At 38.4% G+C, this 57,671-nt stretch carries 55 protein-coding genes, 3 tRNA genes and 3 pseudogenes (2 of these 61 cut by a window edge); 27 read left to right on the top strand and 34 right to left on the bottom strand.

What is annotated here, in order from left to right; translation table 11 throughout:
* The 5 genes in view from ATCC51562_RS01625 to ATCC51562_RS01645 are tightly spaced (at most 12 nt apart) and all read left to right on the top strand, a layout consistent with a single transcriptional unit that may run on beyond the window.
* Positions 1 to 498: the end of a flavocytochrome c gene (locus ATCC51562_RS01625; protein WP_021091011.1), read on the top strand. Its footprint begins 1,050 nt before the window's first position; only the last 498 of its 1,548 coding nucleotides appear in the window; its start codon lies beyond the left edge, outside the window; the stop codon is at positions 496 to 498.
* Positions 492 to 875, top strand: a complete 384-nt coding sequence (locus ATCC51562_RS01630; RefSeq protein WP_021091039.1) for a cytochrome c3 family protein — start codon at positions 492 to 494, stop codon at positions 873 to 875. The genes ATCC51562_RS01625 and ATCC51562_RS01630 overlap by 7 nt, the downstream gene beginning before the upstream one ends.
* Before the next feature lie 9 nt (positions 876 to 884).
* On the top strand, positions 885 to 1,439 hold the full coding sequence (locus tag ATCC51562_RS01635) for a cytochrome c3 family protein (protein ID WP_021090960.1): 555 nt from the start codon (positions 885 to 887) through the stop codon (positions 1,437 to 1,439).
* 12 nt (positions 1,440 to 1,451) lie between these two features.
* Complete coding sequence (locus tag ATCC51562_RS01640; RefSeq protein ID WP_021090719.1) at positions 1,452 to 3,068, top strand: sensor histidine kinase; 1,617 nt, start codon at positions 1,452 to 1,454, stop codon at positions 3,066 to 3,068.
* Positions 3,062 to 3,751, top strand: a complete 690-nt coding sequence (locus ATCC51562_RS01645) for a response regulator transcription factor (protein WP_021090742.1) — start codon at positions 3,062 to 3,064, stop codon at positions 3,749 to 3,751. Before ATCC51562_RS01640 ends, ATCC51562_RS01645 begins: the two co-directional genes overlap by 7 nt.
* A 27-nt stretch (positions 3,752 to 3,778) precedes the next feature.
* Here the strand turns inward: ATCC51562_RS01645 and ATCC51562_RS01650 are convergent, their stop codons facing one another.
* From ATCC51562_RS01650 to ATCC51562_RS01665, 4 genes are read right to left on the bottom strand one after another with little or no spacing between them, the layout of a single operon-like run.
* Complete coding sequence (locus ATCC51562_RS01650) at positions 3,779 to 4,402, bottom strand: tetratricopeptide repeat protein (protein WP_021090544.1); 624 nt, start codon at positions 4,400 to 4,402, stop codon at positions 3,779 to 3,781.
* A complete protein-coding gene (locus ATCC51562_RS01655; RefSeq protein WP_021090816.1) occupies positions 4,403 to 5,056 on the bottom strand; it encodes a tetratricopeptide repeat protein in 654 nt (217 codons plus the stop codon).
* A gap of 10 nt (positions 5,057 to 5,066) precedes the next feature.
* Complete coding sequence (locus ATCC51562_RS01660; RefSeq protein ID WP_021090562.1) at positions 5,067 to 6,407, bottom strand: dihydrolipoyl dehydrogenase family protein; 1,341 nt, start codon at positions 6,405 to 6,407, stop codon at positions 5,067 to 5,069.
* Positions 6,408 to 6,409: 2 nt separating this feature from the next.
* Positions 6,410 to 6,730 carry a hypothetical protein gene (locus ATCC51562_RS01665; RefSeq protein ID WP_021090811.1) on the bottom strand — a complete coding sequence of 107 codons (321 nt, stop codon included), beginning with the start codon at positions 6,728 to 6,730 and terminating at the stop codon, positions 6,410 to 6,412.
* A gap of 77 nt (positions 6,731 to 6,807) precedes the next feature.
* Here ATCC51562_RS01665 and ATCC51562_RS01670 point away from each other — a divergent pair, with 77 nt between their 5' ends.
* A complete protein-coding gene (locus ATCC51562_RS01670) occupies positions 6,808 to 7,359 on the top strand; it encodes a tetratricopeptide repeat protein (protein WP_021091064.1) in 552 nt (183 codons plus the stop codon).
* Positions 7,360 to 7,380: 21 nt separating this feature from the next.
* On the opposite strand, the gene prfB is transcribed toward ATCC51562_RS01670, so the two are convergent.
* Entirely contained in the window at positions 7,381 to 8,481 is a 1,101-nt protein-coding gene (gene prfB, locus ATCC51562_RS01675; protein ID WP_021090761.1) for a peptide chain release factor 2, read from the bottom strand.
* Between the two features lie 120 nt (positions 8,482 to 8,601).
* Here prfB and panC point away from each other — a divergent pair, with 120 nt between their 5' ends.
* Genes panC through tilS form a run of 3 tightly spaced genes read left to right on the top strand, consistent with a single transcriptional unit; the run spans position 8,602 to position 11,722 of the window.
* Positions 8,602 to 9,423: a pantoate--beta-alanine ligase gene (panC, locus tag ATCC51562_RS01680; protein WP_021090979.1), complete on the top strand. Its 822-nt coding sequence runs from the start codon at positions 8,602 to 8,604 to the stop codon at positions 9,421 to 9,423.
* A 2-nt stretch (positions 9,424 to 9,425) separates the two neighbouring features.
* On the top strand, positions 9,426 to 10,736 hold the full coding sequence (gene rimO, locus ATCC51562_RS01685) for a 30S ribosomal protein S12 methylthiotransferase RimO (protein WP_021090664.1): 1,311 nt from the start codon (positions 9,426 to 9,428) through the stop codon (positions 10,734 to 10,736).
* Positions 10,733 to 11,722, top strand: a complete 990-nt coding sequence (gene tilS / locus ATCC51562_RS01690; protein ID WP_021090682.1) for a tRNA lysidine(34) synthetase TilS — start codon at positions 10,733 to 10,735, stop codon at positions 11,720 to 11,722. The genes rimO and tilS overlap by 4 nt, the downstream gene beginning before the upstream one ends.
* Positions 11,723 to 11,769: 47 nt before the next feature.
* On the opposite strand, the gene ATCC51562_RS01695 is transcribed toward tilS, so the two are convergent.
* Positions 11,770 to 12,696 (bottom strand): ribose-phosphate pyrophosphokinase, encoded by a 927-nt coding sequence (locus tag ATCC51562_RS01695; protein WP_021090753.1) that lies wholly within the window; start codon positions 12,694 to 12,696, stop codon positions 11,770 to 11,772.
* 227 nt (positions 12,697 to 12,923) lie between these two features.
* On the opposite strand from ATCC51562_RS01695, the gene ATCC51562_RS01700 reads away from it, so the two are divergent.
* Positions 12,924 to 13,283 (top strand): DUF488 domain-containing protein, encoded by a 360-nt coding sequence (locus ATCC51562_RS01700; RefSeq protein ID WP_021090541.1) that lies wholly within the window; start codon positions 12,924 to 12,926, stop codon positions 13,281 to 13,283.
* A gap of 9 nt (positions 13,284 to 13,292) precedes the next feature.
* On the opposite strand, the gene ATCC51562_RS01705 is transcribed toward ATCC51562_RS01700, so the two are convergent.
* The 14 genes from ATCC51562_RS01705 to gmhB form a co-directional block, all read right to left on the bottom strand.
* Entirely contained in the window at positions 13,293 to 14,117 is an 825-nt protein-coding gene (locus tag ATCC51562_RS01705; RefSeq protein ID WP_021090911.1) for a pyridoxamine kinase, read from the bottom strand.
* Positions 14,118 to 14,984, bottom strand: a complete 867-nt coding sequence (locus ATCC51562_RS01710) for a radical SAM protein (protein ID WP_155242242.1) — start codon at positions 14,982 to 14,984, stop codon at positions 14,118 to 14,120. It abuts the gene before it with no gap.
* A 46-nt stretch (positions 14,985 to 15,030) separates the two neighbouring features.
* Positions 15,031 to 16,053 carry a uroporphyrinogen decarboxylase gene (hemE, locus tag ATCC51562_RS01715; RefSeq protein ID WP_021090820.1) on the bottom strand — a complete coding sequence of 341 codons (1,023 nt, stop codon included), beginning with the start codon at positions 16,051 to 16,053 and terminating at the stop codon, positions 15,031 to 15,033.
* Between the two features lie 92 nt (positions 16,054 to 16,145).
* Positions 16,146 to 16,652 (bottom strand): YqhA family protein, encoded by a 507-nt coding sequence (locus tag ATCC51562_RS01720; protein WP_021090904.1) that lies wholly within the window; start codon positions 16,650 to 16,652, stop codon positions 16,146 to 16,148.
* A 16-nt stretch (positions 16,653 to 16,668) separates the two neighbouring features.
* On the bottom strand, positions 16,669 to 17,694 hold the full coding sequence (locus ATCC51562_RS01725) for an aspartate-semialdehyde dehydrogenase (RefSeq protein ID WP_021090917.1): 1,026 nt from the start codon (positions 17,692 to 17,694) through the stop codon (positions 16,669 to 16,671).
* A gap of 70 nt (positions 17,695 to 17,764) precedes the next feature.
* Positions 17,765 to 18,919 (bottom strand): sigma-54-dependent transcriptional regulator, encoded by a 1,155-nt coding sequence (locus ATCC51562_RS01730; RefSeq protein ID WP_021090884.1) that lies wholly within the window; start codon positions 18,917 to 18,919, stop codon positions 17,765 to 17,767.
* An 11-nt stretch (positions 18,920 to 18,930) separates the two neighbouring features.
* Complete coding sequence (locus ATCC51562_RS01735; RefSeq protein WP_021090739.1) at positions 18,931 to 19,323, bottom strand: hypothetical protein; 393 nt, start codon at positions 19,321 to 19,323, stop codon at positions 18,931 to 18,933.
* Positions 19,299 to 19,799 (bottom strand): LPP20 family lipoprotein, encoded by a 501-nt coding sequence (locus ATCC51562_RS01740; RefSeq protein WP_021090504.1) that lies wholly within the window; start codon positions 19,797 to 19,799, stop codon positions 19,299 to 19,301. Before ATCC51562_RS01740 ends, ATCC51562_RS01735 begins: the two co-directional genes overlap by 25 nt.
* A gap of 44 nt (positions 19,800 to 19,843) precedes the next feature.
* Complete coding sequence (gene gyrA, locus ATCC51562_RS01745) at positions 19,844 to 22,465, bottom strand: DNA gyrase subunit A (protein ID WP_021090901.1); 2,622 nt, start codon at positions 22,463 to 22,465, stop codon at positions 19,844 to 19,846.
* Between the two features lie 98 nt (positions 22,466 to 22,563).
* A complete protein-coding gene (locus tag ATCC51562_RS01750; protein WP_021090632.1) occupies positions 22,564 to 22,959 on the bottom strand; it encodes an SseB family protein in 396 nt (131 codons plus the stop codon).
* A 1-nt stretch (position 22,960) separates the two neighbouring features.
* The gene (gene gmhA / locus ATCC51562_RS01755) at positions 22,961 to 23,530 is read right to left on the bottom strand and encodes a D-sedoheptulose 7-phosphate isomerase (protein ID WP_021090624.1); all 570 of its coding nucleotides are present in this window, start codon (positions 23,528 to 23,530) and stop codon (positions 22,961 to 22,963) included.
* On the bottom strand, positions 23,505 to 24,923 hold the full coding sequence (gene rfaE1, locus ATCC51562_RS01760; protein ID WP_021090916.1) for a D-glycero-beta-D-manno-heptose-7-phosphate kinase: 1,419 nt from the start codon (positions 24,921 to 24,923) through the stop codon (positions 23,505 to 23,507). The genes gmhA and rfaE1 overlap by 26 nt, the downstream gene beginning before the upstream one ends.
* A complete protein-coding gene (rfaD, locus tag ATCC51562_RS01765) occupies positions 24,916 to 25,905 on the bottom strand; it encodes an ADP-glyceromanno-heptose 6-epimerase (RefSeq protein WP_021091057.1) in 990 nt (329 codons plus the stop codon). Before rfaD ends, rfaE1 begins: the two co-directional genes overlap by 8 nt.
* A complete protein-coding gene (gene gmhB, locus ATCC51562_RS01770; protein WP_035167164.1) occupies positions 25,902 to 26,417 on the bottom strand; it encodes a D-glycero-beta-D-manno-heptose 1,7-bisphosphate 7-phosphatase in 516 nt (171 codons plus the stop codon). The genes rfaD and gmhB overlap by 4 nt, the downstream gene beginning before the upstream one ends.
* A gap of 91 nt (positions 26,418 to 26,508) precedes the next feature.
* Between gmhB and ATCC51562_RS01775 the strand changes: the two genes are divergently transcribed.
* Together ATCC51562_RS01775 and ATCC51562_RS09940 are read left to right on the top strand one after the other, a co-directional pair.
* On the top strand, positions 26,509 to 26,811 hold the full coding sequence (locus ATCC51562_RS01775) for a c-type cytochrome (protein ID WP_021090501.1): 303 nt from the start codon (positions 26,509 to 26,511) through the stop codon (positions 26,809 to 26,811).
* 167 nt (positions 26,812 to 26,978) lie between these two features.
* Positions 26,979 to 27,392 carry a tyrosine-type recombinase/integrase gene (locus tag ATCC51562_RS09940; RefSeq protein ID WP_414531036.1) on the top strand — a complete coding sequence of 138 codons (414 nt, stop codon included), beginning with the start codon at positions 26,979 to 26,981 and terminating at the stop codon, positions 27,390 to 27,392.
* 28 nt (positions 27,393 to 27,420) lie between these two features.
* On the opposite strand, the gene ATCC51562_RS01785 is transcribed toward ATCC51562_RS09940, so the two are convergent.
* The 5 genes and pseudogenes from ATCC51562_RS01785 to ATCC51562_RS01800 form a co-directional block, all read right to left on the bottom strand.
* Positions 27,421 to 27,495, bottom strand: a tRNA-Met gene (locus tag ATCC51562_RS01785).
* A 26-nt stretch (positions 27,496 to 27,521) separates the two neighbouring features.
* Positions 27,522 to 27,596 (bottom strand) — tRNA-Gln (locus ATCC51562_RS01790).
* Positions 27,597 to 27,703: 107 nt separating this feature from the next.
* A pseudogene (locus ATCC51562_RS01795) lies at positions 27,704 to 29,164 on the bottom strand (DNA translocase FtsK); the annotation flags it as partial.
* A 261-nt stretch (positions 29,165 to 29,425) separates the two neighbouring features.
* A pseudogene (locus ATCC51562_RS09945) lies at positions 29,426 to 29,884 on the bottom strand (DNA translocase FtsK 4TM domain-containing protein); the annotation flags it as partial.
* A 41-nt stretch (positions 29,885 to 29,925) separates the two neighbouring features.
* Positions 29,926 to 32,241, bottom strand: coding sequence for a flagellin (locus tag ATCC51562_RS01800; RefSeq protein ID WP_021090895.1), 2,316 nt, complete (start codon positions 32,239 to 32,241; stop codon positions 29,926 to 29,928).
* A gap of 139 nt (positions 32,242 to 32,380) precedes the next feature.
* Between ATCC51562_RS01800 and ATCC51562_RS01805 the strand changes: the two genes are divergently transcribed.
* From ATCC51562_RS01805 to ATCC51562_RS01855, 11 genes are all read left to right on the top strand, one after another.
* Positions 32,381 to 33,127, top strand: coding sequence for a YaaA family protein (locus tag ATCC51562_RS01805; protein ID WP_021090967.1), 747 nt, complete (start codon positions 32,381 to 32,383; stop codon positions 33,125 to 33,127).
* A gap of 124 nt (positions 33,128 to 33,251) precedes the next feature.
* A complete protein-coding gene (locus ATCC51562_RS01810; RefSeq protein ID WP_012001719.1) occupies positions 33,252 to 33,554 on the top strand; it encodes an HU family DNA-binding protein in 303 nt (100 codons plus the stop codon).
* Positions 33,555 to 33,622: 68 nt separating this feature from the next.
* Positions 33,623 to 33,709, top strand: a tRNA-Leu gene (locus tag ATCC51562_RS01815).
* A gap of 66 nt (positions 33,710 to 33,775) precedes the next feature.
* Positions 33,776 to 35,545, top strand: a complete 1,770-nt coding sequence (locus tag ATCC51562_RS01820) for a hypothetical protein (RefSeq protein WP_021090852.1) — start codon at positions 33,776 to 33,778, stop codon at positions 35,543 to 35,545.
* 97 nt (positions 35,546 to 35,642) lie between these two features.
* Positions 35,643 to 36,548: an AEC family transporter gene (locus tag ATCC51562_RS01825; protein WP_021090876.1), complete on the top strand. Its 906-nt coding sequence runs from the start codon at positions 35,643 to 35,645 to the stop codon at positions 36,546 to 36,548.
* Positions 36,549 to 36,610: 62 nt separating this feature from the next.
* Positions 36,611 to 36,865, top strand: coding sequence for a hypothetical protein (locus ATCC51562_RS01830; RefSeq protein WP_021090687.1), 255 nt, complete (start codon positions 36,611 to 36,613; stop codon positions 36,863 to 36,865).
* A gap of 9 nt (positions 36,866 to 36,874) precedes the next feature.
* Positions 36,875 to 37,537, top strand: coding sequence for a response regulator transcription factor (locus tag ATCC51562_RS01835; protein ID WP_021090576.1), 663 nt, complete (start codon positions 36,875 to 36,877; stop codon positions 37,535 to 37,537).
* Positions 37,530 to 38,699, top strand: coding sequence for a sensor histidine kinase (locus ATCC51562_RS01840; protein WP_021090511.1), 1,170 nt, complete (start codon positions 37,530 to 37,532; stop codon positions 38,697 to 38,699). Before ATCC51562_RS01835 ends, ATCC51562_RS01840 begins: the two co-directional genes overlap by 8 nt.
* Before the next feature lie 127 nt (positions 38,700 to 38,826).
* Positions 38,827 to 40,302 (top strand): aldehyde dehydrogenase family protein, encoded by a 1,476-nt coding sequence (locus tag ATCC51562_RS01845; protein ID WP_021090659.1) that lies wholly within the window; start codon positions 38,827 to 38,829, stop codon positions 40,300 to 40,302.
* 179 nt (positions 40,303 to 40,481) lie between these two features.
* Complete coding sequence (locus ATCC51562_RS01850) at positions 40,482 to 41,183, top strand: metallophosphoesterase (RefSeq protein ID WP_021090835.1); 702 nt, start codon at positions 40,482 to 40,484, stop codon at positions 41,181 to 41,183.
* 2 nt (positions 41,184 to 41,185) lie between these two features.
* Positions 41,186 to 42,211 (top strand): hypothetical protein, encoded by a 1,026-nt coding sequence (locus ATCC51562_RS01855; RefSeq protein WP_021090826.1) that lies wholly within the window; start codon positions 41,186 to 41,188, stop codon positions 42,209 to 42,211.
* Between the two features lie 90 nt (positions 42,212 to 42,301).
* Here ATCC51562_RS01855 and ATCC51562_RS01860 read toward each other — a convergent pair whose 3' ends face one another.
* Entirely contained in the window at positions 42,302 to 43,123 is an 822-nt protein-coding gene (locus tag ATCC51562_RS01860; protein ID WP_035167171.1) for a YihY family inner membrane protein, read from the bottom strand.
* Between the two features lie 3 nt (positions 43,124 to 43,126).
* On the bottom strand, positions 43,127 to 43,849 hold the full coding sequence (locus ATCC51562_RS01865) for a plasminogen-binding N-terminal domain-containing protein (RefSeq protein WP_021090557.1): 723 nt from the start codon (positions 43,847 to 43,849) through the stop codon (positions 43,127 to 43,129).
* Between the two features lie 113 nt (positions 43,850 to 43,962).
* Here ATCC51562_RS01865 and ATCC51562_RS01870 point away from each other — a divergent pair, with 113 nt between their 5' ends.
* From ATCC51562_RS01870 to ATCC51562_RS01885, 4 genes and pseudogenes are all read left to right on the top strand, one after another.
* Positions 43,963 to 45,132: a peptidoglycan DD-metalloendopeptidase family protein gene (locus ATCC51562_RS01870; protein WP_021090769.1), complete on the top strand. Its 1,170-nt coding sequence runs from the start codon at positions 43,963 to 43,965 to the stop codon at positions 45,130 to 45,132.
* A gap of 9 nt (positions 45,133 to 45,141) precedes the next feature.
* The gene (gene mgtE / locus ATCC51562_RS01875; RefSeq protein WP_021090506.1) at positions 45,142 to 46,509 is read left to right on the top strand and encodes a magnesium transporter; all 1,368 of its coding nucleotides are present in this window, start codon (positions 45,142 to 45,144) and stop codon (positions 46,507 to 46,509) included.
* Positions 46,494 to 47,078, top strand: a complete 585-nt coding sequence (locus ATCC51562_RS01880; protein WP_021090636.1) for an NUDIX domain-containing protein — start codon at positions 46,494 to 46,496, stop codon at positions 47,076 to 47,078. The genes mgtE and ATCC51562_RS01880 overlap by 16 nt, the downstream gene beginning before the upstream one ends.
* A 178-nt stretch (positions 47,079 to 47,256) precedes the next feature.
* Positions 47,257 to 49,362, top strand: a pseudogene (locus tag ATCC51562_RS01885) (RNA degradosome polyphosphate kinase); the annotation flags it as partial.
* A 144-nt stretch (positions 49,363 to 49,506) separates the two neighbouring features.
* On the opposite strand, the gene ATCC51562_RS01890 reads toward ATCC51562_RS01885, so the two are convergent.
* The 7 genes from ATCC51562_RS01890 to ATCC51562_RS01920 all read right to left on the bottom strand — a co-directional run.
* Positions 49,507 to 51,315 (bottom strand): menaquinone biosynthesis decarboxylase, encoded by a 1,809-nt coding sequence (locus ATCC51562_RS01890; RefSeq protein WP_035167173.1) that lies wholly within the window; start codon positions 51,313 to 51,315, stop codon positions 49,507 to 49,509.
* Positions 51,316 to 52,013: 698 nt separating this feature from the next.
* Positions 52,014 to 52,943, bottom strand: coding sequence for a hydroxymethylbilane synthase (gene hemC, locus ATCC51562_RS01895; protein WP_021090781.1), 930 nt, complete (start codon positions 52,941 to 52,943; stop codon positions 52,014 to 52,016).
* Positions 52,944 to 52,951: 8 nt separating this feature from the next.
* Positions 52,952 to 53,383, bottom strand: coding sequence for an FxsA family protein (locus ATCC51562_RS01900; protein WP_021090893.1), 432 nt, complete (start codon positions 53,381 to 53,383; stop codon positions 52,952 to 52,954).
* A complete protein-coding gene (locus ATCC51562_RS01905; protein ID WP_021091015.1) occupies positions 53,380 to 55,080 on the bottom strand; it encodes a proline--tRNA ligase in 1,701 nt (566 codons plus the stop codon). Before ATCC51562_RS01905 ends, ATCC51562_RS01900 begins: the two co-directional genes overlap by 4 nt.
* Complete coding sequence (hemA, locus tag ATCC51562_RS01910) at positions 55,070 to 56,353, bottom strand: glutamyl-tRNA reductase (protein WP_021090656.1); 1,284 nt, start codon at positions 56,351 to 56,353, stop codon at positions 55,070 to 55,072. The genes ATCC51562_RS01905 and hemA overlap by 11 nt, the downstream gene beginning before the upstream one ends.
* Entirely contained in the window at positions 56,353 to 57,246 is an 894-nt protein-coding gene (locus tag ATCC51562_RS01915; protein ID WP_021090583.1) for a polyprenyl synthetase family protein, read from the bottom strand. The genes hemA and ATCC51562_RS01915 overlap by 1 nt, the downstream gene beginning before the upstream one ends.
* A 10-nt stretch (positions 57,247 to 57,256) precedes the next feature.
* Positions 57,257 to 57,671: the 3' portion of a hypothetical protein gene (locus ATCC51562_RS01920; RefSeq protein ID WP_021090584.1), read on the bottom strand. 17 nt of this gene lie beyond the right edge of the window; only the last 415 of its 432 coding nucleotides appear in the window; the start codon falls outside the window, past its right edge; it ends in the stop codon at positions 57,257 to 57,259.

Raw genomic sequence — 57,671 nt, forward strand, 5'->3', positions numbered from 1 at the left:
CCAGTAGTTATCTGTGATAGCATAGGTGCCATGGGCACTACAAAAGCAAATGTGCAAAGAGGTGTAGATAAAGGCGTTATAAAAGTATTTGACAATATTAACAACCTTGCTAAATTTTACGGCATCCCTTATGAAGGTCTAAAAAAGACCATAGATGACTACACAAAGTATGCCCATAACGGTAAAGATGAAGAATTTGAAAAACCATTTTTCAAATTTAAAGATATAGTGCCTGATCTTACTAAGCCACCATTTTACGCATGGCGTGCCATACCAAAGGTTCACCACACAATGGGTGGCGTAAAGATTGACGTAGAGGCAAGAGTTTATAACACAGATGACAAACCTATTGCTGGACTATTTGCAGCAGGTGAAGCTGTGGGCGGCCCTCACGGAGCTAGCAGACTTGGTAGCTGTGCGATACCTGATTGTATAGTATTTGGAAGGATAGCTGGCAAAAATGCAGCAAACTTAGCTAAAAAGGAGAAAAAATGTTAAAAATTTATACCTTCTTTTTAACCCTTTTATTTGCCTTAAGCCTTAGTGCTGCAAATTTAGAAGTAGAAAAATATAGCAAAGCAAACTATCCTTTTAAGGCGCATGATAGCTTACATTTTGAGTGCAAAAACTGTCATAAAGAGAGCGATCCAAAGGACTATAAAAAACTAACAACCTCTGAGTGTCTAAGCTGTCACAATAGCTACGAGAAGTTGGCTATTCAAACTGGACATCTAGGCTATGACGATAATGTGCATAAAAGCCCACACTATCCAAACATGGACTGCGACCTTTGTCACTCAACACATAAACAATCAAGAAATTTCTGTGTGATGTGCCATTCGCAAGATAGTATGAAAAAACTTTTGGTGCCATAAGGAGATGATATGAAAAATTTAAGCATAAAAATAATTTTCCTTGCAGTTTTTGCCTTTATCATCTTTTTTGGCGGTTCTGCACTAGTAAATTCGACAGGAGATGATAAATTCTGTACCCTCTGTCACAAGTGGATGGATCCGATGGTGACAGCCTATCATAGCGACGTTCATGGTGGTGCTAGTAAATATGGCTTTAAAGCGAAATGTGTAGACTGTCACTTGCCGCATGATAGTTATATAGGCTACGTGTTTAAAAAAGCTAGCAACGGCATAAGTGAAGTAACTCATATGATAACTCATGACGCCAAAGATCAGCCATGGATAGAAAATAGAAAAAATAGAGCTAAATTTGTCTATGATAGTGGTTGCTTAAGCTACCATAAAACTATTTTAGATAAAAATTCATCAAATGCCAACATCACTGATATGCACGCTCTTTATAGCAAATTTAAAGATGATGTGAAAAATAAACTTGACTGCGTCAGCTGTCATAAAAATGTCGGTCACAACAATCTTGGCAAAACTCTATATGAGATAAAACATCCACCAGTTGGTAACTGGTAAAAAAGGCAAAGCATGATGGGAAATTTTAATAACAACAAGCTGTTTATTATATTTTCCATCATCTTCTTATCTTTAATGGTAGTTAGCCACATGCTAAACCGCTCTTTTGTCAGAGAAATTTTGATAAACGAGCAGTTAAATATCCTAAAGAGTTCGAGCCACAGGATAGAAAAGTGGATCGAAAATAAAAAGCTTAGCCTAAAATCAGTAAATTCGCTTATCTCAAATTTAGACCATAACAAAGATGAGATAATCATAAAAGATATATTAAACAAAAGTACACAAATAGCAAATTTCTCAAGCGTTTATGCTGGATATAAAGATAAGCAAACCCTCTCAAGTGGAGACTTTAAAGCACCACCAAACTACGATCCAACGCTTCGCCCTTGGTATCAAAACACTATAAAAACAGATGAAATTTACATCACAAAACCGTATAAAGATGTCGGACTAAAGACCTCAGTCATCTCAATCTGTCAAAGCATAAAACAAGGCGGAGAGATCCAAGGCGTACTATGTGGGATACTATCATTTAATGACATAAAAAATGAGATTTTGGATCTAAGTCTTGATGATGGAGGTTATCTATTTTTGATAGATAGTAATCAAAATATCTTACTTCATCCAAATGAGAGTCTAGAACTTAAAAAAGCTAAATTTGATATAGAAAATTTAGATCTAATTAAAACACAAAACTACGAAACCAAAAACGAAATATTTACTATAAATCCTTTACAAAACTCCAAACTTATCTTGATAGCAAAGACTCCAAAAGATGGGATATATAAAAAGATAAATTTGCAATTCATAAGAAATTTAGCCATCTATATAGTTAGCGCCCTACTCTTTTTATGCCTTGGTTACTTTTATAATAAAAAGATAAAAAACCAAACCGAACTTCTAGAAAAAACAAAAAGAGAGTATGAGGTTTTACTCTTTTCACAAGCTAAAATGATAGAGCTTGGACAGATGATATCATCTATCTCACACCAATGGATACAGCCACTAAATGCCCTTGGCATATTTTTAGGAAATTTAGTACAGTTTAAAAGGCTTGGTAGACTGAGTGATGAAATATTCTACGATAACATTGACCGCTCACTAAAAAATATAGACTATATGACAAACACAATGATAATGTTTAAAAATTTCTACAAAATAGAGGAAGAGGCGCAGGAATTTAATATAAAAGAAGCGATAGACGAGACTATTTTTATACTATTTTCACAGCACTCAAAGATGCAGATAAAGGTACTTTGCAAAAATAGTAAAAACTTAAAATGCAAAAATCATCTAAATGAATTTAAACAGATCATCACCTGTCTCATACAAAACTCAAAGCAAGCCCTAAATGAGCGTAAAGAGCTAAAATATCCAAAAATAGTCATAGCCATAAAAGAGAGTGGAAATTTCTATGAGATTAGAGTGATAGACAATGCAAATGGCATAGATGAAAGCTTAAGAGAAGAAATTTTTAAGCCATTTAAAAGCACCAAAAAGAGCAGTGGTCTTGGGCTATATATCTCACGGTTAATCGCTGTTAAAAAGTGTGGTGGAGAGCTGAATTTAAGCAGAATAAGGAAGCCAACCATCTTTACCTTAAAGATAGCAAAGGAGATAAGTTGCTAGACATAAATATACTACAAAAACTAAAAGATGTCTCGGTTTTGCTGGTAGAGGATGACGAGAGTACAAGCCTTGCTATAAAGCAGTCTTTGGAATTTTACTGCAAAAATATAGTTTGTGCCAAGGATGGGCTTGAAGGCTTTGAGAGATATTTTGAAGATGAGTTTGATATCGTTGTAACTGACATAAATTTGCCAAATTTAAATGGTCTTGAGATGCTTGATGAGATAAGAAAACGAGCACCACACGTAAGATCTATCATCATCACCTCCTTTGATACGAGTGAGCATATGCTAGCCTCCATAGAACTTGGAGCTTATAACTATCTTAGAAAGCCATTTAAGATTGAGGAACTTCAAACTACGATCATAATGGCGACAAAAGATCTTTTTGAAAGTAGGATCAAATTTAAAAAAATTTACGAATACGATATGAAAAGCAAACACCTTTTCAAAAATGGCGAAGAGTTACAAATGCCAAAAAATGAAGCAAAACTCTTCTTTTTACTTGTAAGCAATATAGAAAAAGTAGTAAGCTACGAAGTGATCGAAAACTACGTCTGGGGTGAAAAATCGATGAGTAACGAAGCACTTAGAATGACTATCAAAAAGATAAGAACAAAAACTGATGCCGACCTCATCAAAAACATTTCAGGCGTTGGATATAGACTTAGCGGATCAAACTAAATTTGGCCTTGTGTGGCTAAGTTTATATTACTTTTTATCCACACATTTGCCAAGTTGGCAGGCTCTTTTGTAAAGTGCGTCTGCCTTTGCTTCATCGCCGCTTAGCTTTGCAAGCAAAAAGCATGACTGAGCATACTCAAGTTCGCAACTCTTTGCCAAAAGCCTTAGTACTCTATACTCGGCCTTAGCTCTATCTATCTTATGAGTCTTTAAATTTTCACTTTCGATGTAGGATTTTAGCCCAATTGCCTCGTTGTAGCAGCCAACGCCATCGCCGCTATCACAAGCTAGTTTATAAAGTTTTAGAGCCTTTTCGATATCTTTTTGCTCATCAATCAGCCCTTGCTCATAAATTTGACCCAAATTTGAACAAGCCGTCGCAAGCCCAGCATTGCAAGCTTTTTCGTAGTAGCCTTTTGCCTTTACAAAGTCTTTTTCGTTACTAAAATTTACGGCTAAATTGTTGCAGTCGATGCTATTTCCGCTCTCGCAGTTTTGCACCATCTTCTCTTTTTCAAGCTCAAGATACTCTACCCTAGCCTCTTCATCACTTTGCCAAAAACCAAAGCTTACCATCTTTTGCCAAGACCAGCAACCACTAAGTATAAAGCCCATAGCCAAAATAAGACCAAAATTTAAAACCTTTTTCACTTACATTCCTAGTTTTGTGCCTAGTCTTTTCATCTGTGGGCATGCCTTGCTTAGCCCACGAAAGCAAGCGACTTTATAAATTCCATAAGCCCTTTTTTCATCTTTATTGACACCAAGACCTAGCTCATACATCGCTCCGATATTGGCACAACTTGGCAAATCGCCAGCATTGCATGCATTTGTATAAGCTTGCATTGCTAAGTAATAATCTCGCTTAACGATCTCACCTTTTCTATAAGCATTGCCTAAATGATAGCAAGCTTGCATGCCTCCGCCATTGCAACTTTCTTTATAAATCGAAATTGCTTTTTTTGGATTTTTTTTGACTCCGAGTCCAAGCTCATAAAGAGTGCCCAAATTTGCACAACCGACTTGTACTTTAGCATCGCAAGCCTTTTTATAATTTGTTAAAGCATTTTCATATTCTTTTAAAAGCTCGTAATTTACACCCAAATCGTTGCAAGCTTCCGCATCGCCTTCTTCGCATTTTGGTATTAAAATTTCGATTGCATTTCTTGAAATTTGCTCTTTATTTTGCACTATTTTTTCATCCTTTGGTTGCTGCCACGAATCATCTTGTTTTTGTCCTACACCAATCACATTTAAGCAGCCAGTGAAAAATAAAGCCGATAAAAGCAATAAATATTTTTTCATTCTTTTCCTTTTAAAATTGTCCAAATAAGTCATTTAGTGCTTCACTGATGCTTGGATGAGTGAAAATTTGATTTTTAAAGAAATTTGCATTTGCTTTTAAATTCATTGCAATTGCAATTTCATTTATCAGCTCATTTGCATAGATGCAGTGAAAGCTAGCTCCTAAAATTTCTCCACTTTGCGCGTCAACGATAGCTTTTAGCATGCCTACATCGTGATTTAGTACTTTTGCACCTGGTACTGTTGCCATGCTAAGCTTTAGCTCTTTGAAATTTAGCCCAATCTTGCTAGCTTCTTTGGCGCTCATTCCAACTCTTGCTAGCGGAGTATCGGTAAATAGCACATTTGCATGAATGCTTCTATTTTTAGTATTTCTCTTTTTATCACCAAAAATTTGTGAATAAACTATCCTAAAATCATCCAAGCTCGTATAAGTAAAAAGCTCTCCGCCGCGCACGTCGCCTACCGCATAGATGTTTGGTACATTTGTTTGAAGGTTTTCATTTGTCTTTATAAAGCCTTTTTCATTTAGCTCAACTCCAGCAGCTTTTAAATTTAAATCATCCACATTTGCCACTCTGCCAAGCGCGATCAAAAATGCATCGGCTCTAAGGCATCTTTGCTCGCCATTTTGCTTGAAATTTAATACATTTTCTTTAATGCACTCTATCTCGCAACCCTCTAAAATTTCAACGCCTTGGACTCTAAGAGCTTCTTTTACGCTATTAGCTATATCATCATCTTCATTTTTAAGTAGTTTTGAGCGCCCTATGATAGTCACTTTTGAGCCAAAATTTGCAAACATTGATGCAAACTCTATACCGATAAAACCACTACCGATAATGACAAAATGCTTTGGTAAATTTTTTAGATCAAGCAAAGTTTGACTTGAAAATACATTTGAATTTGCGACCTCAAAAGGAGTATCTGCCTCTTTTGAGCCACTATTTATGATAATAAAATCGCCCTCTATTATCTTTTTCTCACCACTTGGCGTTGTTACAAGTACGCTATTTTCACTAGCAAATGAGCCAACACCATCGATCACATCGATATTTTCTTTATCATTTAGCATCGCATAGTTTTTAGCATTCAAAGCTGAGATTAGTTTATTTTTGTTTTCCACACTAAGCGTGTAATATTCGCTTTCAACGCTATTATTTACAAATTTTGCCTCTTTAGCGGCTGTTATTAGACGTTTGGTTGGTATGCAGCCAACATTTATGCAAGTACCTCCATACATCTTTGGCGATCTCTCTACAAGAGCTACTTTTTTGCCAAGTGCGGCAGCCTTAACCGCTAGCGTTTTGCCAGCCTTTCCAAAACCAATAATTACAATATCATATTTCATTTTCAGTCCCTTATCTTTCCCATTACATAGTAAGTTGTTTCATTTATCTTTTTTAGCTCCATTTTATATTTATTAGCCCAGTTTTTTATAATCTCATCAACTCGCTCTTTTATTTCATTAACGGTAGCTACATTTTTTATCTTTAGTCTATCTTCACTTCCACTCATCGCCACAAAACAAAGGTGTGGCTTTAAATGATCATTTAGTTCGATTATGCTCTTTGGCAAAAGACCATCAGTATTGTTTAAAATTCTACACATTTGAGCAGTGGTCGTTTCATTGACGTTATAGCCAAGCTGGATTAAAAGTGCATTATGATCCATATCGTTCCTTTTGCTTAAAATTTGCGGGCATTATAAGATAAAATTGGATAAAATCGCCTAAATTTTCAAGGACAAATATGAAAAAATTTATCATTTTTGTGTTTAGTGTTTTGCTATTTTGGGGATGTTCATTAGATCAAATTTCACAAAATTTTGGCCTTAGCGAGCCATCACTTAATCCTGAAGTCGAACAGATCGCAGACGCCATCTATCTATACAATGAAGGCAACTATCCAAAAGCTTGTAAGAGATTTTACGACTACGCAAAAGATGGAAATGTGCTTGCCATGCAACAAACTGGCATTTGTTTTCGTGACGGCAAAGGCTTTAGCAAAGATATCTTAAGAGCACTTTTTTGGTTTGAGACAGCTGGCAGATATGGCAATATAGACGGACTAAGAAGCGCTGGATATATCTACGAATACGGCCTTGGGGTCAATAAAAATTTAGAAAAAGCGATATATTTTTATGAAAAAGCTGTAAGTCTTGGCTCAAGCGAGGCCAGCTACGATCTAGGGCTTATCTATCTAGGCAAAAATGACTATAAGAAAGCTAGAATTTATCTTGATGAGGCTTGCTTTAAAGGCAAAGAAGAAGCTTGCACAAAGCTAAAAGAGATGAAATTTTAGCTCTCATCTCTTTTAAATTTACTACCCCTCAGCCTTTTGAGCGATCAAGACGCCCTCTATCATCTTTTTGATATCCCCATCAAGTATCGCGTCAGTTTGCGAAAATGCCTCGCCACTGCGGTTATCTTTTACTTGCTGATACGGAAAAAGCACGTATGATCTTATCTGATGTCCCCAGCCGATCTCACTCTTTTCGACGCTATTGCTCGCCTCTTGCTGCTTCATCAGCTCAAGCTCGTAAAGGCGCGACTTTAACATTTTCATCGCTGTAGCTCTATTTTTGTGCTGGCTGCGGTCGTTTTGGCACTGCACGACGATGCCAGTTGGTATATGCGTGATACGAATGGCTGATTCAGTTTTATTTACGTGCTGACCGCCTGCACCGCTTGCTCTATAAGTATCTATCTTTAGATCTTTCTCTTCGATCTCGATCTCTATATCATCATCTATCTCAGGGCTTACCATGACGCTAGAAAAGCTCGTATGACGGCGCCCTGCACTATCAAATGGACTTGTGCGAACGAGCCTGTGGATGCCATTTTCTGCCTTGAAGTAGCCATAAGCATTTTCACCTTTTACGATAAAGCTCACGTCCTTTAGTCCAGCCTCATCGCCTTCTTGAAAGTCAAGGGTCTCGACCTTAAAGCCCTCACGCTCACAAAATCTAAGATACATCCTATAAAGCATGCTCGCCCAGTCGTTACTCTCAGTGCCACCAGCTCCAGGATGGATCGATACGATCGCATTTTTACCATCATCTTCGCCACTTAAAAGCATAGAAATTTCAAGATTTACTATCTTTTCATCTAAATTTTTAGCGTCATCAAAGAGAGAATTTATAGTCTCTTCGTCATTTTCAGAATTTGCTAGCTCAAAAAGCTCCTTTGCATCGCTTACTGCCTGATTAGCGTCGTTAAATTTTGCAAGCATATTTGAAATTTTAGTTTTTTCTTTATTTAGCGCCCCTGCTTTAGCGATATCTTGCCAAAAATCAGGATCTTGTTCGGTGGCCTCGATCTCTTTTAGTCTAGCCTTGATCTCTTCAGGCTTTACGATAGAGCCTATGTTTTCAACTTTTGTTTGTAGCTTCTTTAAAAGCTCGTTGTATTCGTAACTATCCAAGTTTTTCTCCAAAAATTTTTGCCGATTTTAGCCAAAAGTTGCTTACATTTTTAAATTTACGCCCTTTTAATCCTTTTTTGTTACAATGCCAAGTTAAAATTTAGATAAAAAGAGTCAAATATGCAGATCATAAGAACTATAAAAGAGCTTGAAAATTTTGTCCAAAACGCAAGCGGCAAGATCGGTTTTGTCCCGACAATGGGCGCACTTCATGACGGACACGTTAGCCTTATTAAAAAATGCGTGAGCGAAAACGAGATAAGCATCGTCTCAACGTTTGTTAATCCAACTCAGTTTTTACCAGGTGAAGATCTAGACAAATACCCAAGAAACGAACAAAACGACATTAAAATTTGTGAGCAAAATGGCGTTAGTGCTATTTTTATTCCGGATGCTAATGAACTTTACTTTGAAGATGAGCCTCTAATCGTCGCTCCAAAGAAATTTTCGGCCATCTTAGAGGGCAAAACTAGACCTGGTCACTTTGACGGCGTCTTAAGGGTGCTAAACAAGCTATTTCGCCTAACTCGTGCAAATAGCGTTTACATGGGCAAAAAAGATACGCAACAACTAATCATCGTGCAAAACATGATAAAGACATTTTTTCTTAATACCAGCCTAGTGGCTTGCGATATCGTTAGAGAGCCAGACGGCTTAGCGCTTTCAAGCAGAAACGTCTATATCTGTGACGAAGATAAATGTAATGCTCTAAGGCTTTCAAGATCGCTAAATAAAGCACAAAATTTGATCCAAAACGGCGAAGAGGACGCAAGCGAGATCAAAACAAAGATGCTTGAAGTGCTAGAGCCGTTAAAGGTTGATTATGTCGCTATTACGGATAGAAATTTAAATGAAATTTCCAAAATAGAAAAAAATAACACCATCATTTTAGTAGCAGCTTACGTTGGTAAAACTAGGCTAATAGACAACATCTGGATCTAAAAATGCCAAAACTTCACTTAATTTCACTTGGCTGTAACAAAAATTTAGTTGATTCAGAGATCATGCTAGGACGCTTGCAAAACTACGATATCACGGATGATATCAGTGACACAGACGTCATCATCGTAAATACCTGCGGCTTTATCAAATCCGCCAAAGAAGAGAGCATCCAAACCATACTTGAGATGCACGAAGCTCGTAAAAATGGCTCTTTGCTGGTAGTGACTGGCTGTCTTATGCAGCGCTACAAAGACGAGCTTATGAAAGAGCTGCCTGAGGTCGATCTCTTTACCGGTGTGGCTGACTATGACAAGATCGATGAGATAATCTTGAAAAAGCAAAATTTATTTAGCCCGCAAACTTATCTGCAAGCAAATGAAGAGCGTGTGATAACTGGCTCAAACTACCATGCATACATCAAAATTTCAGAGGGCTGTAACCAAAAATGCAGCTTTTGTGCCATTCCAACTTTTAAAGGCAAGCTAAAATCGCGCTCGCTTGAAAACATCGTAAATGAGGTTAAAAATCTGGTCAAAAAAGGCTACTACGACTTTAGCTTTTTATCTCAGGACTCAAGCTCATATATGCGCGATCAAGGCGTTAACGACGGGCTTATAAATTTAATAGACGAGATAGAAAAGATAAAGGGCGTAAGGAGTGCCAGGATACTTTACCTCTACCCAAGCACGACCAGCAAGGAGCTCATTTCGCGTATCATCGCTTCGCCCATCTTTCACAACTACTTTGACATGCCTATCCAACACATCAGCGAAAATATGCTAAAGATAATGAAGCGTGGAAGTGGTGCTAAAAAGATAAAAGAGCTTTTAAATTTAATGAGAAATGCTAAGAATTCATTCTTACGAACCGGTGTCATCGTGGGTCATCCAGGAGAGAGCGAGGAGGATTTTGAGGAGCTTTGCGAATTTTTAGAAGAGTTTAAATTTGATAGAATTTCAGCCTTTGCCTACTCGAAAGAAGAAGACACAGCATCTTTTGAAATGGAGCAAATCCCGGCCAAAATCATTTCAAAAAGACTAAACAAGATAGAAAAGATCACTAAAAAATCGATAAATGAGAGCTTGCAAAAAGAGATTGGCAAGCAAATTTATGCTTCTCTTGAGGGCGAAAGTAGCGAGGGGGAGATGTTTTACGCAGCCAAAAAAGATATCTGGGACAAAGATATAGACGGCGAAATTTTAATAAACGAAAGCGATATCAAAGAGCTTGAGATCGGCTCACTCTACCTTTGCGAGGTCACTGACGTGGTTGATCAAAAACTAGTCGCTACAATCATCAAAAAAGCAAAATGATAAGCCAAAATGTGCGAGAAAAGCTAAACTCAGGTGCAAACCTGCTAGCCTTCTCGCACGGTATAGATAGTACCGCACTTTTTTACATTTTAGAAGAGGCTGGGATCAAATTTGATTTAGCGATGGTTGATTACAATGTTCGAGAACAAAGCAAAAACGAGATAAAAAGCGCAAAAGAGCTCGCAGATAAATTTGGTAAAAAAATTTATACCAAAAGCGTTTTTTTAGATATGTCAAATTTTGAAAAAAACGCGCGCGAGGCGAGATATGAGTTTTTTGATGAAATTTGCCAAAAATTTGGCTATGAAAATTTGATCCTAGCGCATCAGTTTGACGATAAATTTGAGTGGTTTTTAATGCAGCTTAGTAAGGGTGCTGGACTAAAAGAGCTCTTTGGCATGAGCGAGCTTGAAAAGAGAAAGTACTTTTGGTTAGTTAGGCCGCTTTTAAATTTACGCAAAAAAGAGCTTCAAAACTATCTTGATGAGCGAGGTTTGCGCTATTTTATCGATGAGACAAATTTAAAAGGCGAGTTAAAAAGAAGCTTTATTCGGCTAAATTTTAGTGAGCCATTTTTGGATAGATATTTTAGTGGCGTACAAAAGAGCTTTGAGTTTTTAGAAGCCGATAGACAAATTTTAATGCCAAATATCACAAAAATAAGTGACGAAATTTTTATCATAAAAAATGATAGTAATGCGATACGAGGCGTTGATATGGCGGCAAAAGAGCTAAACGTACTTCTAAGTAAAGCTCAAAAAGATGAGCTAAATGCAAATTTAGCAAAGCAAACAAGCGTGGTGCTAAGCGGCAAGATCGCTGTCGGATACGCAGACACTTGCCTTTTAGTAACTCCATTTTGCAAAGCCATAATGCCAAAAATTTTTAAAGAGAAGGCTAGAATTTTAAAAATTCCAGCTATAAATAGAGGCTATCTTTTTGCTATAAATTTTGATTTATCAAAATTAGATTCTAATAAATATTGAAAGATTTGGCTTTTGCCTGAAACGCTCAAAACAAAAGCCAAGATTAATTAAAATAAGCTATTTACGCTTTCATTGTGATATACACGGCGTATCACTTCGCCAAACAATGAAGCAGCACTTAGCACTTTTATACAAGGAAGCTCCTCTGCTAAAGGTATCGTATCAGTAACAACTAGCTCATCCAAAAAGCCTAGTTTTAGCCTATCGTAAGCTGGCCCACTAAGGACTGGATGCGTACAAAATGCCATAACACTAGTTGCGCCACGCTCTTTAAAAATTTCAGCTGCTTTTACGATCGTGCCAGCTGTATCTATCATATCATCAACTAAAATCACATCTTTGCCATTTACGTCACCGATTATATTCATCACTTCGCTTTCATTTGCTTTTTCGCGGCGCTTATCTACGATAACCATGTCAAGATTTAGATTTTTAGCCAAGGCTCTAGCACGAGCCACACCGCCTACATCAGGGCTTGCAACGATTGGATTTGGTAAATTTTTAGCTCTTACGTAGTCATTAAAAATAATACTTCCATAAAGGTTATCAACCGGAATATCAAAAAATCCTTGAATTTGCCCTGCGTGAAGATCCATGGTGACGACTCTATCGATACCCGCTGTTTGCATCATGTTTGCCACTAGTTTTGCAGTGATCGGTACTCTAGGAGCTGCTTTTCTATCTTGTCTGGCGTAGCCAAAATAAGGCACAATCGCTGTTATTGAGCTTGCACTACTACGTCTTAAAGCGTCAGTTAAAATAAGTAGCTCCATTAAATTTGTATTTGTCGGTGCACATGTTGGCTGAATGACAAAAACATCTTTTCCGCGCACGCTTTCGCCGATTTGCACGCTGATCTCTCCATCGCTAAATCTTTTTATACTTGCCTCGCTAAGAGGAAGTGAAAGATATTGCGAAATTTTCTTTGAAAGCTCAATATTAGCCGTTCCTGAGAAAATTTTATAGCCTCTCATAATGATAACCTTTTTAGTGATTTTTATGTTGGGATTTTATCAAAACGAGCTTTAATTTAAATTTATTCTTTTTAGGACTATTTTCTAGCCCTAGTTTAACTCTTATCGCCACAATCAAAAATTTTAGCTTTGATTTTACAAACCTTAAAATTTAAACAAGTATAAAAAATATAAGATAATTAAGAATATTTTTTTATTTATAAACATTATAGGATTACAATCACAACATGTTTAAAACTTATAGAATTTATGATTTTATCAAAGATGATAGTTTGGATATGAAGGCGGCTTTTGTTGATAGACTCTATCCAAGAGGTATAAGAAAAGAGATATTTTCAAATTTCCTTTGGTTAAAAGATATTACACCAAGCACTACTTTAAGAGAGTGGTTTCATGAAGATAGAGAAGCTAGATTTGATGAGTTTTGTGAGAAATTTGAGCTCGAGCTTGATAATGAAAAAGCGCAATCTTGCTTTAAAATGCTAAAGAAACTAGAAAAAGAGCATGGCGATATAGCACTTCTAACAGCTAGCAAAGATATAAATCTTTGCCATATCGTTGTGTTATTAAAAATTTTAAATAAGTAGTTTGCTTGCCTATTTTGCAAGAGTGCCAAGCATCTTTTCAAACTGCACACCATACCATGCACGACTCTTATCTTTTAGCGTGACTTTAATGCTACTAAGCACAAAATTTGCTGCCTTTTTGATGGCATTTTGCATGCTTTCGCCATTTACTAGTGAGCCAAAAAGCACAGAAGCAAAAATATCTCCAGTTCCACTCGTGTGAAATGGCAAAAATTCATGAAAATACTCTACTTTCTCTTTTGTCTTTGCGTCGTAAGCTATGACGCCGCATTCATTTTGCTTGTATCTAATGCCCTTTAACACGATCTTATACGCACCAAAACTCGCTAAATTTTCTAGTAATTCCAAAATATAATCTTCATTATATTCATCTCTCAAAAATGGCTTACCGCACATAAAGCTTGCTTCGGTTATATTTGGCGTAATAACATGAGCTTTTGAGCAAAGTTCGCGCATTTTCATAACAAATTTTTCATCAAATCCGTGATAGAGCTTGCCATTGTCGCCCATGCAAGGATCTACAAGTATTAGTGGAGCAGAGTCATTAAACTCATTAAAAATTTTCTCTATCAGCTCAAGCTGACTAAAGCTACCTAAAAATCCAGTATAAATTCCATCAAATGTGATATTTTCTTTGTGCCATACTTGTGTTATCTCGTCAAATTCATCAGTCAGATCACGAAATGTGAAATTTTTAAAGCCGGTATGAGTCGAAAGTAGCGCAGTAGGCAATATGCACGCCTCAATGCCTTGAGCGCTGATTATGGGAAGTGCGACAGTAAGGGAACATTTGCCAACGCACGAGATGTCTTGTATTGTAAGGATTCTTTTCATTTATACTCTTAGTTTGTAAAATTTTACTCCAGCAACATCGGCTAGATAAACCATATCTTGTTGCAAGAGCTTGTTTAAAATTTGCTTTGAGTGCTCTGAGAAATTTTCTTCAACATTTGCGGTAGTTTGCGGACGACGCCTTAGCATTTCTAAAATTTCTTCCTCACTAAAGTTATACTTTTGCTCTATTTTGTGAGCTTTAGCTATATTAACCGGTACGCCACTTATCTGCTTGGCTAGCTCCTCTAGTTTTTTGGCGTCTACACCCTTTACATTGTAAGCTGGTGGGCGATCTATCGTGCCAATATCCACTCGGTGCGGAGCTATCTCATTTATCGCCACATTAAGTGCTTCAAACTCACTTTTTTTATCATTAAATCCAGCCACGACTAAAATTTCAAGCATAAGCTCGCCCTTAAATTCCTTACGAAATTTAGCCATTGCTTTTATGAGATCGCTAACTTCTACGCCGCTTTTGTTGCGGTCTATCTTTTTAAAAGTACTTTGCACCGCACTATCAAGGCTAAATTTCGCTATATCAAGCCCATGTAGTGCTTCACAAATTTTTGGATCACGCACGCCTGAGCCATTACTCAAAATGAGTGTTTTTGCGCTACCTTTTAGCTCATTTACTTTTGCTATCAGCTCTTTTAAGTATGGGTAAAGAGTTGGTTCGCCATTTGCCGTAAGTGTGATGACATCGATGTTTTGATGAGTTTTTAATGCTTCTTTTAAATCGTTTATGATCTCATCAACGCTTGGCGGATTTTCTATTGTTTCAACAGTCTTTGCGCCACTTAGCTCGCAATAAACACAGTCAAAATTACATGATTTTTGATTAGGGCTTAGATCTATACCAAGGCTCATGCCAAAACGGCGAGAATTGATCGGTCCAAAGACGATGCAAGGCTTGCTACCTTGCACTTTTTGTCTGTACCTGTTTTATAAAATATTTTGCATTCTCAACTGGCACATCAGGCAAAATTCCATGACCGAGGTTAAAAATATGTGGCGTGCCTTTCATCGTGCTTAAAATTTTATCCACGCCTTCATCTATCGCCTTTTTACTATAAAGCCTTGTTGGCTCCATGTTGCCCTGAAGGACATATCTTGGGCTAAGTTTTGCTTTTGCTAGCTCGATCGGCGTACTCCAATCAACGCCAAAAACGTCAAATTTACCTGAAATTTTATCCAAATAGCCGCTTATACCTTTTGGAAAGACGATGACTGGAATTTCTGGAAATTCAGCCTTAACGCTATCAACTATCTTGTTTATGTAGTTAAATCCAAACTCAAAATAAGCCTGCTCTTCAAGCGCAGCCGCCCAGCTATCAAAAATTTGCACCACATTTACACCAGCTTTTATCTGCTCTTTGACATAAAGAATGAGAGCTTGCGTCACTTTTTCTAAAATTTGATGTAAAAATTCTGGATTTTGATAGAGCATTTTTTTACAGACCGCATAAGTTTTACTGCCACCACCCTCGATCATATATGTAGCTATCGTCCAAGGTGCGCCGCAAAAGCCAATGAGCGCCTTATCTTTGGCTAAATTTTCTCTTGTAAGTTTGATCGTATCATAGACGTATGCTAAATTTTTAGTCGATTTTTCGATACTTAGTACGTCAAGTGCAGCTTTATCACGCAAAGGCTCTGTAAAAACTGGACCCTCGCCCTTTTCAAAACGTAGATCCATACCCATTTCAAGAGGCACGACAAGGATATCGCTAAACAAAATCGCCGCATCAACGCCAAGAATTTCAACTGGCTGAAGCGTGACTTCACTAGCCTTTTTGTAGTCTTTGCAAAGCGATAAAAAATCCCCTGCTTGTGCGCGTACTCGCATATACTCTGGCAAATATCTACCGGCTTGGCGCATCATCCAAACAGGCGTATAAGGGGTAGGTTTTTTAAGACAAGCGTCTATAAAAATCATTAAATTTCCTTTAAATTTTTAAAGGGATATTACCTAAAAATAGCTAAAGAAAAGATGTAGGAGAAAATTTAAGCGTAAAAACGCTTAAAATTTTAGTGATCTCCCTTGTGGAGGAAATAAAGTCCAAGACAAAGCGCTAGGATAGAAGCCGCAAGATATGCCATCTCAAGCGGTGTTGTAAAGTTTGCGTGAAGCACCCTTTGGAAGAAATTTACGATTAAGACCATGACGATCACTTTGCCAAGCTTATCTTTTAGCTCATCAAGAGAGTAAACCTCTAAGACTTTGCTCTGCTTTGACTGCTTTAGCTGTGTGATCTCTGAGATGAAAAGCTCGTAAATTCCGAAGCTAAATATATAAAGAACAAGCGCCATCAAGTATAGATCGATCGCTCCAACGATCTCGCCAACGACTTCTGAGTGGAAATTTTCAACGTGAAAATCTGCGGCAAAAAAATATTTATAAACCTCTAAAAGTACTTTGCCGACGTCGTAACTTGCGATGATAAAAAGTACGATCGCACCTAAAAGTCCAAAAACTACTGGAAAAAGTGTAAAGCTGTTGCTTGCAAGCAAAATTTTTTCAAATATCTTACGCAATAAAAATCCTTTTTATTTACTCTTGCATCGCGATCCACTTTTGTGCGATCCTGACAGCATTTGTAGCAGCCCCTACGCGGATCTGATCGGCACTGCACCAAAGGTGAAGCACATTAGGTCTGTAATTATCAACTCTGATCCTACCAACATAAGTCTCATTTGTATCACTTGAAATGATAGGCATCGGATACTCTTTATTTGCTGGATTATCGACTACAACGACGCTTGGAGCTTTACTTAAAATTTCTCTTGCTGCATCCGCACTTACATCTTTGTCAAAGTGGATAGTGATCGCCTCTGAGTGGCTTCTAAGCACTGGCACACGCACACAGGTAGCGCTAACTTCGATATCTTTGTGAAGAATTTTTTGCGTTTCATTGACCATTTTCATCTCTTCTTTTGTGTAGTCGTTATCCAAAAAAACATCGATGTGTGGGATCACATTTAGTGCTAGGCGGTGCGCAAATACCTTTGGCTCACACTCATCAAGCTTAAACTCAAAGAATTTTTGCATCTGAACGACAAGCTCTTCCATGCCCTCTTTGCCAGCACCGCTTGCTGCTTGGTATGTAGAAACATCAACTCTATTGATACTAAAAGCGTCGTTTAGCGGTTTTAAAATTTGCACCATTTGGATAGTCGAGCAGTTTGGATTTGCGATGATACCGCGGTTTTTCCACATAGCAATGTCGCTTGGATTACACTCTGGCACAACAAGAGGGATGTCTTTATCCATCCTAAAATGGCTGGTGTTATCGATGACTACTGCGCCACTATCAGCTGCAAATTTGGCAAATTTCTCTGAAACTGAGCCACCAGCACTAAAAAATGCGATATCTATCTCGTGCTCGCTAAAAACCTTTTCAGTTAGCTCTTTTACTTTGTAATATTTGCCATTAAATTCGATCTCACTACCAGCGCTTTTTGCACTAGCAAGCGGCAAAAGCTCTCCAACTGGGAAATCAACCTCTTCCATAACTCTAAAAAGCTCTTCGCCAACCGCACCAGTAGCACCAACGACCGCTACGTTAAATTTTCTCATCTGCTCTCCTTGGTTTCTTTTAATTTTCTTAATTTGCATAATTTTACTAGCCAAAAACTTAAATTTTTACCTATTTTCTACTTCTTGCTTGCAAAAATAGATCTTTTGGCAAAATTTCATCGCCCTCGCTTAGTATCGCTGCACGCTGCACGACTGAGATGAGCTCTCTTATGTTGCCTGGATAGTCGTAGCCTAAAAGCTCCTCTTTGGCTGCTTTTGAGAAATTTTTAGCCTCAAAGCCATACTCTTTGCAGCATTTGTCCAAAGCATCCTGCGCGATAGGCAAAATTTCATCCTTTCGCTCGCGAAGTGGCGGGATAAAAAGCGGGATCGTGTTTAGGCGGTAGAAAAGATCCTCTCTAAACCTGCCCTCCTTCATAGCAAGCTCTAAATTTGCATTTGTAGCGCAGATGATGCGAACGTCTATCTTTTCGCTCTTTGTAGCGCCAAGCCTTGTTATCTCGCGCTCCTGCAAAGCACGAAGCAATTTTGGCTGTAAATTTATAGGCATCTCGCCGATCTCATCTAAAAATAGCGTTCCGCCATTTGCCAGCTCAAACTGCCCTTTTTTGGTAGTCGCTGCGTCTGTAAAAGCGCCCTTTTCAAAGCCAAAAAGCTCACTTTCTATCAAATTTTCAGGGATTGCAGCCATATTTAAAGCAACAAATGCAGCATCTTTTCTAGGCGAGTTTGCGTGGATAAATTTAGCAAAGACCTCCTTACCAACGCCGCTTTCGCCACTAAGCATTATTGAAGCGTCAGTCCTTGCGGCTTTTAGCGCGATATTTAGCGTAGCTTCAAGCGCTTTTGAAGTGGATAAAAAGCCGTTATTTTCGCTTTTTGTTTCTATTTTTTTTATGGTTTTTGGAGTTTTTTGCTTAAGAAGCTCGACCCTTTTTATCGCTTCATATAGCGTCGAGACGTCAAACGGCTTGGTTAAAAAGTCCTTTACGCCAAGCCTAACGCTTTCGATCGCCTTATTAAGTGTCGCGTTTCCTGTCATTATGATGACGTCAAATTTGCCATTTAGCTCTTTAATAAACTCGAGTCCGTCCATCTTTGGCATGTTTATATCGGTGATGATTAGATCAGTATCGTCGCTTAGTTTTTTTAGAGCCTCAACTGCGCTCTTGTAGCTCTTGATGTTTAGCTCTTCATACTCGCCAAGTGCGATCTCAAGCGACTTTCGCATATTGATGTCATCTTCTACTATGACGATATTCATTTGATCTCTTTTTATTGAAGTGTGCCGATGATAGCGGATTTTGGCTTAAATTCCACCATAAATCTAACTGGCAAAATTTTCAAATTTGAAGCGTTTGTGACCTGTGCATTTTTGACATTAAGCTCATTTTTTATCATCACTTTTTTTAAGGCAAAGCAGTCAAAAATTTCATCTTTGTGTAAATTTAAAAAGCCAAGAGTTGTGGTGTTTTCATCTTTAAAAGCGTCTATTTGACAAAGAAATTTTGGTTTTGGATTTGGTGTTAGAGTCATCGCCATTGAAAATGAAATTTCTTCAAAGGCAACTATTTGGTTTTTTGTATCGACCTTCGCCCAGAAGATAAATTCTTCCAAGCAAAAGGCAAAATTTAAAAGTATCGTTAGTAAGAAAAGACTTCTCGCCACTTATCTTCGTCTATCTTAAGCTCCATATTTACCTTATAAAGCCCATCTTTGAAATTTTCATTCACGATCCTTGCGTTTTTGACAAGGCCTTGAACCTTTGAAGTGATAGATGAATCATTTAGCATCGCATCTCTTACGGTGTCTTCAGCGTTGATCTTTACGCCGTAAAGCTTGCCTGCAAGCTGCGAATAAGCATCAGCCATCGCCGCTCTTTTTGCAAGAGTGACTGACTGAGCGTACGAGAGCGAATTTAGTGGAGCTATGCCCTCGCCTGTGGCTCTAAAAGTGGTCTCTTTTGGAGCGCTATCATATATCATCTTCTCTTTTTTCATCACCTCTCTAAGATCGTCTTTATCGACCTTTTGGATGACTACATTGCGGTTTGATGTGCTAGTTGGCTCGCCCATAAAGCCGTTAAATGAGCAACCGCTAAAAACAGCAATCATCAAAGTAAAAGATAAAATTTTAACCTTCATAAACAACCTTTTTTATGCTTTTATTTAAAATTTAATAGCAAAATTTATTCCAAAAGCCCCATATCTTCGCTTGGTGCTTCTTCCTCATCCTCGCCATCATCTGCCTTAGGGCATCTTGCGATACTTACGACATCATCGCCATCGACATTTACTACGATCACGCCGCTTGTGTTACGTCCTGCTTTGCGGATGCTTTGCATATCAACTCTTATCATCTTACCGCTTGATGTTAGAGCCATAAGATCTTGCTCTTCATCAACCATCACAACGCCTACCAGATCGCCTGTTCTGCTTGTTAGTTTCATACAGATGACGCCTTTGCCGCCGCGGTTTGTCAAGCGGTACTCATCAGCGGTTGTGCGCTTGCCGATACCTTTTTGAGATATGCTTAAAATTTCTTGATCATTGCTTTCGATGACTGCTGCACCTACGACCTCATCGCCTGGCTCTTTAAATTTAATGCCTGTTACGCCGCGAGCAGTTCTTCCCATTTGGCGAACCTTACTGATCTTAAATTTAAGACACATACCCTTTTTAGTAACGACAAATAGCATTGTCTCATCGCCTGAGTTTGCGTCCTCTTCAGCATTTGTACTATCTTCGTCGATCTCATTTTGAAGCTCTTCTACTTCAAGCACCTCAGTCTCAACACTTAGCTCATTTTCAGGGTCAGTGACTGGCATATCATCGTATGTTTGAGCGATGAGCGCAGTTACTAGCTCGTCGTTTTCATCAAGGCTTATAGCCCTTACGCCAACTGAGCGGATGTTTTTAAACTCACTTAAATTTGTGCGTTTTACGATGCCGTTTTTAGTAAAGAATGCTAGCGATTTACTCTCGTCAAAGTCAGTCGTTGGGATGATCGCTTTGATCTTCTCATCAGGCTGCAACTGGATCAAATTTACAACCGCTTTGCCCTTTGCCGTGCGGCTTCCCTCTGGGATCTTATAGACTTTTAGCCAGTAGAGCTGTCCGCGGTCAGTCACAAACATAAGCGTATCGTGGGTATTTGAAGTAAAGAAGCTCTCTATAAAGTCATCATCGTATGTCGTAACCGCTACTTTGCCCTTACCGCCACGCTTTTGCTTCTCGTACTGCTTGCTTGGAACACGCTTGATGTAGCCGCGGTGAGTTATGGTTACGACCATATTTTCATTTGGTATAAGATCTTCAATGTCGATATCATCGTAGTCATCAACGATCTCAGTCACTCTTGGTACTTTAAATTTATTTTTGATCTCAAGAAGCTCTTCTTTGATCAAATTTTCAAGCAATGTCTCGCTCTTTAAAATTTCATCAAGTCTTGCGATCTCAGCCATAAGCTCGGCTAGCTCTGCCTCTAGTTTTTCTCTCTCTAGACCTGTAAGCTTGCTTAGGCGCATATCAAGGATAGCGTTTGCTTGAAGCTCTGAGAGGTTAAATTTACTCATCAAACCTTCTCTAGCAACCGCTGTATCAGCACTATTTCTAATAAGCTCTATCACCTCGTCGATGTTATCAAGTGCGATCTTTAGACCCTCTAAAATGTGGGCTCTTGCGCGCGCTTTTTCAAGCTCAAATATCGTTCTTCTAATGATGACTGTTTTTCTATGATTTAAAAATAGCTTAAGCAGCTCAATAAGGTTAAATACCTTTGGCTCTTTGTTATTAATAGCAAGCATAATAACGCCAAAAGTGCTCTCCATCGTGGTTGATTTAAAGAGATTATTTAGCACGATATCGCTCATAGCGTCACGTTTTAGCTCGATGACGACGCGGATGCCGTCTTTGTCAGACTCATCTCTAACCTCGCTGATGCCATCTATCTGCTTATCTTTTACAAGCTCGGCGATCTGCTCGATAAGTCTAGCTTTGTTTGTTTGATAAGGTAGCTCATCAATTACTATGACGTCTTTGTTTGGTTTTTTTTCTATGTGAGTTTTGGCTCTTAGTTTGACCCTGCCACGACCTGTACGGTAGGCCTCTATGATGCCTTTTTTACCAAAGATGATACCGCCAGTTGGGAAGTCTGGACCTTTTATAAATTCCATCACCTCTTCAAGCGTCGCCTCTTTGTTTTCAAGAAGTAGCAAAAGACCGTCTATAAGCTCATCAAGACTGTGTGGTGGGATATTTGTCGCCATACCAACAGCGATACCGCTTGAGCCGTTTAATAATAAATTTGGCACACGGCTTGGAAGTACGTCTGGCTCGACCTCTCTATCGTCGTAGTTTGGCACAAAATCAACCGTGTCTTTGTCGATATCTTTTAAAAGCTCTTCAGTAAGCATAGTCATTCTAGCTTCGGTATAACGCATCGCAGCTGCGCTGTCGCCGTCTATCGAGCCAAAGTTTCCTTGTCCGTCAACGACTGGATAACGCATAGAAAATTTCTGAGCCATACGAACAAGTGCGTCATAAACCGCTGTGTCGCCGTGCGGGTGATACTTACCGATGACTTCACCGACGATACGAGCTGACTTCATATAGGCACTTCTGCTACCAACGCCAAGATTGTCCATAGCGTATAAAATTCTTCTATGAACTGGCTTTAATCCGTCTCTAGCGTCAGGCAAAGCACGTCCGACAATGACGCTCATGGAGTAGTCAAGATAGCTAGTTTTTATAGACTCTTCGATATCAACTGAAGCGATATCTTGGGTTAATTCAAGTAGATTGTCTTTCATTTTTTTCCTTAAATTTAGCTTGGCTGATTTTAGCTTAAAATTAATAAAAACTTGCTAAATAGCAAATCAGCGACTTTGGCAATAGTGCGATGAAAATTTTAGTCTAAAATTCTTGCTATCTGCTCTTTTTTAAGAATAAAATCATAGCTAAATGCATCTACAACGACTCCAGCGTAACTGCTCTCTTTTAGCATCGCAAGATACTCTTTTAGCCCTATCTCAATGCTCTCTTGCTCGCTATCGTTTCGCCAAAGTTTCATCGCCTCTTTGCTAGTAAATGCTGGAAAATAGCTAAGCTTTTCGCCCTCATCTTCAAGCAGGATAAATTTGATATTTGAGCCCTCCTCCTCATAAATGACGCCACCATCAGGCTTTGCGAGTGCTTGGTTTAAAAGTACCGGAGCGAAAAAAGTAGCTTTTTTTAGAGCCGATATCAAATTTATCTCATTTTGCTGGCTGGGATCTTTTAAAAATTTATCCATCGCTTCTTGCATTTTAGCCCCTAAAAGCCTCGTCTACGGCCTGGCAAATTGTGTGTATGAAAAATATGTGTGACTCTTGTATCCTTGCTGTATCGCTTGAGCTAACGACTAAATTTAGATCGCAGCCCTCATTCATAGCGCCACCTCCTTTGCCACTAAGTCCAAGTACTGATGCGCCCATTTTCTTGGCACTTTTTATAGCTTCAAGGACATTTTTGCTGTTGCCACTTGTTGAGATCGCCACGAGTAAGTCGCCAGACTGGGCTAAGGCCTCAAACTGACGTGAGAAAACATAGTCAAAGCCGTAGTCATTGCCAATGGCCGTAAGTGCCGAAGTATCAGTGGTTAGCGCGATGCCAGGTAGTGGCTGGCGCTCACTTTTATATCTGCCAGTTAGCTCGGCTGCAAAGTGCTGAGCATCCGCCGCAGAGCCGCCGTTACCACATATCAGCACCTTTTTACCATTTTTTAGCGTATCAGCCACCATCTGGCAAGCGCGCTCTAGGCTATCCAGCAAATTTACATGCTCATTAAAGGTCTTTTGGTGAGCCTCAAGCTCATTTTTTATCATTGTTTTTAGCATCTTTTATCCTTTTTATTATCCCTGTTGTGCTTTTGCCCTCGACAAAGTCAATTAGCCTGACCTCTTTTACGATATCGCTACCAATAACCTCTTTATCTTTATAATCAGCCCCTTTTACAAGCACGTCAGGCTTTATCTTTGTTATCAAATTTAATGGCGTATCCTCGTCAAATATCACGACATAATCGACAAACCCAAGCCCACTTAGCACGCAGGCTCTATCATCTTGCGAGTTTATAGGCCTCGCCTCGCCTTTTAGCCTCTTAACTGAAGCATCAGAATTTAGCCCAACAACCAAAAGATCGCCAAGCTCCCTTGCGCGTGCTAGGTATTTTACGTGCCCAGCGTGCAAAATATCAAAGCAACCATTTGTGAAAACGACCTTTTTCTTATCCTTTTGGCTCAAAATTTCTTCTAGCTCCTCAACGCTTTTAAGCTTGTGCTCGAAATTTGCCCCAAATGAGCTATTTAACAGCTGCTCGATCTCGCTAAAGCTAGCCGTTGCGCTGCCGATCTTAGCCACGACAACGGCTGCAGCAAGATTTGCTATCTTTATCGCCTCTTTTATGTCAGCCCCATTTGCTAGCATATAACCAAGTGTAGCTAGCACCGTATCTCCAGCACCAGTGACATCAAAGACCTCTTTTGCTTTAGCGGCAAAGATGTGCAGCCTGTCATCATATAGCGCGATGCCCTCTTCTGAGATCGTGATGATCGAATAGGTCAAATTTAGCTCGTCTTTTAGCTGTTTTATCGCCTTTTCAAGCTCAACCTTGTCTCTTATCTTTAAATTTGTAGCCTCACTCGCCTCTTTTTTATTTGGCGTCAGAAGGGTTGCGTTTTTATACTTTGAGTAGTCGCTACCTTTTGGGTCGATAAGTACTGGGATATTTAGCCTCACGCACTCGCTTATGATCTCTTGGCAGACCTTCTCGCTAAGCACGCCTTTGCCGTAGTCGCTTAGCAAGACAGCCTTAAAATTTGCAAGATTTTCTTTGACTTTCAAGACAAGCTCATCTTCTAAATTTATCTTGACAACGCTCTCTTTATCGATCCTGACAACTTGCTGGTGCGATGCCATGATACGGCTTTTTATTGAGCTTTCACGCCCTTTTTCGGTGAGTATGAGCTCATCTTTTACGTTTAGCTCAGCAAGCCTCTCTTTTATCTTTTTGCCAGCCTCATCATCTCCCAAAACGCTAGCCACGCTCACGTTTGCGCCAAGTGAGAGCAAATTTCTCACCACGTTGCCAGCGCCACCAAGCGTGTAGGTTTCGTTATTTATCTTTACAACCTGCACTGGCGCTTCTGGCGAGATGCGGTCGCAGCTGCCCCAGATATAGTGGTCCAGCATGAGATCGCCGACGACTAAAATTTTAACTCTCTTAGCCATTTATCTCTTCCTTGTAAATTCTCTTTATTTCTGGCAAGTAGTCTTTTATTGCCTCTTCCAAGCTCCAAGTCGCGCTAAAACCAAATGCCTCGCGAGCTGGAGCTACGTCGGCCTCTGTATGAAACTGATATGAGCCGATAAATGGATTTTTGATATATTCGTTGCCTAAATTTACGCCGATCTCGCGTTGCAAGATATCAGCGATATCTTGAAAGCTTCTAGCCTTGCCAGTAGCTGCGTTATAGACGCCACTTGGCGCGTCAAGTGCTTTTATGTTTGCGTCAATGATATCTTTTATATAGACAAAGTCGCGTTTGATCTGGTCGCTGCCTTCAAAGAGTCTTGGGGTCTTGCCAGCTAAAATTTGCAAGCCAAATTGAAGCACCATTGAGGCGGTTTTATTTTTAAAAAACTCGCCCTTGCCAAAGACGTTAAAATACCTCAGTCCAACCACACTCACACCACGCTTTGCGTAAATTTTATTGATATTATCCATACTTAGTTTGCTAAAACCATAGACGTTATTTGGTGCTTCACACTCGCCAACTGTTTGTGGACTCTTTGCGTTGCCATAAGTCGCTCCAGAGCTTGCGTAGATCATCTTTGCGCCTAAACTCTCGCAGATATCAAGCAAATTTACAAAGGCGTTTACATTTGTTTTGATAAGCTCGTCTTGCTCTTTTACAGTCGTATCTGAGATCGCTGCCTCGTGGTAGATGACGTCTGGACGAAAGCTCTTTATCTTTTCAAGTGTGCTAGGATCGTTGATGTCACCAGCGTAAATTTCACCCTTAAATCCAAGTAAATTTTTAAAATGACCAAAGCTTTTTAGGTTGCCATTGCTAAATGTCTCGTCGTTTCTAAATTTATCCACGACAAGCACGTGAGCATCTTTGTAATTTTCATCAAAATAGTGCGCCAAGGCTGAGCCGATAAAGCCAGCACCACCAGTTATAACTATCTTTTTTCCGTTTAAATTCATAGTGATTTTTCCTTTTTTAGCTTATTTAAAACATCTCTTACATCTTTAAAATTTATGCCATCAAGCAAGAAATTTCTACCAACACCTGCCCTTTTGCCAGCCTCGACGTCGCTTGGCTTATCGCCTATCATGAGCGAGTTTTTAGGGTTTATATTAAACTCTTTGCAAGCATCAAGTATCATCTTTGGATTTGGCTTTCTACAAGCGCAATCTGCCTCTGGGGCATGTGGGCAAAAATAGACTTTTGTGATGGAAATTTGCTCTTTTTTGAAAATTTCAAGCATAAATTTATTTAGAGCGTCAAACTGCTCCTGCGTGTAGTAGCCTCTTCCGATACCTGATTGATTTGTCACGATAAAGAGTTTATAGCCAGCCCCAGCAAATTCCCTTAACGCATCAAAAATACCATCGATAAATTTAAAATCTTTTATCTCGTAAACATATCCAGCATCTTCGTTTATTACGCCGTCTCGATCCAGAAAAAGTGCTTTAATAGGCTCATTTTTATTCATTTGGTGATTATAGCCAAAATATTTTAACTAGCTTCTTGCGAATTTACCTTTTTGTACTATAATGCACAAACTTTTTTACAAAGGATGAAAAATGAAAAAATTACTAATTGTTTCTAGCGTTGCAGCTCTACTTTCAACTGCTGCCTTTGCTGCAGATGGTGCTGCTATCTACAAAAAATGCATCGCCTGTCATGGTGCAAAAGCCGAAAAAGTCTTTAATAATAAAGTTCCAGCTTTAACATCTCTTGATGTAGCAGCTATTGAAGAGGCACTAAAAGGTTATAAAACAGGAGCAAATAAATTTGGTCTTGGCGCTATGATGAAACCAATCGCTACTCCAATGAGCGACGAAGATGCAAAAGCAGTGGCTGAATACATCCAAACTTTAAAATAATAATTAGGGGCATTCGCCCCTCCTGCATTTTTAAATTTATACTAATTAATTTATAAAAACAATAGTAGGTGGGAATTTCTCTTTTTATATTTAAAAGTTATGAAACCTATTTTTTACTAATCTTTCTTTTTGCATATTAAAACAAAACTATTCTAGTCTTCAAAGCCATAAAGCAACGCTTAGAAATAGCTAAGAGCGTAAGTAAAATAGAGGCACGCAAACTCTTTACTGAAACAAAAGACAATGGAGTGCTTCGTATGGCTTACTACTGGGTATCTCAAGGGGCTTATGATAACTGCAAAGACCTACCCTTAAACAAGTGCCCCATAACTCATCTAAACCACGATACAGCAAATCGTATGTGGTGGGCTGTAAGAAACCATTTAGGATATAAGGGAGAAAACAATACTCACGGACTATACGTATTACGCCATACAGTAGCTTCTAGGTTAGTGAGTTTGAAGGGATTTAATGCTCATAAATTGATGGCTTTTATGGGTCATACGGATATTAAGAGCAGCTTATACTACGTTCATCTCAATGTAGATGATATACGTGATGGTGTGGGGGTTGGTGCTTAGTTAAAGGATGATAAAAGTAATGGGCATTTGGTTGCGGAGGACGGATTTGAACCGCCGACCTTCGGGTTATGAGCCCGACGAGCTACCACTGCTCTACTCCGCGATAAGTATCATTTTGGATTTAAAAAGTGGATGGGGTAAGAGGATTCGAACCTCTGAATGACTGGACCAAAACCAGTTGCCTTACCGCTTGGCGATACCCCAATGTTTTTAAGAGTTGTAATTATATAGATTTTAATGTGCTTTGTCAAGACTTTTTAGAATTTTAATAAAAATTAAAATTCTAAAATTAAAACAATTTATGACTTTAGCTATAAAATTTCTCTTTGTCCTTTTGCATTCACTGGGCTTAAAACACCCATTTTTTCCATTTGCTCTATTATGTTTGCAGCTTTGTTGTAACCTATTTTTAGACGTCTTTGCAGATAACTGATCGACGTTTTTTGCTCACTTAAAATGATCTCTTTGGCCTCTTCGTAAAGCTCGTCAAGCTCATCTTCTCCTAGAGTACCAGCGGCCACACTTCCGCTTGTGCCTTCTTCTATTAAAAATTTCTCATCATAAACTACATCTTGTTGCTCTTTTAAGAAATTTACAACCGTTTCTATCTCTTTTTCGCTAGCAAATGGTGCGTGAAGTCTTATCACGCCAGGGCTTCCTGGAGGTGTAAATAACATATCTCCTCGTCCAAGCAAGCTCTCAGCTCCCATTTGATCAAGGATGACCTTACTATCGATCCTCTGCCCTACCCTATAACTTATCCTACTTGGCAAATTTGCCTTTATAAGGCCAGTCACGACATCGACACTTGGGCGCTGGGTTGCCACTATCAAGTGTATACCGCTAGCTCTTGCCATCTGTGCTAGGCGGCCGATATAAAGCTCCACATCCTTGCCACTAGTCATCATGAGATCAGCAAGCTCATCGATGATCACAACGATGTATGGAAACTGCTCGCCGCCTTCCTCTTTCATCTTTTCATTGTAGCTCTCTATATTTTTCGTACGAGTTTGGCTCATTATCTTATATCTTCGCTCCATCTCAGCGACCATATTGGCAAGTGCAGTGATCGCCTTTTTAGCCTCTGTAATAACTGGAGTTAGAAGATGTGGGATGTCGTTATATATGCTAAATTCAAGCATTTTTGGATCGATCATCATTAGACGTAAAGTTTGTGGGCTATTTCTATAAAGTAAGCTTAAAAGCATCGCGTTTATACCCACACTTTTACCAGATCCTGTAGTTCCAGCGATTAGCAAATGAGGTAGTTTTTTAAGGTCTGTCACAAAAGGGGCACCGACGATATCTTTGCCAAGCGCCATAGTTAGCGGGCTACTTGCATTTTTAAAGACTTCGCTCTCTAAAATTTCTTTTAGGTATATAGTTTCTAAATTTTGATTTGGTACCTCGATGCCTACCACATCTTTACCAGGGATCGGCGCTTGGATACGGATCGTTTGAGCCTTTAGTGCCATCGCCAGATCATCTTGCAAAGTGAGGATTTTACTCACCTTAATGTGCGGCGCTGGGCGAAACTCAAATGTCGTGACGATAGGCCCAGTATAAGTTCTAACCACATCGCCGTCTATTTTAAACTTACGGAGTTTATCAAGTAAATTAGAAATTTGTTGATCGATTTCAGCTTCATTGACACTATGCGAGCGTTTTGGCGGATCGTTTAAAAATTTAAGCGGTGGCAAGACAAAATTCTTTGGCTTTTCGACGTTGCCTCGCTCTATTTGATCAAGCAGCTTCTTATTCTCAGCCACTTCGTTTAAAATTTCAACTCCATTTATAGTTGAGGCCCTACTCTCTTTTTCTGGCTCAGGCTCTAGCTCTTCATCTAAATTCTGTTCATCATCATTTAGCACCTGAGCTTCTATAAGCTCTTCTTCTTTTATATCATTATTCTTTTGTTTTTTGCGTTCGATTTTTGGAAGTTGTTTTTGTTTTATCTCTTTTAAATTTCTCTCTTCATGGACTTTTGTCTCTTTATCCACAAACGCCTTTCTTAAAACAATTATAAAATTTTCCCTAAAAGCAAGCCCAAGTGAGATAATAAACATCATAAGTATAGCAACCGCAGTGCCGATAGAGCCGATCACCTCTTTTAAGGCACTAACTATGAAATTTCCAATTATACCGCCATTTATACTCGAAGCACTCAAGGCTTGAAACATTAAAAAAGCTACAAAAAAAAGAAAAATTCCTACCAAAAACTGAGCAAAATCAAAGTCAAATTTCTTAAAATTTTTATAGACAAAATAGCCCAAAATGATCAATAAAAATGGATAAACATACGCGATAAGTCCAAAATATTTGATATTTAAAACACCAAGGCTTTGTCCAAGCGAGCCAACAAAATCAGCAGTTGGAGCAGCTGTAGCGATACCAAAATATATAAAAATGCAAACAAAAATTGTAAATAAGATATGTCGTAAAATTTTAGATCCTTTATAAAAAAGGCTTATTATAGCACGCTTGAGTTTAATTTTAAAAAATCAGCAAGCTAGGCGGCCTGCTGATTTAAATTTTAATTTAAATAATTTAGCAAGCTTAGTTGATTTATCTTTGCACTTGCTTGTAGGGTTGCTTGATAAGATAGTGAAAGCTGCGTAAATTTCAAATATGACTCCGCATAGTCTGCGTCAATTACATCATTTTTAACAGTTAGCACATTCACTTTCATTACTTCGGCTCGCTCTTTTGTAGCGGTTAAAAGTCTTGATTGAGAGCCGATCTTTGTAAGCTCTTTATTTGCATGATCTATTAGATGATCAAGCCTTTGTAATGCGCCTTGCATGCCGGTATTTCGTGGATCATTGCTATTTGCATCAGCTCTATAATATCCCTTTCTAACAGCCTCAATCATATTATCAAGGTCTTGAAAAACGCTGGTACTTGGCTCATCAATAGTTAAAGCATTATTTTCATTAAAGCTAAAGACAGAACCCTTTCCTTGAGGGTGGCCAGCATTACCAGCCGTATCTCTACCGGTGCTATCGCCATCAAATTTATCACTATTTTTTGCATCATACATAGTTACTTCTATGTTTGTTACTGATTTTGTCTTATCAGTTAAAACCATTCTGCCTTTATCATCTAAAGTTGTCTCTACCGTGCCCTTTGTTTTTGATAAAGCCTCTTTATAGGCATTATAGTTTTGATCTCTTTTTACTTTTTCTATATCTGTATCAAAATTTGCGTTTTCTGCATGTGGAGGATTTGGGATATTATCACTTGCTGCCATAGCAACGATATCCATGAGCTGCCTATAAGTAAAATCGCTAGCATAAGTTCTGTAACTTCCAAACTCATCTGAGTTATAGACTGTTAAAGTTCTAGTTGCAGAAGGCGTGCCACCTGGTGGTGTAGATGTTATTTCAAATTGCACTGGAGTATCTGTACCCCCTGCTGTGCCCATTTTTACCTTTATGTCATATTTTGTACCAGTGATTGACTTTACTTGTAAATTTATCTCTTGGTCGTCAATATTAAAAAGCTCTCTCTTTCTAGCATCAACATCTTTTGGATATAAATTTCTATCGTAGCTCTCTTTTGTACCAGAAACTTCGCTTAGCTTTGTCTGATCTGTTGCATATTCGCCCGTTCTTCTAGCTACTTGAGGTAAATTTGCGATTAGCTCATTATCCTTTCTCTCAAATCTAACCTTATCATAGTCAAATGCATTTGTCGCATTTCCATCTTTATCGGTATATTTGCTCTTTACAAACTCAGTGATATGAACTGTTTTTGGAACGTTATTTGCCATTGTTTCAAGATCTTCAAGAGAATTTACCGCATCAAGCGCGTTGTTTTGAGCGATTGCACCGCGATTTGGTGCTACTGATGTGGCTGCAACCATATGAAAGTCAATAGTTTGATTACCTTTAGTAAGATCTTTTATATTAAATTGTCCATCGTTATTTATACTCACATCAACAACTTTTGTTGTTTTTGTATTGCCAAATTCCATGCCGATTTTTTCCATAAGCCCAGCCATTGTTGTATTTGCACTCATCTTAAATTTACTAGTAAATGTCGTGCCGTCTGGCTTTTTGCCTTGCATGAAAAAATATGTATCCGGAAAATTTACATTTGAATTATCTAAAAAATCATAATCCGGATTTATTGTTCCATTGTAAGAGCCGTCACTTCTAACCACTGAATCACTAGCGTAATTTAGCCCAATCATATTTTTTATCTTGCTGTTATCGTTTAGAAATTTTGGCGCATAAGAGATGTCGGTTCTAGTTTGATCAGCCAAACGAACATTTGTAGTCAAAATTTTACTGTAATCGCCATCTTTTCCTAAAAATAGATCATATCCTGGGATATTGTAAGGAAGCTCAACCTGAGCGCCAGCTGATGTTTTCATATAATCACGGTTGCCTTGATACTTTCCTGCACCATCTATTGGCTTTGTATCAACAGCACTTCCAGAAAACAAAAACTGCCCATTAACCGAAGTATTTGCAATATTTACAAGGTGATTTTTTATGCCTTGAAGGTCATTTGCCAAAGCCTCTAGTGACGTCTTACTATGTACGCTGCTAGCTGCTTGGACTACTTTTGTCTTAAAATTTTCAAGCTGTTTTTCAAACTCTTGCAATGCGTTATCTGTATTTTTTGAGAAATTTACAGATTTACCAGTGGCATCAACTACTTGAGTGAGAGTAGTCGCTTCATAATCAAGCCTCATCGCATCATTATAAGTCGCAGCACCATCGTATGGATCTTGAATTTTCAAACCATTTGAGAGCTGCTTATAGCTTTTATTTACACCAGTCATATTTTTTTGGTAGTCATGCAAAGTCTGGCTAAAACGTAGTTGGTTTGTTATTCTCATAATTTTTTCCTAAATTTTTATTCACTCTAAGCAAAAATAATTCCGCTTGTTTTTATATCGGTAAAAATTTGATTTTTTTTAGCACAAAAAGTTTATTGTATAATCCAACAAAAATTTATATATAAAATAGGTAAGAAAAATGGCATTAAAAATTCTCTTTTCTCCAAGCGAAAGTAAAATTTCTCTAAATACGAATAATAAATTTGATGGTAAGGATTTGATATTTCCAGAACTTTTTGACAAAAGAGTTGAAATTTTAAACAGATATGATGAGTTTTTAAAAAACGCAAATTTAGACGAGATAAAAAAGCTTTTTGGACTAAAAGAGCTTGAAGAGAGCAAGCAGCTGCGAGAAAGTCTATCTCAAAAAGGCAGCATAAAAGCTATCTTAAGATATGATGGCGTAGCCTATAAACATCTAAACTATCGTGGTTTAGATAATGAAGTGCAAAAATATATAGATAATAATGTTTTAATATTTTCAAATTTATTTGGGCCTATCTTAGCAAAAGATGAGATACCAGAATACAAACTAAAGCAAGGTGAAAAGCTGGGTGGCTTTGAAATTTCAAAATTTTATGAAAAAAATTTTAGTAAAGCGGTTGATAATTTTTTACAAAATGATGAGATTTTAGACCTTAGAGCTAAATTTTATGAAAAATTTTACACTATAAAAAAAGAATACATAGCTTTTTGTTTTGTAAAAAATAAAAAAATAGTGAGTCATCACGCAAAAGCATATAGAGGCGAAGTCTTGCGCCAGATAGCAAATAAGCTTGTAAAAAATAAAGATGAACTAATGAGCTTAAATTTTAAAAATTTAAGGCTTATTGATATGAAAAAGATTGGTCTAAAGACCGAGCTTATGTTTGAAATTTGCGAGTAAATTTTTAAAAAAATTGTATTTTTTGTTAAAAAAACGTAAAAAAGAGCTAAATTTAGGGAAAAAGTATTGTATTTTTTTTTAAAAGAGTGTAATATAGCCACATAACTTCTTAAAAGGATGGTTCATGAAAAAAGCTGAATTTATTCAAGCTGTTGCCGATAAGGCTGGTCTTTCAAAAAAAGATACTCTAAAAGTTGTTGATGCTACTTTGGAGACAATCCAAGCAGTTCTTGAAAAAGGCGATACAATTAGCTTTATAGGCTTTGGTACTTTCGGTACTGCTGACAGAGCTGCAAGAAAAGCTAGAGTTCCAGGAACTAAAAAAGTTATCGACGTTCCTGCTAGCAAAGCAGTTAAATTCAAAGTTGGCAAAAAACTTAAAGAAGCAGTTGCTGCTGGTGCTGCTAAAAAAGGTAAAAAGAAATAATTTCTTTTTAGGGGAGCAACTCTCCCCTTTTTCCTCTCACACAAAAATTAACTTTCAATCTTAACTTAGCCCGAGTGGTGAAACTGGTAGACGCGCCAGACTCAAAATCTGGTAAGGGCAACCTTGTGTCGGTTCGAGTCCGACCTCGGGCACCATTATACGCCTAAATACTTTCTAAATTTATCCGATATTATCTGCAACATCTTTAAAAAGGATTTTAGATGAATATCACATCATTAAAATATAACTTTATAAATTTAAAAGATTTAAAAAATCCTACAGATATGCTCCATGCCTTTAAGGATAAACAAGGTTTAGAGATAAATAACGAACAAATTTCAAATTTAAAAGAAAGTATCAAAGTAAGCAAAGTTATAAATATCACTGATGCTGAGATAAAAGAGCAAAATAGACACAAAATCCTACAAAAAGTAGAAGAAATTTTAAACAACTACTCAAAAAATCTCATCTACAGCAACAATAAAATTCACTCCGATGAACTTTCTAGAGGCTATCATTTTAGTGAAAATGCCTACTTTAAAAATATAAAAGCTTCAGATAGTAGCAGCATGCTATCTACACTAAAAAGTGGATACTTAGAAAATACAAAATTTAAAAATTTAAACGATTACGCTTATTCAAACACTCTAAAAACAAAATATGGCGAGGTAGAAGTATTTTTAGATATTTACGGCGATAACGATAAACTTGGCACTACAAAATTAGAAAATAATAGCTATCTTTTTAGCTTTGATAGCAACAATGACGGCGTGCTAGATCAAAAAGATATACTCTTTGATAAGCTAAAAGTAAAGGGTTACGACAAAGATGGAAATGAAAAAATAGCAAATTTAAGCGATGTGATGCCAAGGGTTGACCTTAGGCAGTTTATCAGCACAAATGTCATAAATCACAACCAAATAAAAAGAGAAGAGCTAAATCGTAAAGCAACGATCACAAATAATCCCGATCTTTACGTGGATACAAAAGATATTGATTATAGACACTCTTACTACGCCTCAGATCCAAATACTTTGTTCGCTGCAGAAAACAGATATGAAAAGATAGAGAAAAATGATATAAATAATTTCTTTAAAAAATATGCCCAAAATGACGGCTGGGTCGATCTAAGACACAATAACATCTTTGGCAAAGATAGCTCTTTTAAAAATTTTGCCTATCTTAAAGTGGGTTTTGATGACACTGCAAGACTAAACGAGTTTAATCCGATCATTGAGCCGAGCAAAGATTACAAAAAAGATGAAAATTTCTCATATACAAAATTTCAAAAAGATAGTTTTATGAAATTTTACAAAGATTATAACGCTGAGTTTGACGCATACAACAAGATGATAGAAAATCTTGGTAATAATTTAAAGAAATTTGAAGAAAATGCGGATGCTTATATATCAAAGCTTGAGAAGACAAAATCAGCCAAAATGATAGCCATGGAAAATGAATTTAGTAAAGCAACTGGGCTTGAGTTTAGTATGTCAAATTTAAAAAAGGTAAAAAGAGCTTTTATGCTAAATGAATCCACGGCGGCAACAGCCTTACAAGATAGTGACAGCGTAATAGCTATGAAGCTAAACAAAGATGGTAGCATCAGACTAAAATTTGATAGTGGTAGAGAGATAGACGTAAAAGAGCTTTATAACGATACTGGCAAGCTAAATACACCAAGTGAGCTAAAAACTAGCATAAATTTAGAGGCAAAAGAGATGAGTAATATGCAGCTAAATAGCTTGGATTTTAAAGATATTGGCTTCATGCAAGGTGATAAAATCGTAAGCCTAAAAGATGCTGGAGCGATCGCTATTGCCAATCTATCTAATAAATTTGAGAGTAAATTTTTAATCAGTCTAAATAATGGCAAAAGCATATCTACAAGAGAAATTTATAATATAAGCTATCTTGAGAATGATTTAAAGAGCAAAGAAAAGATAGATGAGAGAGATAAATTTTATAAAAAGGTTGATATCAAGGCATAAATTTTGAGAGCAAATTTTAAAAAAGGTTTATTGTAATTTAATCTTATGGGTCCTATAATCAATTTTCCGTAAAAATTTAGATTTAAAAGAGAATGCTATGAACTTCACTCCACTTTTTGCAATTTTTTTCATAATCGCAACTGGTTTTTTTGCTAAAAAAGTCGGCATTGTTGAGCAAAAGCACTCGATCCCATTTGTGGATTTTGTCCTTTGTTTTGCAATGCCTGCGCTAATCTTTGACAAAATTTACCACGTAAATGTCGATGCCTCGCTTATAAACACGATCCTTATCGGCTTTGCTTCAACCGCCATTAGCGCCGCTTTGGCATTTGTCATAGGCAGGGTTTTTAAATTTACCAAAATAACAACCGTCAGTATGGTCATGCTAAGCCTTTTTGGTAACACCCTATTTGTCGGTATGCCTGTCATTCAGGGCTTCTTTGGCGATGCGATGGTAAATGAGGTCATCTTTTACGACCAAATAGCCACTGGTATCCCACTTTCGATCCTTGGACCACTCATCCTATCTTTTGCCGCACCAGAGAAGGTTTCATTGTTTCAAAATACAATGAAAATTTTAAAATTTCCACCATTTATAGCGCTTATCATGGGTCTTATCTTAAAAGAAGTCCCGCTTCCAGATTTTATCTTTGCGCCACTTAGGATGTTTGAAGGCAGCGTCACTCCAGTAGCACTTTTTGCGATCGGTGTTGGCCTTAACTTTAGTAGCATCACAAGCTCATATAAAGGCGTTAGCGTCGTGCTTTTGTGCAAGATGATCTTACCAGCTATCGTATTTTTCATCATATTGAAAGTCTCAGGTATCCAGATGAGCAAAACTTGGGTCGTTGGTCTCTTTCAATGTGCGATGCCGACATCAGCCCTTGCAAGTGCGATGGTCATAAAAGCTGGACTTGATAGCTCGCTAGCCATCTCATCAGTGGCCATAGGCGTGCTATTTTCATTTATCACGCTTCCAGTTATATATTTTGTATTTGCGTAAATTCACGCTCACTTAACACTAAAGAGATAGTATTTCATCATATTTCATTTAAAGGAGACGTTATGAAGAAATTACTACTAGTTGCACTTGGTGCTATGTTTATGCTTGGTGGTCTTGCAAATGCTACTGAAATGATGAAAAAAGATGACATGGGCAAAGACGAGATGATGAAGAAAGAGCAGATGATGAAAGATGACATGGGCAAAAAACCCATGGTAAAAAAAGATGAGATGAAAAAAGACGACATGGGCATGAAAGACGAAATGAAAAAAGACGACATGGGTATGAAAAAAGACGAAATGAAAAAAGGCATGTAAAGGTGCTTAATGGTTAGAATTTTGCTCGTTGAAGATGATGAAATTTTACTTGATCTCATCAGTGAGTATCTAGTTGAAAATGGCTATGAGGTCACTACTTCAGATAACGCCAAAGAAGCGCTTGATCTCGCCTACGAGCAAAATTTCGACCTGCTTATACTTGACGTCAAACTCCCACAAGGAGATGGCTTTTCACTTCTTTCTTCCTTAAGAGAGCTAGGTGTTAGCGCACCTAGCATCTTTACCACCTCGCTAAATACCATTGATGATCTTGAAAAAGGCTACAAAAGTGGTTGCGACGACTATCTAAAAAAGCCATTTGAGCTAAAAGAGCTACTTATCCGCATACAAGCGCTTCTAAAGAGAAATTTCTCACATCACAGTGGCGATGTGATCAAAATTTCAGATGAGCTTAGCTTTCATCCGCAGAGCAAGACACTAAGCAAAGATGGTAAAAATGTAAATATCTCGAGTAAAGAGAGCGACCTACTCGCCCTATTTTTACAAAACAAAGGCAAAATTTTAACCAAAGATGAAATTTTTAATAAAATTTGGAAATTTGACGAGGAGCCAAGCGAACTTAGCCTTCGTGTCTATATCAAAAATTTACGCCAAATTTTAGGCAAAGATGCCATTTTAAATAGGCGTGGAGACGGCTACGTCTATGTCTGAAAAAACGCAAATTTTATTTAAAATTTTATCCCTTTATCTTGTTAGCTCCGTGCTATTTTTAGGATATTTTTTCATCAATAACTACAAAAATAAAAAAGAAGCGCTCATTTTAAACGAGGTTAAGAGCCTAAAAGAGATAAAAATGGGCATTTACATGAAAGCTAGAATGAATGGACTTGACTCAATTTCAAGTCTAACAAAAGAAAAAGGCGTGCATGCTTGCATCGTGCTAAACAATGGCGAGAAAATTTATAAAGACTTTGACTGCCAAAAGATCGACAAAAGCAAAAATGTAAATTTGATCGGCGGCAAGGTCGCGATATTTGAAAAGATCCAGTACATGGACGACAACACCACAGACGAGCTCTCACACGCAGATATTTTTCTAGTTGGCAAAGATATCAAGGCTGAAATTTTATCTTTACAAATTTCAACCACGCTAAAGGCACTCTTTTTCTTTTTTGCACTGCTCTTTGTCGCCTTTTACCTAGCAAAACTAAGCCTAAGACCGCTTTATGAAAAGATAGATACGCTAAACCGCTTTATAAAAGACTCAACACACGAGATAAACACACCTCTAAGCGTCATCTCGATGAGCATAGAAACGGCCGATCTTGACAACCTAAATGAGCGAAATTTAAAGCGTTTTAACAACATTAGCCTTGCCGCAAAGAGCCTAAATAACATCTATGACGCACTCGTTCATCTAAGCTTTAACCTAGATAAGCCTGGCAAAAAAGAGCTCATAGACCTAAATTTACTAACCAAACAAAGGCTAAACTACTTCTCGCCATTTTTTGCCAAACGTGGACTTAAGATAGATGCCAGCCTAAAGCCCAGCTTCATAAACGCAGACCTTGAGGATATGAGCAAAATTTTAGATAATCTCCTAAGTAATGTCGCAAAATACGCAGCGCAAAATTCAGAAGTACGCATCGTTTTAGAGCCAAATTTCTTTAGCATAAGTAACACCGGTCGAGGCATCAGCAAAGAGGATCAGATGAAAATTTTTGACCGCTACACGAGATTTAACGACGATCAAGGCGGCTTTGGCATAGGGCTAAATTTAGTTAAAGAGTGCTGCAAGAAAAATGACATCGCCGTAAAATGCCAAAGTAAACTTGATGGTGAAACTACGTTTTTGCTCTCTTGGCAGAGTTAAATTTTAAAACAATCCTACTTTAAATAATAAAATTTATTAAAAAAGAGAATTTATGTCCAAAATTTATTTTTGATAAATTTTATTAATATTATAATCCTTTTACAAAATCTTAATCAAGGAGAAAAGTATGAAACTACTAGAAAAATATGGGCTTTTCATAAATGGTGAGTGGCGCGACGCAAAAGACGGCGCTACACTTGATTCAAAAAATCCAGCAAACGGCGAGCACCTTGCAAAGATCGCTGACGCTACCGAAGAAGATGTAAATGACGCAGTTCGTGCTGCACGTGAGGCTTTTAAGAAATTTAAACACACCACAGTTAGCGAGCGTGCAAAGCTTTTAAACAAGATCGCTGACATCATTGATGAAAACAAAGAGCACTTGGCAAAAGTTGAGAGCATGGATAACGGCAAGCCGATTAGAGAGACGCTAAATGTTGATATTCCTTTTGCAGCAGAGCATTTTAGGTACTTTGCTGGCGTTATCATGGGCGAAGAAGGCAGCGCAAACGTCCTTGACGAGAAGCAACTCTCTATCGTTTTACGCGAGCCAATAGGCGTTGTGGGTCAGATCGTGCCTTGGAATTTCCCATTTTTAATGGCAGCTTGGAAGCTAGCTCCAGTGATCGCAGCAGGCGATGCAAGCGTGTTTAAGCCTTCAAGCGAGACAAGCCTAAGCGTGCTTGAGCTATTTAGGCTGATAGATAAAATTTTGCCAAAAGGTCTTATCAACATAATAACTGGAAAAGGTAGCAAAAGTGGTGAGTGGATCAAAAATCATCCAGGCCTTGATAAGCTAGCATTTACTGGCTCAACCGAGATCGGCCGTGATATCGCCATAGCTGCGGCTCGTCGTATCATCCCAGCCACACTTGAGCTTGGCGGTAAGAGTGCAAACATCTTCTTTAGCGATGCAAATTTAGACAAAGCGCTTGACGGCCTTCAGCTTGGAATTTTGTTTAACCAAGGTCAAGTTTGCTGCGCAGGATCTAGAATTTTCGTAGAAGAGAGTTTTTATGACAAATTTATAGAGGCTGCGGTTAAGAAATTTAGCACTATAAAGGTTGGCGATCCGCTCGATCCTAGCACTCAAATGGGCTCACAAATCAATAAAAAACAAGCTGAGCAAATTCTAAACTACGTCGAGATCGGCAAAAAAGAAGGTGCAAAAGTAGCAGTCGGTGGCAAAGCTTACACAGCAAATGGTTGCGACAAGGGCGCATTTGTCGAGCCAACACTGCTAGTTGATGTGACAAACGATATGAGAGTGGCTCAGGAAGAAATTTTTGGCCCAGTTGGCGTTGTCATTAAATTTAAAGATGAAGCCGAGCTTATCAAAATGGTAAATGATAGCGAATACGGCCTAGGTGGCGGAATTTTCACACAAGACATCACAAAGGCACTTCGTGTTGCAAGGTCTATGGAGACTGGTAGAGTCTGGATCAACACCTACAACCAAATCCCAGCAGGAAGCCCATTTGGCGGCTATAAAAACTCAGGTATCGGCCGCGAAACACACAAGATCATCCTTGAGCACTACACTCAGATGAAAAACATAATGATCGACCTAACCGGCAAGGTTAGTGGCTTTTACGCACAATGATTTTAGGGAGCTTAGGCTCCCTTCTACTTTAAATTCCTTAAATTTTAAATATCTTTTACTAGGTCTTAACTTTAATATATCGCTAGCATTACGCCAATATAGTACAGCTATACAAAAGTGTTTTCTTAACACTACATTTTTAAGCTTAATAGACTAAAATTTGGCACAAAGGAGAAAAATTGAGCGAGCAAATTTATATCATAGGCGATGTGCACGGCTGTTTTAACACACTTTTAGAGCTTATCAAGCAGTTTCCAGACAAAGAAAAATCACAAATTTGCTTTGTCGGAGATGTGATAGATCGGGGGCTTTTTAGTTGCGATGTAGTCGAGCTTATCATACAAAATAACTATAAAATGGTAATGGGAAACCACGAAAGAAGGTTACTAAGCAATAAATATGAATTTTTAAACAACCAAGCACCATTTGATACAAGTTGGTTTTACAATAATGGTGGCGAAGAAACATACAGATCATACCTAGCTCAAAGCATGGGGTTCAAGCAAAGGCATATTGATTTTTTAGAACAAAGACCGGTTTATCTGGAGTTTAAAGATTACAAAAACCAAAATGGCGAGCATTTGGTCGTTTCGCACTCGGCTGTTGGCAAATTTTGGACTTTAAGAGATGATGATAGCTCAAGAGATGAGTTTAGAAAGCATGTACTATCAGGCAGAGGCGATATGATGCAAGTTGAAGGCATATTTAATGTCTATGGCCACACGCCAGTGCGTGAGGCTAAGCTCTATACAAATAGCGCAAATATAGATACGGGATGTATTTTTAACGAAGAAGGATATGACAAGCTAAGTGCCTTAGAATTTCCATCGATGAAAATTTATACGCAAAAAAATATTGAAAATTTTAATAAACAAGGATAAAAATGTGGTTTTCTAAAAAGAGCTCTAGCTTTGCAAGCAGAGTTGATAAATTTTGGAGCGAGTTTGGCAAAAATTTAGACGCCATCAAACAAAATTTAGAAGATAAAAATTTTGAAGCTGCAAGCGAAATGGCCGAAGAAGCGCTAAATTTATGCTTAGTCGATCCAACTTTTATGATAGGCCTTATTGATGGAAAGATCGATCTAGTACTCACTCCAGAAGGACTAAAGCACAGGCTTTTGTGGCTTAAATTTATCAAATCGCGCATGCCAAAAGAGTATGAGTCAAAGCTTACTTGCACACTTGGCAAGCCACGCGCACCACGAAACGTCGCTACTATACAGATGCATGGCGTAAGCGTTGATGCAAATGAGGTCATGGTCTATGCAAATTTTAACGACAAAAGCGTGGATATGTGCCTATATAACGAAACTTTAAGTAAGCTTAAAAGCGAAGATGAAAATAAGGCTTATACATTATCGCTCATACTTTGTGACAACGTAGTTGGTGAGATGATCATGATAAATATGCTTGGAGAGTTTGAGATAATAGACGAGCCAAGAGAAAAAGGCGTACCACTGATCGACTTTGCAGATCTTATAGATGAGAAATTTGGTAAAGAAGCCTCAAACGAGCCACTTAAGAATTTTATGGTCTATGAGCTAGAGCCTCGTTCAAACAAGCTACGTGACGACGTTTTCACAGGATATACATCTCTTAGCGAGCTACTAAACGAATACTACGACGGCGCAAGCGATACTTATAACGAAGCTTTTGAGCTTGGCATAAATTTTTGCTTTTTAGCCATATCTCACGGTGGCGACATACAGTTTGGCGTTGATAGCAAAAACAAAATTTCAGACGCGCTAAAAGAGAGTGAAATTTGTGAGATCATAGGTGAAGCAAATGGCGAGATGCGATCTTACATAGATCTTATCTGCTTTGACAAAGACAAGCTAGAGAAAAAGACTAAAGAATTTAGCAAAGAACTTGGCGTAAAGATAGAAATTTACGAGTTTAAACGCTGATTTTACATAAGATTTTACATAAAATAATACAAATCACACTAGCTGGTAAATTTATAAAAATATATTGCCAGCTGGTACTAACTATTAAATTTATCTTTTAAATTTTGAGCTGTTTGAGAGATAAGCACAAAGCTTTAGCCCATATAAAAAGATGATCCACGAGATGTAGATCCAGACAAAGAAGAAAAGCACTGCTGAAAACGAGCCATAAACGCTTAGATAGGTTTTATTATAAAGGACATAATAGACAAAGGCCGACTTGCCAATATACCAAACAAGCGAGGCGGCAAATGAGCTAAAAAATGCGCTCTTAAATTTTATCTCGTCATTTACTGAGATGAGATATGTGATGCAAAATATCGCCCAAATGATGAGATATGGGAATATGCTTAAAAAATTTATCGAGTTTGTGATCACGTTTGAGTTTAGCATCTCTTGAATGAGGCTTGAAAGATAAAAACTACCAGCAAGACCAAGTGGCGCGAGTGTGATAAGCGTCCAATACGAGCTAAGTGCTGACCAAAATCCTCTAGCCTTACTTGCACGTGTCACTTTTAAAACTACATATTCATAGTCGCTAAAAAACATGGCTGATGTAAATATCATTGCTACAAAGCCAACTAAGCCTAAATTTCCGCTATTTTGTAAGAAATTTTGCAAGTAGTTTGAGATGATCTCTTGGTTACTTGGCAAAAGAGCCGAAAATATAAAGTCCTGAATTTTGGCGTAATAATCCTCAAAACTAGGCAATTTTGTAAAGATAGAAAACGATATAAGAAGTATCGGAATAATCGATAAAATCGTATGAAAACTAAGGCTTGAGGCATAGTGGAAGAGTTCTTTGTCCTTAAGCGTTGGGAGCAAATTTAAAAACTCTTTTAATCTTTGCTTACTTAAGGACAAACGGCTCATTTATCAGTTATCTTCTTCAAAAAGTTTTTCATAGTGAGCATCGTAGTTGTTGATGTGCTCGCTATTTAGCTTCCAAAAGACGGTGTCTATGTCGCTAACTCTTGTATAAAATGGCAGCTGATAGTACTCAACCTCACCACTTTTAAATTCTTTTAGTACTTTAAAGCTTTGGCAATCAGCAAAAACGCTTCTGCCATCCATTGCTACGAAAATTAGACCGGCTGCACTTTGAGCGCACATTTTTCTAAAGTCATCTCTGCTTGGATTTGGCTTGTATTCGTAGCTTAGATACGCTCCTATAATATCTGGGTGGATAAATATCATATTTGGAAACGCAGATGTGATCTCTTCGTAAATTTCTTTATTTGGCACGATGATTAATGAGCGGTTATAAAGATAGTTTAGCACGACCATATCGCCATTTGCAGGTGCAATGCCTGGAAGCGGGAGCGCCTTTTGCTCAAGTAGATCAAACACCTCAAATCTAATCTTAGCAAAGCCAGAATTTTTTGAGATAACGCTAACTCTTGCGATGATAGAGCTATCAGTATCAAATTTATGAAGTACGACACCACTTGAGCCGATTAAAATTTCTGGACTATCAACTATCGTCGCTGTGCCATCACTATCGACGCTAATTATAGGAGTTCTATACTCATTTAAAGAAAAATCAGCCCCAAAAGCAAAGCCAAAAACTAGCGATAAAATCACAAATATACGTTTCAAAAATATCTCCTAGGTTTAAATTTTTAGAGCGATTATAGCCTAAAATGCTTTATCTTTTGCAAAATTAAAGCAAGTTTTAGTTAAAATCCCACCAGCTTTTTAAAAGGACATTAATGCCTCGTATTTTTATAATTTTTGCAATATTATCTATAAATTTATACGCTATAAAGCCAAGTGTCGAAGAGCTTAGCTGGCCAAATGGAAGTAACTTCTTAAATTTCTTAGAGACAAACAAAATCCCACTTTCACTTTACTATAACTTAGCAACCGAAGATCAAGAGCTAACAGAAGAGATCATCGCTGGCACAAAGTATCAAATTTATAAAGACGACAACGGTAACACTAAACAAGTACTAATCCCTGTTAGTGACGAGCTTCAAATGCATATTTTTAGAGATGACAATGATAAATTTAAGCTCGAATTTCTTCCCATCTCTTATCAAAGTGAGGATAAATTTTTAGCCTTAAAGGTGGACAAATCAGTCTCAGAAGACATTTTTGACTACACTGGCTCTGGCACATTAGCTCTTGGCTTTAAAGAAATTTTTAAAGGAAGTGGCATTGATTTTAAAAAGATAAATAAAGGCGATACGATTGCTATCGTTTATAATCAAAAAATACGTATGGGCCGCTCTTTTGGAACTCCAGAAATTTATGCTGCGATGATAGAAACGAAAAATAAACGATATGTCATGTATAAATTTGAAGATAAATTTTATGATAAAAATGGCAAGAAAAATGATAAATTTTTACTAGTTCGCCCTCTTGCAAACGCCAGAATCACATCAGCTTTTACTCTAAAAAGATGGCACCCTATTCTCCAAAGATATAGAGCACACCTTGGCGTTGACTACGGTGCTCCAAAAGGCACACCAATCAAAGCCGCAGGCGATGGCACGGTTAAATTTGTCGGACAAAAAAGCGGATATGGCAGAACCGTCATCATCTCTCATGCTGGTGGCTACGAGACACTTTATGCTCACCTAAATGGCTTTGCTAAAAGCATAAAAGGTGGTCTAAAAGTCAAGCAAGGCACGCTTATAGCCTACGTTGGTACAAGCGGTATGAGCACAGGGCCACATCTTCATTTTGGTCTTTATAGAGATAATAAGCCTATCAATCCAGAAAGTGCAATAAAGGTCGTTAAAAGCCTAGAGGATAAGAAAGAATCAGCTAAATTTAAAGCAGTTGTTAGCAAAAATGACGAGCTAATAAAAAATGCTTTAAGCAATGAAAAAGAGTATCACAAAGTGGAATTTTTCCCTAATGTAATAGAATTTTAAAGGTAAAACTTGAGCCAAGAACTAGAAGAAGCAAAAGAGCTGATAGATCAGCATTTAGATGAAAATTTAGAAGACAATGAACTCTCGCCTTACGAGCTAGCCCAGCACCTAAAAACACTTAAAAAGCACGACGAAGAGCTTTTTGCTCACTATCTTGAAAAGCTAGATCCTGAAATTTTAGGTGATGTTGCTATCGAGCTACCTGATCACATGCTAAAAGATGTGATCGAACAACTTCCAGCCGAAAAGATCGTAGAAGCACTTGAAGAGCTAGAGAGTGATGATGCGACTGATTTGCTTCAATACATCGAGGACATTGACGAGGATAAAGCTAGAGAGCTCTTTAACGAACTTGATAGAGAAAACCAAAATGAAATTTTAAGACTTAGAAGCTACGAAGAAGATAGAGCCGGTGCGCACATGCAAACAGAGCTTTTTTCGGCTCACCTTGAAGAAAAGCTTGGCAATGCAGTAGCAAGACTTAGACGAGAAAAGCAAGAAGGTAAGTTAGAAAATATCTCACAGCTTTTTATCATCGATAAAAATGGAGTTTTACAATATGCTATTCCGCTTGAAGATCTTATACTTTTTGATTTTACAAAGACGCTAAAGCAAAATATCGAGTCAGCGCAGATCGATCACTACAAGCCACATGTTGCAAATGATATGGACCTTATGCAAAATGTCGCTGATATGTTTCAAGAGTACGATTTAAATGTTATCGCAGTTACAAGTAGCACTGGAATTTTACTTGGTCGTATCACGTCTGATGACATCCATGACTACATTCAAGAGAGTGCAACTGAGCAAATTTATAACCTAGCCGGCGTTGATGACGAGTCAGAAGAGGACGATACGCTTTTTAAGGCTGGTCGTGGTCGTGCGGTTTGGCTTGGTGTAAATTTACTAACAGCTCTTTTTAGCTCATCCATAATCGGACTTTTTGACGAGACAATCGCAGCCTATGTCGCTCTTGCTGTTTTAATGCCAATAGTTGCGTCAATGGGTGGAAATACTGGCACACAAGCGCTTGCCGTTACGGTTCGCCGTTTAGCACTTGGTGAGATCGAGTTTAAAGATGCCAAAAATGTCTTAAAACGTGAGGTTAGTATTTCACTCATAAATGGACTAATCTTTGGTGTGGTAATGGGCATAATCGCCTCTGTTTGGTTTGACAAAGGTATGCTTGGCGTTGTTATCGGGCTTAGCATGGTTACGAATTTATTCTTTGCTGGCTTTTTTGGCACGATCATACCTTTGACGCTAAGGCGCTTTAACATAGATCCTGCAGTCGGTTCAGCCGTCATTCTTACTACTTTTACTGATGCGATAGGATTTTTTAGCTTTTTAGGACTTGCAAAATGGATACTACTATAACTAATTTAGAAATTCTGCCTCTTGGTGAATCAAAATACCTAAAGCCATTTAAGATGAAATTTATGCAAAATGGTGTCCAAAGAGATTGGGACTGCGTCAAGGTGATGAATAGTGTTAGTATTTTTTTATATCACGAGCAAAAAGATGCCTTTTTGTTCGTAAAGCAGTTTCGCCCGGCTGTTTGGTACTCACAAGAGAAAGAAGGCATCAAAACAAATGAGCAAGGCTTTACTTACGAGCTTTGCGCAGGGCTTATGGATAAAGGACTAAGCGAAGAGCAAACAGCCAGAGAAGAAGCGATCGAAGAAGTAGGCTATGAGCTAAAAGAGATAGAGCGTATCACGATGACATACGGTGCTTTTGGCTTTGGAGGCAATATGCAAACGATGTTTTACGCAAAGATCGATGAGAGTATGAAGGTAAATTCTGGTGGTGGCGTCGATGGCGAAGATATCGAGCTTGTTTTCATAAAACGAGAAGATATGATGAAATTTGCCTTTGACGAGAGCAAAGTCAAGGGCTTTGGGCTCATCTTTGCTTATTTGTGGTGGGAGAAATTTAAAAGCTAAAACGATATCTTTTTAATAAGCGCAAAAACAACGACTGCCACTAAAAAGATACCAACTAATATCACATAATCAGACATAACAAGCCTTTAAATTTAAGTTTTGGCTTATTGTAACCAAAATTTTAAATAAAGTAAGAACTTTATAACCGCACATATCATAAAATAACTCAAAAACGCACAAGGAGAAGATGATGAGCGAAAATGAAACTCTTTTTATAAACCGAGAATTAAGCTGGCTACGCTTTAATTCAAGGGTGCTCGCTCAGTGTGAAAAGGAAATTCCTTTACTTGAAAAGCTAAAATTTATAGCCATTTATATGACAAATCTAGACGAGTTTTATATGATCAGAGTTGCTGGCTTAAAGCAGCTTTTCGCAGCTGGAGCTACTACGAGCAGTGGCGATGGCATGAGCCCACTTGATCAGCTAAGAGAGATTAGAAAATATCTACAAAATGAGCAAAATTTAGTAGAAGATCACTATAAAAAAACAGTAAATGCTCTTAGCAAAGAGGGGCTTTTTATAAAAAATTATGACGAGCTTGATAATAGTTTGAAGCAAAAATGCGACGAATACTTTTTCTCAAATATCTTGCCAGTCATCGTGCCTATCGCTGTCGATGCGACTCATCCATTTCCGCACCTAAACAACCTTAGCTTCTCTCTTGCCGTTAAGCTTGCTGATATCGAACATCCAGAAATTTTAAAATACGGCATGATAAGAATTTCAAGAGTCTTGCCACGCTTTACACAGCCAAGTAGCAATGTTTTTGTGCCGATTGAAACGATCGTGCATCGCCATGCAGAAGAAATTTTTCCAGGGTATAAGCTACTTAGCTCAGCTGCTTTTAGAGTGACAAGAAATGCTGATATCGTCATCGAAGAAGAAGAGGCGGATGATTTTATGATGATACTTGAGCAAGGGCTAAAGCTTCGCAGAAAAGGGGCTTTTGTTCGTATGCAAATCGATAAAAACGTAGACGCTGATATCTTGGACTTCTTAAATTTTCATATGAAAATTTTTCATAAAGATGTCTATTTTTCAAGCATTCCACTCACTCTTAGCTCACTTTGGGAGATAGCTGGAAGCAAAAATTTTACCCACCTGGCAAATGCACCTTATGTTCCAAAAACGCTACCACCATTTGGCAATGGCATATCTGTATTTGACGCCATAGACAAAGAAGATGTGCTCTTAGTGCATCCATTTGAGAGTTTTGATCCAGTTGTAAGCTTTATAAAAGAAGCTAGTAAAGATCCAAAAGTCATATCTATTCGAATGACACTTTATAGAGTCGATAAAAGCTCACCAATAATTCAAAGTCTAATAGACGCCGCAAGTGACGGCAAGCAAGTAACCGTGATGGTTGAGCTAAAGGCAAGGTTTGACGAGGAAAATAACTTGCACTGGGCAAAGGCACTTGAAGACGCAGGTGCGCACGTGATATATGGCATCACAGGCTTTAAGGTGCATGCAAAAGTTAGCCAGGTCATCCGCCAAATCGGCGATAAGCTTAAATTTTATATGCACTTTGGTACAGGCAACTACAACGGCAGTTCGGCTAAAATTTATACTGATGTTAGTCTATTTACGAGTAAAGAAGAATTTAGCCAAGATACGACTTCGTTTTTTCATATCCTCTCAGGATATAATAAAAATCGCCGTCTAAACGCTCTTAGCATGTCGCCTTTTCAGATAAAAGAGCGCATTATCGAAAAGATAAGAGTGGAAGCTAGCAAAGGCAGCGAGGGTAGGATCATCGCCAAAATGAATGCGCTAATCGACGAAGATGTGATAAATGAGCTTAGCCGCGCATCAAACGCAGGCGTGAAGATCGATCTTATAGTTCGTGGTGTGTGCGGACTAAGGCCTGGCATAAAAGGCAAAAGCGAAAATATAAAAGTTCGCTCAATAATCGGCAAATACTTAGAGCATGCTAGAATTTTATATTTCAAGCACGCCAATCCAAAAATTTACATCTCAAGTGCTGACTGGATGCCAAGAAATCTAGAGCGTCGCTTGGAGCTTATGACGCCTATTTTTGAGCCAAGGCTTCAAGAGAGGTTGCTTGAAATTTTAGAGCTTCAGATAAGCGATAATGACCTAGCTTTTGAGCTACAAAATAGCGGTGAATACGTAAAAGTAGCAAGAAGTGAAAATGAAAAAGTAATATCTTGCCATGAAGTTTTGGAAAATTATATATCTAAAATTTATAAATCCGTAAAAAAAGATACAGATAAAGCAAAAGCCGATATGCTCGCAAGCAAGCTCTTAAAAGAGAGCTAAAAACAAATTAAGCTTTTAGACCCAGTCTAAAAGCTATTTTTAAATTAGCATAAAAACACTAGCGTTTGATTAAGTAAGTCTTATTAAAAATTTCAAATCCGCAGCAAAAAGCAAAATTTATAAAATTGCTTGAGCCCCTCAAAGCTAACCAAATATTTCAAATTTTTTAAATAGCTCTGACTCATCTTTTACTATGCCGCGCTTAATTAGATCAGCAACTACTTCGCGGTCACAATCCGTTTGTAACGGCCAGCCTCTAGTATATCCTTCGCACTCATCTTTGCTAGTGGCATCTACGCAGAAATTTTCACCATCTATGAAAATATCACGCAAAGCATCGATATTATTTGTCACACGCCAAAGTAGCATATATGGGTTTTCAAGGTGATTTTGCATATCCACAACGATAAGGAGTTTGAAAAATTCTCTAAATGTCAAAAGCTTGTCAAAAAGATCTTTTACCACACAGTCTTTTTTAAATTTCACCACACAAATAGGCGTTTTGGTATCCACTTTAAACTGCTTAAGCTCTTTTACATTTGGCGTAACGCTTTGAAATTTAGCCAACAGCTCGCTGTCGTTTAAAACCACTGGGCTAAATTTACAAAAGTCTTGCGTCGCATCTACGCCGAGTTTGCCACCAAAACACGAATTTGGACTAGCGTGATCAAGCTGATCGCACACGCCTTGGCTTATTAGCACACTCTGGCTACCAAAACGATTTAAAACAAAGCTAGTAAATTCATCATAATCTTTAAGTTCAGGCGCATCGGCTCCAACAAAAATGGCATGTTTTACAAAGCTCATCTGCCCAACGCCCCAAAATGCGTGCATGGCCTGCTTTGCATGAGCTGGATAGAGCGTATTTATCTTGGCTAAGATTAGGTTGTGAAAAACGCCATTTTCAGGCATGTTGTAGTCTAAAAGCTCCGGTACCGTCGTGCGTAAAAGCGGCAGAAAAACCCGCTCAGTCGCCCAGCCCATATATTTATCCTCAAGTGGCGGCTTTCCAACCACAGTCGCGTGAAATATCGGCTCACGCTTACTAGTTATCGCCGTTACATCCATCACCGGAAAAGGCTCGATAGGTGTATAAAATCCAGTGTGATCGCCAAATGGGCCTTCAAGCTCACACTTAGCCGTATCCACAAAGCCCTCTATCACGTAGTCTGCATCGTACGGGATGTAAATTTCATTCGTTAAGGATTTTACAAGTTTGGCTGGCTCTTTGCGGATAAAACCATAAAGCAAAAGTTCAAAAATTCCCTTTGGAAGCGGTGCTTGCCCGCACCAAATATAAAGCGGATCGCCACCAATAGCTACTGAAACGGGCATTTTTTTACCTGCACGCTTGTACTCGTGAAAGAAATTTGCGCCGTCTTTGTGTATCTGCCAGTGCATGCCAAGGCGATTTTTGTCATAAATTTGTAGGCGGTACATACCTAAATTTTGCAAAGCGCCGTCCAAGCTTTGCGTATAAACCTGCCCCATTGTAATAAAGGCACCGCCATCATGCGGCCATGTCTTTAGCGCAGGTAGGCTCAAAAGGTCAGCATCTTCGCCTATAAATTTGACCTGCTGGCACTCGCCCTCGCCTTTTAATCTCTTAGTAAAAATTTTTCTCATATTAAAAAGATAGGTTAAAAAATCAAGCTTTTCTTTGAGATTACGAGGTTTTTTGGGCTTTAAAAGCTTTTCTATCTCATCTGCTATCTCATTAGGCTTTAGCCCAAAGATAAGCTCAAGTGCGTGTTTTGAGCCATAGATATTTGTAAGCACTGGGGCAAATTTACGCCCAGTTTTTTTGCAGATAGGATTTGTAAAAAGTAGCGCTTGCGAGCCCTCACGCTTGACCTCGATATAGCTTGCATGCGCGATCTCAAGATCGATATCTGTTGGCTCATCGATAACACGAAGTAGATTATTTTCTTTTAAAAGCTTGATGTAGTCCATATTTCGCCTTTTTGATTTTTGGGCGATTTTAGCCAAAAATAGCTGAAAAAGGCGAAGCAAAGCGGGTATTTATTATTTGCCGCACTCACCGATAGCTATCAGAGTATCGATCACTATTTCGAACGCAGCCTTTACGATATTGCCTCGCCGCTTAAATAGACACAAGTACTAAATTTATACTCCATTGCCATAACGTCCGCAAACTTACGGTCAACGCACACCCATGCATAGCCGGTATACTTACGTCTTTTCCAAAGTAATTCATCACAAATTTTTTCGTTAGATTAAACACTAGATAGCATCACAGTTTTGAAAACGGCAGTAATTTTTTTAATTACTTCGATATGCTACATTTTAGCAGCTTGCCAAATATCTCTTTGCTATATTTCATAAAGTGTTCATTAAGCTTTACATCCTCGGTATCTACGCAAATGAGGCTACCTTGCACCTCAAAAATGATGCTCTTATCAGTGATCTTTACTTGTTTGCAAGCGTTGTAGCAAATATCGCCGTTGCACTCTGCGTATAGACCGTTTATATCGGCGTTCTCGTCGTCATCTTTTTTGAGTTTGATCGGTCCTTAAAAGATTATTTAGTTTATAGCTCTATTTACCCTCTGCAAGACCAATCATATAGTAGTTGTCTTTGATATTTTTGCGGTTAGAGCTTTTGCTTTAAAATTTAGCAAAAACTTTACTCTACGCCATCTCTTCAGCGCGTTTTAGAAGTTCTTTCGCCCCTTTTTCTATAAATTTATGAGCTAGTTCCTTGCCAACGCTTTGAAATTTGTCTTTACTGACCTTTAAGCTATCTTTTATAAACTCGCTTCCATCAGGCAGACCAACGATCACATCGATAGAAATTTCATCCCCTTTTAGCCTTGCGCTTATACCTATTGGTACCTGGCAGCCGCCCTCCAAAACGCTTACAAAGTCACGCTCGATAGTCGTTTCTATAACCGCAGTTTCGTCGTTTAAAAAAGAGATCTCATCTAAAATTTTCTTCTCATCTCTAGCCTCTACCCCAAGAGCGCCCTGACCCATCGCAGGTATCATCTCGTCAAAGCCAAATGTGTAGATGTGCGCTACTTCAGCCTTGATATTTAAGCGATTTATGCCAGCCATCGCCAAAATGATCGCGTCAAATTCACCCTCTTTTAGCTTTCTAAGTCTAGTTTGTACATTTCCACGAAGCGAGATAATCTCAAGATCAGGCCTCATGATAAGTAGCTGCATCTTGCGGCGTAGGCTCGTTGTGCCAACCTTTGCGCCGTGTGGCAAGTCGCTAAATTTAGCAAATTTCTCACTTATCATCGCATCTCTAGTATCCTCACGTGAGCAAATCGCTGCTAGTTTAAGTCCTTCTGGAAAGACTACTGGCACATCCTTTAGGCTATGCACCGCGATGTCAGTCTCGCCTTTTAGCATACTATCTTCAAGCTCTTTTGTAAAAAGCCCTTTGCCGCCGATCTTCGCAAGTGGCGTATCAAGGATCACGTCGCCCTTTGTCTTCATGCCCTCAAGCACGACCTTCACGCCCTTGTGCTGCGCCTCTATCCTAGCCTTGATATGCTCGCTTTGCCAAAGCGCTAAGATACTCTTTCTAGTTGCTATTTTTATCTCTTTCATCATCTCTCCTAATTTACTCTTTTTGGCTCTTCTATGACCTCAACGTCGATAATCTCGCCCTCATCTTTTTTAGCACTCTGCTCGCTAAAATTTTGAAATTTAAACTCCTGATAGCTCTCATTTTTTGCTACATTTTTCTTAAATATCAAAGAAAAAACGACTACGGCTATACCAAAAATATCTGTTAAAATTCCTGGCAGAAACAAAAGCATTCCGCCAAAGCTAAGCCCTAACTGACTAAATAAATTTCCGCCAAGAAAGCTTTTAAACGCCACTTGAGGCGAATTTAAGCTAGAAAATCCAGCATTTAAAAGAAGTGCGATACCCACAAATCCAGAGACTAGCACCTCAAGAAAGTAGTTTAAAAAGCCAAATTTATCAACAAAAAGATAGATAAATATCGCTTCTATCAAAAAAAACAAAAATGCAAAAAATCTCATAAGCTTTCTTTTATCTTTTTAAAGGCTTCATTTGCGTCGATCGTTTCTTTGCTTAAACCATCTCTTGTAATAAACTCGACCTTGCCATTTGCAAATTCTTTACCCACAAGCAGCGTATAAGGGAAGCCGATGAGTTCAAAGTCATTCATCTTAACGCCAAATCTCTCGTTTCTATCATCGATGATGACGCTAACGCCAGCTTTTTTAAGGCTCTCATAAAGCTCAAATGCAAATTTCACACCCGCTTCATCTTTTAAATTTGAGATGATGATCTCCACGTCAAACGGTGCGCACTCTTTTTTCCAGATGCAGCCCTTCTCATCGTGGCTAGCCTCTATCATCACAGCGATCAGCCTGCTGATGCCAATTCCGTAGCAACCCATCAAAAATGGCTTTGCCTTGCCGTTTTCATCAAGATATGTCGCATTCATCGCAGCTGAATATTTATCGCCCAGCTGAAAGATATGACCGACTTCTATACCCTTGCTAAGTTTTAAATTTCCGCCACACTCTGGGCATTTATCGCCCTCTTTTACCTTTACAAGGTCTTTAAATCTCTCTTCGTTAAACCCGCTAACACTAACTCCAACAAAGTGATAATCCTTTTCGTTGGCACCACATATCATATTATTTGCGCCTTTTAGCTCGTTGTCTATGTAAAATTTTACATCTTTTAGCCCAACTGGCCCGCAAAATCCAGCCACAAGCCCAGCTTTTATAATCTCTTCTTCGCTAGCATCGACAAGCTCAAGTGCCTTGCAAGCATTTTGCGCCTTTGTTTCTTGAAGCTCGTCATCGCCCCTTACAAAAAAGACCACAACTTCTTCTTTGTCTTCATAAATAGCTTTTTTAATAACAGCTTTTATACAATAAAACTCGCTAACTTTGAAAAATTCTGCCACACCTTTTATAGTCTTTGTATCTGGCGTTTTAAATTTAGCCGCGTCAGCCTCTGGCACTTCAACATCGGTTGTTCTAGCTTTTCTTCTAGCAGCCTCTATATTTGCAGCGTATTTGCAAGCCTCACAGCAAAGGATATCATCTTCTCCGTTACTTGCAAGCACCATAAATTCCTTACTACCGCTACCACCAATGGCTCCGCTATCAGCCTCAACAGCTCTAAAATTTAGCCCCAAACGAGTGAAGATTTTACTATAAGTTGCCTCCATAAGGTCAAACTCACGCTTTAGATCCTCTTTGCTAGAGTGAAAGCTATAGCTATCTTTCATCGTAAATTCGCGACCTCTTAGCAAGCCAAAGCGTGGTCTTGCCTCGTCACGAAATTTAGTATTTATCTGGTATAAATTTAGCGGCAACTGCTTATAGCTAGTCACCTTGCCACGTACCAAAGCAACGGCTGCCTCTTCGTTTGTAGGGCTTATAACAAAGTCATTTTCTTTTCTATCTTTAAAGCGTAAAAGCTCCTTGCCAAAGACATTGTAACGTCCACTTTGCTTCCAAAGCTCACCTGAAGTGACCACGCTAAAGCTCACCTCTAGCGCACCAGCCTCATCCATCTCCTCTCGTACGATACGAGAAATTTTTTCATGCATGATCTTTCCAAGCGGCAGATAGTTATAAAGACCAGAGCCTATCTGCTCAACAAATCCACCCCTAATCAAAAACTGATGGCTTGGCAAAGAGGCATCTTTTGGCGCTTCTTTGGTTGTTGGGGCGTAAAATTTACTAAATTTCATCTATATCTCCTGCTTGAAAAATTTGCTCTTCTTTTATGTCAAATAGATATCTAACTCCGCTAGAAAGCTCTCTTGCTCCTTCTTTATCCGCAAGCTCTTTTAGCTTCATCGTTGGCTGGTGCAAAAATGCTTTAAAAACTTGGTGAATTAGTTTTTGTGCCTCTTCATAATCACTATGTTTTAGATAGCCCTTTTTTATCGCTTTTTCTAGCTCATTTTTAGCGCAAATTTCAGCTTGTTTGCGGATCGATTTTATGAGTGGAACGCTCATATCTTCTTTTAAAATTTTTAAAAATTCGCTTGTGCCTTGACCTACGATCGAATAAGCCTTTTGTGCTTGCTCCTCTCTTAGGGCTAAATTTTTCCTTACTATCTCCTCTAAACTATCGACCGTATAGACGCTAATAAATTCTGTATTTATAAGGTCAATATCCCTTGGCACGGCAATATCAAAAAAGTATCTGTGAAACTCTCTTGGTTCGATTATGGCGTTTGTGATGATCGCGTGCGGGGCTGCGGTGCTTGAAAATATTAGATCATAATTATTTACATACTCTTTTAATTTCAAAATGCTATCCCAGCTAGCGTTATCACCCAGGCTATCAACTAGCTGCTCAACACGCTCGGAGCTTCTATTTATGATGATGACTTCTGCACCACTTGAGATTAGGTGTTTTGCTGCTAGCTCGCCCATTTCGCCAGCTCCTACGACGATAGCAGTTTTACCTTCAAGCGTGCCAAAAATTTCTTTTGCTTTTGCTACGGCGACACTTGAAACGGAGATCGGGTTTTTAGAAATTTGAGTTTCGTTTCTAACTTTAGCAGCACATTTACATGCATAATGGATGATTTTACTGATTTGTTCGCCGCAAGCTGAGCTATCGTAAGCAAATTTAAAAGCATTTTTTAGCTGACCAACGATCTGTGTTTCGCCGACGACTAGGCTATCAAGTGAGCTTGCCACGGCAAAGAGGTGGTGTACGGCTCCGCTATCTTCATAAATATCAGCCCTTTCATAAAGCTCATCTTCAAAAACACCTGAAAATACAGACATGCATCTAAACGCATGCGTCGTTGCACTTTCTAGATCACTAACGCTTGCAATTATCTCGACGCGGTTGCATGTGTTTAAAACCATGCATTCGTTTATACTTTTGTTTGATCTTAGTAGTTTTAAAATTTGCTCTTTTTTCTCATCGCTATCAAATGCAAGCTTTTCTCTAACTGAAATATCAGTATTTTTATATGTAAAACTTATATCTAAATAGTGCATCAAAATTCCCTATCTATCATGCTTTTTATGATCCCTTCAAGCTCGGCGTTTTTATACTCTTTTATCGATTCTATCGCTTCAGTCCCAAGCCTTTTTGCTTCATTTACTGCTTTTTGAAGCGAATTTGTCTTAATAAATTCCTCTTTTAGCCATGAAATTTCGCCCGCGTTTAGCTTCTTTGCCCAAAGTGATCTAAGCTTTGTCTTACCAGCTTCGTCTAAGCTCTTATAAAGATAAATGTAAGGGAGTGTCGTTTTGCCTTCGATAAAGTCATTAAGTGCTGGTTTGCCAAGCGTTTTTTCATCTTGAGTTATGTCTAAGATGTCATCAACGATCTGAAATGCAAGGCCTAAATTTTTGCCGTAAATTCCAAATTTATTACTATCTTTGCTGGCTAGCTTTGCCCCACAAATAGCCGTGGCTTCTATCAAAACAGCCGTTTTATAATAGATCATTTTTAGATACTCTTGCTCGTTTTCATTAAAATTTTCAGCCATTTTTACATCCATCATCTCGCCGATACTTAGCTTACTGACCGCATCTGAGATGACAGCTGCGATGCTTGGATCAAATTTTGTAAGCTCAAAATAAGCTTTTGAGTAGAGGATGTCGCCCAACATAACCGAGTTTTTACTACCAAAAAGTGCGTTTATACTTGGCTTGCCTCGTCTTATGTTTGCCTCGTCTATGACGTCGTCGTGCAGTAAGCTTGCAAGGTGGATGAGCTCGATGATAGCGCAAAGCTTAAGAGAAATTTCGCTCTCTCCTGCGATCTTTAAAAGAAGTTTTGAGCGAAGCTTTTTGCCTGAGCTTATCTTTAAAAACATCTCAAACGCCTCTTTGTAGCCAAGCTCACTTATAAATTTACCCATTATTTCATCGATTTTATCCATTTTTATCCTTCTATTTAGCCTCATCTGGATCTCTAAAACCCACATCCACACGCTTGCTCTCATCTAGCAGAGCCACCCTAAAATGCGCCTTTTTATCCTTAAAATCAATAAATGATATATAAAGGCTTACGCTCTCATTTGGCGGCATCGTAAAATCAGGCAAAACTCGCTGCATATAGGTGTTTTGTCCTTGTCTTAGCGAAAAGACCATCTGCCTTGGATAGCGCCTAAAAAAGCTTTGCACAGTGATATTTGTACTATCAAACAGCGTCCAGCGAAAGTCAAACGTTTCAACCCTTTGAGTTCGCTTTTCAGTTATAAAGACCCTAGCCCACTCATCTTTTTTAAGCTCAAATATATGCACTGAGCTTGGATCAAAATTTGGCTCTTTTGCAAAGACAAGAGCGGTTAGCAAAGCAATGAGC

Origin of the sequence: Campylobacter concisus ATCC 51562 (genome assembly GCF_000466745.1) — a bacterium.
Lineage (GTDB): Bacteria > Campylobacterota > Campylobacteria > Campylobacterales > Campylobacteraceae > Campylobacter_A > Campylobacter_A concisus_B.

Bases quoted from the DNA above. Each gene is read 5' to 3' on its own strand.
- ATCC51562_RS01890 (WP_035167173.1), bottom strand. From the start codon at position 51,315: ATGGACTACATCAAGCTTTTAAAAGAAAATAATCTACTTCGTGTTATC.
- rimO (WP_021090664.1), top strand. From the start codon at position 9,426: ATGCCAAAACTTCACTTAATTTCACTTGGCTGTAACAAAAATTTAGTT.
- ATCC51562_RS01775 (WP_021090501.1), top strand. From the start codon at position 26,509: ATGAAAAAATTACTAATTGTTTCTAGCGTTGCAGCTCTACTTTCAACT.
- panC (WP_021090979.1), top strand. From the start codon at position 8,602: ATGCAGATCATAAGAACTATAAAAGAGCTTGAAAATTTTGTCCAAAAC.
- ATCC51562_RS01805 (WP_021090967.1), top strand. From the start codon at position 32,381: ATGGCATTAAAAATTCTCTTTTCTCCAAGCGAAAGTAAAATTTCTCTA.
- gmhA (WP_021090624.1), bottom strand. From the start codon at position 23,530: ATGCTAAAAACAATGATAAAAAATGAGCTTGAGGCTCACCAAAAGACC.
- ATCC51562_RS01730 (WP_021090884.1), bottom strand. From the start codon at position 18,919: ATGAATATCGTCATAGTAGAAGATGACATCAATATGCGAAAGTCGCTT.
- ATCC51562_RS01845 (WP_021090659.1), top strand. From the start codon at position 38,827: ATGAAACTACTAGAAAAATATGGGCTTTTCATAAATGGTGAGTGGCGC.
- ATCC51562_RS01860 (WP_035167171.1), bottom strand. From the start codon at position 43,123: ATGAGCCGTTTGTCCTTAAGTAAGCAAAGATTAAAAGAGTTTTTAAAT.
- ATCC51562_RS01810 (WP_012001719.1), top strand. From the start codon at position 33,252: ATGAAAAAAGCTGAATTTATTCAAGCTGTTGCCGATAAGGCTGGTCTT.
- ATCC51562_RS01830 (WP_021090687.1), top strand. From the start codon at position 36,611: ATGAAGAAATTACTACTAGTTGCACTTGGTGCTATGTTTATGCTTGGT.
- ATCC51562_RS01705 (WP_021090911.1), bottom strand. From the start codon at position 14,117: ATGAAAAGAATCCTTACAATACAAGACATCTCGTGCGTTGGCAAATGT.
- ATCC51562_RS01640 (WP_021090719.1), top strand. From the start codon at position 1,452: ATGATGGGAAATTTTAATAACAACAAGCTGTTTATTATATTTTCCATC.
- ATCC51562_RS01740 (WP_021090504.1), bottom strand. From the start codon at position 19,799: ATGAAGGTTAAAATTTTATCTTTTACTTTGATGATTGCTGTTTTTAGC.
- ATCC51562_RS01800 (WP_021090895.1), bottom strand. From the start codon at position 32,241: ATGAGAATAACAAACCAACTACGTTTTAGCCAGACTTTGCATGACTAC.
- ATCC51562_RS01670 (WP_021091064.1), top strand. From the start codon at position 6,808: ATGAAAAAATTTATCATTTTTGTGTTTAGTGTTTTGCTATTTTGGGGA.
- ATCC51562_RS01655 (WP_021090816.1), bottom strand. From the start codon at position 5,056: ATGAAAAAATATTTATTGCTTTTATCGGCTTTATTTTTCACTGGCTGC.
- ATCC51562_RS01835 (WP_021090576.1), top strand. From the start codon at position 36,875: ATGGTTAGAATTTTGCTCGTTGAAGATGATGAAATTTTACTTGATCTC.
- ATCC51562_RS01855 (WP_021090826.1), top strand. From the start codon at position 41,186: ATGTGGTTTTCTAAAAAGAGCTCTAGCTTTGCAAGCAGAGTTGATAAA.
- ATCC51562_RS01880 (WP_021090636.1), top strand. From the start codon at position 46,494: ATGGATACTACTATAACTAATTTAGAAATTCTGCCTCTTGGTGAATCA.
- ATCC51562_RS01665 (WP_021090811.1), bottom strand. From the start codon at position 6,730: ATGGATCATAATGCACTTTTAATCCAGCTTGGCTATAACGTCAATGAA.
- hemE (WP_021090820.1), bottom strand. From the start codon at position 16,053: ATGATTTTTATAGACGCTTGTCTTAAAAAACCTACCCCTTATACGCCT.
- hemC (WP_021090781.1), bottom strand. From the start codon at position 52,943: ATGAAAGAGATAAAAATAGCAACTAGAAAGAGTATCTTAGCGCTTTGG.
- ATCC51562_RS01870 (WP_021090769.1), top strand. From the start codon at position 43,963: ATGCCTCGTATTTTTATAATTTTTGCAATATTATCTATAAATTTATAC.
- ATCC51562_RS01825 (WP_021090876.1), top strand. From the start codon at position 35,643: ATGAACTTCACTCCACTTTTTGCAATTTTTTTCATAATCGCAACTGGT.
- gyrA (WP_021090901.1), bottom strand. From the start codon at position 22,465: ATGAAAGACAATCTACTTGAATTAACCCAAGATATCGCTTCAGTTGAT.
- ATCC51562_RS01905 (WP_021091015.1), bottom strand. From the start codon at position 55,080: ATGAAATTTAGTAAATTTTACGCCCCAACAACCAAAGAAGCGCCAAAA.
- rfaE1 (WP_021090916.1), bottom strand. From the start codon at position 24,923: ATGGCTAAGAGAGTTAAAATTTTAGTCGTCGGCGATCTCATGCTGGAC.
- ATCC51562_RS01710 (WP_155242242.1), bottom strand. From the start codon at position 14,984: ATGAGCCTTGGTATAGATCTAAGCCCTAATCAAAAATCATGTAATTTT.
- gmhB (WP_035167164.1), bottom strand. From the start codon at position 26,417: ATGAATAAAAATGAGCCTATTAAAGCACTTTTTCTGGATCGAGACGGC.
- tilS (WP_021090682.1), top strand. From the start codon at position 10,733: ATGATAAGCCAAAATGTGCGAGAAAAGCTAAACTCAGGTGCAAACCTG.
- ATCC51562_RS01630 (WP_021091039.1), top strand. From the start codon at position 492: ATGTTAAAAATTTATACCTTCTTTTTAACCCTTTTATTTGCCTTAAGC.
- ATCC51562_RS01695 (WP_021090753.1), bottom strand. From the start codon at position 12,696: ATGAGAGGCTATAAAATTTTCTCAGGAACGGCTAATATTGAGCTTTCA.
- ATCC51562_RS01750 (WP_021090632.1), bottom strand. From the start codon at position 22,959: ATGCAAGAAGCGATGGATAAATTTTTAAAAGATCCCAGCCAGCAAAAT.
- ATCC51562_RS01840 (WP_021090511.1), top strand. From the start codon at position 37,530: ATGTCTGAAAAAACGCAAATTTTATTTAAAATTTTATCCCTTTATCTT.
- ATCC51562_RS01700 (WP_021090541.1), top strand. From the start codon at position 12,924: ATGTTTAAAACTTATAGAATTTATGATTTTATCAAAGATGATAGTTTG.
- rfaD (WP_021091057.1), bottom strand. From the start codon at position 25,905: ATGAATTTAAACGGAAAAAAGATAGTTATAACTGGTGGTGCTGGCTTT.
- ATCC51562_RS01915 (WP_021090583.1), bottom strand. From the start codon at position 57,246: ATGGATAAAATCGATGAAATAATGGGTAAATTTATAAGTGAGCTTGGC.
- ATCC51562_RS01725 (WP_021090917.1), bottom strand. From the start codon at position 17,694: ATGAGAAAATTTAACGTAGCGGTCGTTGGTGCTACTGGTGCGGTTGGC.
- ATCC51562_RS01660 (WP_021090562.1), bottom strand. From the start codon at position 6,407: ATGAAATATGATATTGTAATTATTGGTTTTGGAAAGGCTGGCAAAACG.
- ATCC51562_RS01635 (WP_021090960.1), top strand. From the start codon at position 885: ATGAAAAATTTAAGCATAAAAATAATTTTCCTTGCAGTTTTTGCCTTT.
- ATCC51562_RS01820 (WP_021090852.1), top strand. From the start codon at position 33,776: ATGAATATCACATCATTAAAATATAACTTTATAAATTTAAAAGATTTA.
- ATCC51562_RS01900 (WP_021090893.1), bottom strand. From the start codon at position 53,383: ATGAGATTTTTTGCATTTTTGTTTTTTTTGATAGAAGCGATATTTATC.
- hemA (WP_021090656.1), bottom strand. From the start codon at position 56,353: ATGCACTATTTAGATATAAGTTTTACATATAAAAATACTGATATTTCA.